The 45,358-nt window shown below is 35.7% G+C and carries 23 protein-coding genes and 1 pseudogene; 12 read left to right on the forward strand and 12 right to left on the reverse strand.

The genetic code is table 11. The features are described from left to right. The 4 genes and pseudogenes from QLS31_RS13220 to QLS31_RS13235 all read left to right on the forward strand — a co-directional run. Nucleotides 1-96: pseudogene (locus QLS31_RS13220) on the forward strand (IS1595 family transposase); the annotation flags it as partial. After that, nucleotides 93-9,155, forward strand: a complete 9,063-nt coding sequence (locus QLS31_RS13225; protein WP_282744248.1) for a LamG-like jellyroll fold domain-containing protein — start codon at nucleotides 93-95, stop codon at nucleotides 9,153-9,155. The pseudogene QLS31_RS13220 and the gene QLS31_RS13225, both read left to right, overlap by 4 nt. A gap of 573 nt (nucleotides 9,156-9,728) precedes the next feature. Continuing rightward, the gene (locus QLS31_RS13230) at nucleotides 9,729-9,992 is read left to right on the forward strand and encodes a hypothetical protein (RefSeq protein WP_282744249.1); all 264 of its coding nucleotides are present in this window, start codon (nucleotides 9,729-9,731) and stop codon (nucleotides 9,990-9,992) included. A 221-nt stretch (nucleotides 9,993-10,213) separates the two neighbouring features. Further along, nucleotides 10,214-10,945 (forward strand): recombinase family protein, encoded by a 732-nt coding sequence (locus tag QLS31_RS13235; RefSeq protein WP_282744250.1) that lies wholly within the window; start codon nucleotides 10,214-10,216, stop codon nucleotides 10,943-10,945. Nucleotides 10,946-11,289: 344 nt separating this feature from the next. Here the strand turns inward: QLS31_RS13235 and QLS31_RS13240 are convergent, their stop codons facing one another. The 11 genes from QLS31_RS13240 to QLS31_RS13290 all read right to left on the reverse strand — a co-directional run bounded on the left by QLS31_RS13240 (nucleotide 11,290) and on the right by QLS31_RS13290 (nucleotide 26,100). Continuing rightward, nucleotides 11,290-12,072 carry an alpha/beta hydrolase gene (locus QLS31_RS13240; RefSeq protein WP_282744251.1) on the reverse strand — a complete coding sequence of 261 codons (783 nt, stop codon included), beginning with the start codon at nucleotides 12,070-12,072 and terminating at the stop codon, nucleotides 11,290-11,292. 325 nt (nucleotides 12,073-12,397) lie between these two features. Beyond that, the gene (locus QLS31_RS13245) at nucleotides 12,398-15,040 is read right to left on the reverse strand and encodes a TonB-dependent receptor (protein ID WP_282744252.1); all 2,643 of its coding nucleotides are present in this window, start codon (nucleotides 15,038-15,040) and stop codon (nucleotides 12,398-12,400) included. Between the two features lie 251 nt (nucleotides 15,041-15,291). Next, the gene (locus tag QLS31_RS13250) at nucleotides 15,292-16,152 is read right to left on the reverse strand and encodes an alpha/beta hydrolase (protein WP_282733213.1); all 861 of its coding nucleotides are present in this window, start codon (nucleotides 16,150-16,152) and stop codon (nucleotides 15,292-15,294) included. Nucleotides 16,153-16,237: 85 nt separating this feature from the next. Beyond that, entirely contained in the window at nucleotides 16,238-17,770 is a 1,533-nt protein-coding gene (locus QLS31_RS13255) for a carboxylesterase family protein (RefSeq protein WP_282744253.1), read from the reverse strand. A gap of 58 nt (nucleotides 17,771-17,828) precedes the next feature. Continuing rightward, nucleotides 17,829-18,794 carry an aldolase/citrate lyase family protein gene (locus QLS31_RS13260; RefSeq protein WP_282744254.1) on the reverse strand — a complete coding sequence of 322 codons (966 nt, stop codon included), beginning with the start codon at nucleotides 18,792-18,794 and terminating at the stop codon, nucleotides 17,829-17,831. A gap of 42 nt (nucleotides 18,795-18,836) precedes the next feature. Next, nucleotides 18,837-19,697, reverse strand: a complete 861-nt coding sequence (locus QLS31_RS13265; RefSeq protein WP_282744255.1) for a 3-hydroxyacyl-CoA dehydrogenase family protein — start codon at nucleotides 19,695-19,697, stop codon at nucleotides 18,837-18,839. Nucleotides 19,698-19,726: 29 nt separating this feature from the next. Then, entirely contained in the window at nucleotides 19,727-22,102 is a 2,376-nt protein-coding gene (locus QLS31_RS13270; protein ID WP_282744256.1) for a glycoside hydrolase family 3 C-terminal domain-containing protein, read from the reverse strand. 60 nt (nucleotides 22,103-22,162) lie between these two features. After that, nucleotides 22,163-23,245 (reverse strand): bile acid:sodium symporter family protein, encoded by a 1,083-nt coding sequence (locus tag QLS31_RS13275; protein WP_282744258.1) that lies wholly within the window; start codon nucleotides 23,243-23,245, stop codon nucleotides 22,163-22,165. Nucleotides 23,246-23,706: 461 nt separating this feature from the next. Further along, nucleotides 23,707-24,804 (reverse strand): hypothetical protein, encoded by a 1,098-nt coding sequence (locus QLS31_RS13280; protein ID WP_282744259.1) that lies wholly within the window; start codon nucleotides 24,802-24,804, stop codon nucleotides 23,707-23,709. 32 nt (nucleotides 24,805-24,836) lie between these two features. Beyond that, nucleotides 24,837-25,613: a helix-turn-helix domain-containing protein gene (locus QLS31_RS13285; RefSeq protein ID WP_282744260.1), complete on the reverse strand. Its 777-nt coding sequence runs from the start codon at nucleotides 25,611-25,613 to the stop codon at nucleotides 24,837-24,839. A gap of 70 nt (nucleotides 25,614-25,683) precedes the next feature. Next, a complete protein-coding gene (locus tag QLS31_RS13290) occupies nucleotides 25,684-26,100 on the reverse strand; it encodes a VOC family protein (RefSeq protein WP_282744261.1) in 417 nt (138 codons plus the stop codon). 127 nt (nucleotides 26,101-26,227) lie between these two features. Between QLS31_RS13290 and QLS31_RS13295 the strand changes: the two genes are divergently transcribed. The 5 genes from QLS31_RS13295 (at nucleotide 26,228) to QLS31_RS13315 (ending at nucleotide 30,838) form a co-directional block, all read left to right on the forward strand. Next, complete coding sequence (locus tag QLS31_RS13295; protein WP_282744262.1) at nucleotides 26,228-27,061, forward strand: hypothetical protein; 834 nt, start codon at nucleotides 26,228-26,230, stop codon at nucleotides 27,059-27,061. Nucleotides 27,062-27,067: 6 nt separating this feature from the next. Then, nucleotides 27,068-28,285 (forward strand): CoA transferase, encoded by a 1,218-nt coding sequence (locus QLS31_RS13300; protein WP_282744263.1) that lies wholly within the window; start codon nucleotides 27,068-27,070, stop codon nucleotides 28,283-28,285. Nucleotides 28,286-28,325: 40 nt separating this feature from the next. Next, nucleotides 28,326-29,540, forward strand: a complete 1,215-nt coding sequence (gene pcaF / locus QLS31_RS13305; RefSeq protein ID WP_282744264.1) for a 3-oxoadipyl-CoA thiolase — start codon at nucleotides 28,326-28,328, stop codon at nucleotides 29,538-29,540. A gap of 5 nt (nucleotides 29,541-29,545) precedes the next feature. Next, nucleotides 29,546-30,358: an SDR family oxidoreductase gene (locus tag QLS31_RS13310; RefSeq protein WP_282744265.1), complete on the forward strand. Its 813-nt coding sequence runs from the start codon at nucleotides 29,546-29,548 to the stop codon at nucleotides 30,356-30,358. Between the two features lie 141 nt (nucleotides 30,359-30,499). After that, nucleotides 30,500-30,838, forward strand: coding sequence for a cupin domain-containing protein (locus QLS31_RS13315; protein ID WP_282744266.1), 339 nt, complete (start codon nucleotides 30,500-30,502; stop codon nucleotides 30,836-30,838). A gap of 81 nt (nucleotides 30,839-30,919) precedes the next feature. Here the strand turns inward: QLS31_RS13315 and QLS31_RS13320 are convergent, their stop codons facing one another. After that, nucleotides 30,920-31,594, reverse strand: coding sequence for a TonB-dependent receptor plug domain-containing protein (locus tag QLS31_RS13320; RefSeq protein ID WP_282744267.1), 675 nt, complete (start codon nucleotides 31,592-31,594; stop codon nucleotides 30,920-30,922). A 319-nt stretch (nucleotides 31,595-31,913) separates the two neighbouring features. Between QLS31_RS13320 and QLS31_RS13325 the strand changes: the two genes are divergently transcribed. From QLS31_RS13325 to QLS31_RS13335, 3 genes are all read left to right on the forward strand, one after another. Next, entirely contained in the window at nucleotides 31,914-36,509 is a 4,596-nt protein-coding gene (locus tag QLS31_RS13325; protein WP_282744268.1) for a M14 family zinc carboxypeptidase, read from the forward strand. A gap of 53 nt (nucleotides 36,510-36,562) precedes the next feature. Further along, the gene (locus QLS31_RS13330) at nucleotides 36,563-36,778 is read left to right on the forward strand and encodes a hypothetical protein (RefSeq protein WP_282744269.1); all 216 of its coding nucleotides are present in this window, start codon (nucleotides 36,563-36,565) and stop codon (nucleotides 36,776-36,778) included. Between the two features lie 1,777 nt (nucleotides 36,779-38,555). Further along, nucleotides 38,556-45,029: a LamG-like jellyroll fold domain-containing protein gene (locus QLS31_RS13335; RefSeq protein WP_282744270.1), complete on the forward strand. Its 6,474-nt coding sequence runs from the start codon at nucleotides 38,556-38,558 to the stop codon at nucleotides 45,027-45,029. The last annotated feature ends 329 nt before the right edge of the window (nucleotides 45,030-45,358 follow it).

The following is a 45,358-nucleotide window of genomic DNA, read 5'->3' on the forward strand; positions in this document are numbered from 1 at the left end:
TTATACCTAAACGAGTTCGTTTACAAGCTTAACAGACGGTATTTTGAGGAAAAATTATTCGATAGGCTAGTAATAGCAAGTATTACAGGATTATGATTAAAAACGGACAATCAAAAAAATTATTACTAAAATATAATTCAATATTATTTGCAATTATACTGTGCTTAATAGGAACAATTACTTCAAGTGCCCAAACTTGGAGTCCAGCCGCTTCGATGGCGGGTAGTCGTTACGCTTATACTGCGACACTTTTGTCCAATGGCAAAGTGCTGGTGACAGGCGGATCTAACGGAAGCAGCGAGTTAACCAGTAGTGAGTTATACGATCCGGTGACAAATACTTGGAGTATAGTTGCTTCAATGACGGGAAGTCGTCAAAATCATACTGCGACACTTTTGTCCAACGGCAAAGTGCTGGTGACAGGTGGATATAGAGGATTTAGTTATTTAAGCAGTTGTGAGATATACGATCCGCTAACCAATAGCTGGAGTATAGCCTTGTCAATGGCTGACAGTCGTCGATATCATACTGCCACACTTTTGTCCAATGGCAAAGTGCTAGTGACAGGAGGTCACAATTTAAGTGGTTATTTAAGCAGTTGTGAGTTATACGATCCGGTGACAAATACTTGGAGTATAGCCGCTTCAATGGCGAACAGTTGTCAATATCATACTACCACACTTTTGCCTAATGGCAGGGTGCTTGTGACTGGCGGGTATAACGGGAATAGTTTAAGCAGTTGTGAGTTATACGATCCGGTAGCCAATAACTGGAGTGAAGCCGTTTCAATGGCGGACAGTCGTCACTCTCAAACCGCAACACTTTTGTCCAATGGCATGGTGCTAGTGACAGGCGGAAACAGCGGAAGTAGTCTTTTAGCCAGTTGTGAATTATATGATCCGCAAACCAATAGCTGGAGTATGACCGCTTCAATGGCACGGAGTCGTTACGGACATACTTCCACATTTTTTCCTAATGGCAGAGTACTGGTGACAGGCGGTTTTACTAGTAGTTGTGAATTATATGATACAGTTACTGGTATATGGAGCACAACCGCTTCTATGGCAGAGATTCGGAGCTTTCATACCGCATCACTCTTGACCAATGGCAAAGTGCTGGTGGCAAATGGGTCGGGAGCAGGCGGTATTATTAGCAGTTGTGAGTTATACACCCCTTGTCCAGCACCTACATTTTCAGTATGTCCGTCAAATATAAAGGCCAATACAGAAACCGGAACCTGTGGAGCAGCAGTATCTTATACCGCTACTGCAATCGGTACGCCAGACCCTACAAATACTTATTCTTTCAGTGGAGCAACAACAGGCAACGGCAACGGTACAGGCAGCGGCTCCACATTTAATAGAGGACCAACGAATGTCTCTCTTACTGCAAGCAATGGGTGCGGAAGTGATACTACTTGCAACTTTACGGTAACGATTATGGATACTGAAAAACCAACTATTTTTTGCACAGCCGATGTCACCATCAATACGAAACTAGGATTATGCACAGGAACAGCTTCACTCATAAACCCGACAGTTCGCGATAATTGTAGTACTATTGGGAATGCATTAAATTTTGATGGTGGGTATGTTGATGTGCCAAATAACGTTTTACTTAACCCTGTCGATCAATTGACCATTGAAACCTGGGTAAAAAGAACATCCAGTGGCATCCAAGAAAGTTTGATAGAAAAATATGCTAATCAAACAAATACTTTTGGTTATTTGTTACGAATTACAAGTGCCAACAAAGCTTTTACTATGGTTTTAAATAATAGTTTTCAGGGTTCTGAACTCGCTGGCTCCACAACCATTTTACCGAATGTCTGGTACCACCTTGCGGCCACGTTTAACAGAAATACAGGCGTTTTAAAACTGTATGTAAATGGCATTCTTGATGGACAAATCACTGGTATAACCGGATTTTCCTCAACACCGGGTTCTCAATCGCTTAAAATTGGTGCAAGGGGTGATGATGCTGCAACGAGATTAACAAATGGTGGTGTAATTGATGAGGCAAGAATATGGGATATAGAGCGTACACAAGCTCAAATACAGGCTAATATGAATCGTGAGCTTAGTGCACAAGCCGGCTTGGTCGCTTTGTATCATTTTAATCAAGGTACAGCCGGAGGAAATAATTCTGCTTCACCCGGGCCAGCAGTTGACGCGGCAATTGATGCTTCGGGTAATGTATTTAATGGGATACTGAATGGTTTTACTCTGAATGGTTCAACTTCTAATTGGGTTATAGGAAAAGTTGATGGAGAGAATCTTAGTGTTACCAATGACGCTCCTGCAGAATATCCAATAGGAAACACGATAGTGACTTGGACTGCAACAGATGAAAGTAATAATTCATCAACCTGCACCCAAACTGTAACAGTCGTTGACGACCAGCAGCCAGTAATAACATGTCCCGCAGTATTGAACATAGACCGTGATACAGATGAAGGAGGAAATGCATACACGGCAGTAGGCACCGAGTTCGATGCGACAGCAACAGATAATTGTGAAGGAACATCACTCACTTATACATTAACTGGCGTTACAACAGGTACTGGAACAACACTCGCGGGTGCAGTATTTGAAAGTGGAATAACTACAATAACTTGGACAGCTACAGATGGCGCGACGACATCGGTCTCCTGTAGTTTTACTTTGACCGTTTTAGAAAATGTTAATCCGCAACTTCATTGGACTAACATTGCAGCTGGCGGAGATTCTTCATATGGTATAAAATCTGACGGTACTCTTTGGGCTTGGGGATATAATCAAGATGGACAAGTAGGAACTGACACTAATTGGAAAACTATTGCGGCAGGTGGTACACATGCGGTTGCTTTAAAAACAGATGGTACACTTTGGGCTTGGGGACAAAATGGTGGAGGTCAATTAGGAGATGGAACTACTATTGATAAAAGCAGTCCCATATTAATAACCACGGATACTAATTGGCAAAGCATATCAACGGGTGTTTACCATACTATTGCCATAAAAAACGATGGAACTCTTTGGGCTTGGGGATATAACGCTTATGGTCAGTTAGGAAATGGAGCTAACGCAGATATCACTATCCCGACCCAAATTGGTACAGATACAAATTGGAAAAGTATTGCTGGAGGGGCTTTTTACACCGTTGCCATAAAAACTGATGGCACTCTTTGGGCTTGGGGAGATAATACATATGGCCAAATTGGTGATGGCACCAATTTTCGTAGAAATATTCCTGTTCAAATTGGTACTGAAATCAATTGGAAGAGTATATCAGCTGGAGCCTATCATACAATTGCAATTAAATCTAATGCAACGCTTTGGACCTGGGGACAAAATGTTAATGGAAGGTTAGGTGATGGAACTTTTACAGATAGAAATAGTCCAGGACAAATAGGCACAGAGGTTAGGTGGCAAATAGCTGGAGCAGGTGGCAATCACTCAATTGCCAAAAAAACCAATGGTACGCTTTGGGCATGGGGATTTAATGGTGAGGGCCAATTAGGTGACGGAACAAATACAGAAAAAAATACTCCAATTCTTATAGGCACTGAGACCAACTGGCACAGCATAGTGGCAGGAGGAAAGCATACAATTGGATTAAAATCTGGAGGTATGGAGTTTTGTGCAACAGGATCTAACAATTCTGGTCAATTGGGAGATGGAACCAACATTTATAGAAATACCTTTTTGTGTATTCCCATTACTGACCCTTATGCTATTACTTGCCCGGTAGATAAAACAGTAAATATAGATTTTGGAAATAATACTGCGATAATAGACAATATTGATCCGATTCTAATACCCAATAATGCAGCTTATACTTATACATTGAGCGGAGATACAGTAGCAACAGGCAGTGGCACGGCAAGTGGATTAACTTTTAATAAAGGAGTAACCACGGTTACATATACGTTGACATCAGATGTCCCTAAAACCTGTAGTTTTATTGTAACGGTTTTAGAAAACGAAAATCCACAACTTCATTGGAAAAGTATTGCAACAGTCGGGTTTCATAATATTGGTATAAAAACCGATGGTACGATTTGGGCATGGGGATATAATATTAACGGTCAATTAGGAGATGGAAGTAATATTGATAAAAATTCTCCTTTAAAAATAGGTACTGATACCAACTGGAAAAGTATTTTAACTGGGAGATTTCATAGTGGTGCAATAAAAACTGATGGCACTTTCTGGGCTTGGGGGCAAAATGGAGGTGGTCAATTAGGGGATGGAACCAATATAGATAAAAATTCTCCTATTCAAATTGGAGATGCTACCAATTGGCAAAGCGCGTCGGCAGGAGAAGTTCATACTGTTGGGATAAAAACCGATGGAACGCTCTGGGCTTGGGGAGGAAATTTTGATGGACAATTGGGAGATGGAACCAATATAGGTAAAAACATCCCAGTACAAATAAGTACTGCCACCGACTGGATGAGTGTTGTGGCAGGACAATTTCATACTGTGGCAATAAAAACTGATGGTACGATTTGGGCATGGGGAAAAAATAGTCAAGGTCAATTAGGAGATGGAACCAATATCAATAAAAATACCCCCATACAAATAGGTACAGCTAACAACTGGAAGGTTATTTCAACAGGATATTTGCACACTGTCGGTATAAAAACTGATGGCACGCTATGGACTTGGGGATATAATATTTACGGTCAATTAGGTGATGGAACCAATATTAATAAAAATACTCCAATACAAATAGGGACAGCTTCCAACTGGAAGGCTATTTCAGCTGGGTATTTGCATACTGTCAGCATAAAAACCGATGGCACGCTTTGGTCTTGGGGAGGAAATTTTGATGGACAGTTGGGAGATGGAACCAATATAAATAAAAACATCCCTTTACAAATAGGTATTGATACCAACTGGCAGAGCTTATCAGCAGGAGACAACTGTACCACAGGTGTTAAAACCGGTGGTCTGCAGTTTTGCGCTACTGGATATAATGGAGAAGGTGAATTAGGAGACGGAACTTTTATCGACAAAAACAGTTTCATCTGTATTCCTATTAATGAACCATACACAATTAGTTGTCCAACAGATAAAATTACAAATACCGATACTGGGTTTTGCACTGCAATAGTATCTGATATTGATCCGATTGCAACTCCTACTGATTCGGCATACAGTTATTCCTTAAGCGGCGTTACTTCAGGTTCAGGTTCAGGTTCAGGCAGTGCCAGTGGATTAACCTTTAACAAAGGCGAAACCACGGTTACGTATACCTTGACAGCCGATGTTACCAAAACTTGTAGTTTTAAAGTAACGGTAAATGGGGAAGTCGCGGGAGCTTTGAGTTTTGATGGCATAAATGATTATGTGAGCATTTCACATAATCATTTATTAAAACCCTCTTCTCAAATAACCATAGAAGCTTGGGTAAACCCAAATACGATTCGATCCATCCGTCATTATGAAATTTATAGGAAAGATGACGAAGATGCAAGACATCTTTTAAGCTTTCAAGAATATGGTACTATCTTATCCTTTGGTTTGCAAATTGCGGGGGTTTATACCGAATTAGATGTGCCGATAAGTTATTCTGATTACGAAAATCAATGGGTGCACATCGCAGCAACTTTTGATGGAATAACCAAAAAAATCTATCGCAATAATATGCTAATTGGTTCTGAAAATAAAATAGGAGCAATTAGTATTGCAGGAACTTCTCCTGTTATTATTGGTGCATTTGGAGGTGGTGCAGAATTTTTTAACGGAAAAATAGATGAGGTTCGTTTATGGAACAGAGCCTTGTGCCTCGCAGAAATAGTAAATAATATGACGGGCGAATTGATTTTGCCGCAATCAGGATTAATAGCCTATTATAAATTTAATCAGGGATTTAGTGCTTGCAGCAATGCAGGACTGAGTAGTTTATTGGATTCGAGCGGTAATAATTTGAACGGGACCTTAAATAATTTTGCGTTAACGGGCTCAACTTCTAACTGGACTAATGGTACTGTGGATGGCATCAGTCCTAGCTTTGAACACACACCGCCTGTTATGACTTGTCCGGCAGCTCTTTCTGTAACTATTGATGCTCCGGCAACTACAGCCATAGTAAATTTTGCAGCTACGGCTACAGATGACTCGGGTATTTCATCCATTACCTACAGTAAAAACCCTGGAACAGCATTTCCTATAGGCATAACAACCGTAATTGCAACGGCAACAGATAATAACTGTAATACGATCAGCTGTAGTTTTGCTGTAACCGTTTTAGAAAATATAAATCCACAAATTCATTGGGTAAATATTTCGAGTGGAAGTGAGCACACGGTTGGTATAAAATCAGAAGGAACGATTTGGGCATGGGGAAATAACGCTATGGGACAGTTAGGGGATGGAACCTATGCTAACAGAAATAAGCCGTTACAAATAGGAACAGCTAAAAATTGGAAAAGCATAGCAACCGGTGCTTATCATACAATGGCAATAAAATCTGACAATACACTTTGGACTTGGGGATATAATTCTCCCGGTACATTAGGAGATGGAACAAATACTAATAGAAATACACCTATGCAAATCGGTATTTCCAGCAACTGGCAAAGTGTTGTTGCGGGGTTTGACCATACAGTTGCGATAAAAACTGATGGCACACTTTGGACTTGGGGGGGAAATGGAAATGGTCAATTAGGTAATGGGACCAATATTAGAGTTAATATACCTTTGCAAATAGGTACGGATACCAATTGGAAAAGCATAGCAGCAGGAGCTTATCATACACTAGCAATTAAATCCGACGGAACACTCTGGGCTTGGGGATTTAATGTTTATGGTCAATTAGGCGATGGTACAAATATTGATAAATTAATACCCATACAAATAGGTACAAATACCAACTGGAAAAGTATAGAATCAGGCTATTATAGTACTCAAGGTATAAGATCAGATGGAACTTTATGGGCTTGGGGATGGGGAGGTAATGGAAATTTAGGAGATGGGACTAATATTGATAGAAATATACCAATACAAATAGGAGTAGCAACTAATTGGCAGAGCATTGACGCTGGTTATGCTCATACGATTGGAATTCAGTCCGATGGCACGCTTTGGGCTTGGGGATTTAATGTTTATGGTCAATTAGGTGATGGAACTACTATCGATAAAAATATTCCAATACAAATCGGCAATTCAACCAGCTGGAAATCCATATCGACTGGGGCAATATACTCTGTTGGGATACAATCTGCTGGATTAGATTTTTGTGCAACGGGTAATAATGATTATGGTCAATTAGGCGATGGTACAAATATTGCCAAAAACAGTTTTGTCTGTATTCCTATGCCAGAACCCTGTATTTTACCAATGGCCAATGCCGGTTCTTCAGCAGCAATTTGTGCTGGAAGTAATGTTTCTTTAGGAACTGCAGCAGTAGCGGGAAATACGTATAACTGGGTTTCTAATCCTGTTGGCTTTATATCTACTGTGGCAAATCCGACCGTTAGCCCAACAGTTACCACCACATATACTTTAACCGAGACGGTAACTACTACGGCTTGCACAAAATCTAACTCCATAACCATTACCGTTAATCCTTTACCAGTTGTTACTTACGGATTATATTTATCGGTGTGCTTGAATTCAAATCCTTTTGTTCTGTTTGGAGGCTCGCCGTTAGGAGGGTTCTATTCTGGTCCAGGAGTAAGTTTCGGGATGTTTTATCCTCTAGTAGCCGGAGTGGGTACTCACTTGATTTTTTATTCTTATACTGACATAAATGGTTGTAATAGAATTGCCACTGGCACGATAACGGTTAACCAAATACCTATAGCCAGTGCCGGGGCTCCCTCAACAATTTGTTCAGGAGCCAATGTGATGATTGGTGCAGCAGCAGTGATAGGTAATACTTATAGCTGGGTTTCTAATCCAGCAGGCTTTACTTCTACTATGGCTAATCCAAACGTTAGCCCAACGGTTACTACGATCTATACATTGACAGAAACAGCTGCGGGTTGTTCAAAATCGAATGCTGTAACTATTACGGTAAATCCTTTGCCTTTAGCCAATGTGGGTACATCCTCTTCAATATGTTCAGGTGCTAGTATAGCTTTAGGCGCAACAGCTCTGATAGGAAACACGTATAGCTGGGTTTCCAGTCCAGCTGGATTTACTTCTACTTCTGCAAACCCGCTGGTTAGTCCAACTGCAACGACCACTTATACATTGACAGAAACAGTGACGGCTACAGGTTGTTTAAAATCTAATTCAGTAACAATAACAGTCAATCCTTTACTGATTGTTACTTTAGGGACATTCAGTCCAGTATGTATTAATACTACTTCTTTTGGTCTTACGGGAGGATTACCATCTGGCGGCATCTATTCTGGGAACGGAGTCAGTTTAGGTAGTTTTAATTCTTCGGTTGCAGGAGTGGGTACTCATCTTATCACCTATACCTATACCGATGGAAATGGTTGTAGTGACTCTGCTATAAGCAGTATTCAGGTCAATGGTCCGATTGCAAATGCAGGATTGGACACAACTGTCTATATTGGTTATACACAAAATAAATGTGCTACTCTAAGTGGTTCGGCATCTGGAGGTTTACCCCCTTATAAATACTTATGGAGTACGGGTGCTAAAACTGCCAGCATTAATGTCTGTCCGACAGTAACAGCCACCTACACTTTAAAGGTTACAGATGCCAGAGGTTGTTCTACTACTGATAATGTTGATGTAAAAGCGGTTGATATTACTTGTGCCAAAAACAGTGTGTATGTATGTCATTATAATGCTGTTACCAATTCTTATTCAGCCTTTTGCGTAAAAACAAATGATGTAAAAATGCATCTTGCTCATGGGGATTATCTGGGTACTTGTAGTAATACTATTAGTGTAGCAAAAAACATGAATACTTCTGATATAGAAAATAATGACACTTTTTTATTGTATCCAAATCCAACAACTGGTTCGTTTACAGTAGAAGTTTGTAAAAACGATGTTGTTGAGGAAGCAAAATTACAGGTTGCAAATGTTCTTGGACAAATTATTTATTCTAAGAAAATTTTTAAAATTGACGGATGCATTAAAGAAACCATTGAACTTAATCATGCTTTACCTGAGGGCACCTATTTTTTAAACTTAATAATTGGTAAAATTGTCGAAACAAAGAAATTAGTTTTGAAAAAGTAATCTAGTAAATAAAAAAGGTGTCGAGAAAACAGCTTCCTTTAGAAATTTTTTTCTCGATACCTTTTTTTCATATTATTAAAAACGACATTTTTTATCTCATCTTTTATCCTTTTACTACATCAAAAATAATCAAGTTGAAGATAATATCTGTGCAAAATACATGACCCGTAATTTGATCAAATAACAATATCCAAGACTGTTTATTTTTAATTAGGATAATTGCCCGTAATCAATTATCCCAATTTTATTTGTTTTAAATTAAAAATGTTCATTAATATACTAAAGGAACATTGTCAATATTTATTAGAGTTCAGGTTTCAGTAGAATAAAATAATGTTCATTATTATTTTAATCGTGGTGAAAGATACTATTTTGAACGAATATCAAAAATTTAGAATTGACGTATATCATTCAGCTTCGTTTTAACTTCAAAAAACAACCTTTGACATTTCGGTCAAAGTTTGTTGCTTTTTAGCGGGGAGTACAAGTTGATATTTCCTGCTCTAAAAATCCTAAATTATCAGATTTAAAAAACTAATTATGAAAAAACTAAACAAATAGACTTTATTTGATATGAGTGTTATGCGCTTGGCAATTATAGCTGAGTGTCCTAAAATATTAAATAACACTTATGAAAAAAAAGAACAGAAAATTGATAATGGTATGTTTCCCATAAATTATAAAGGGAAATTATGGAAGGACAAAGATTGTGATGATGTATTTTTAGCTTTTTACGAAGATAGATATAGTTTAAACTGTGATTGTGCCGTTTATATAATGGGCGGTGATTGGATATTTCCGGATGGAAACATACATAATGATGATGATGACTTTTAAGAGATCAACAACAAAAAGTTTCACTTCCAATAATATTGTAACTGCTTATACTTTTCATTATTATGAGAACCAATAATTAATAAACGTAGTCAATGTCTGAAATTTAAAAAGTTTCACTTCAATAACATTTTTAATCAATTTTGACTATTATAACAAATTGCAAACTAATGTTTGCGATTTGTTATATTTTTATATATCTTTAAAATCGCTAGCAACTAACGATGAAAAAATTCATATCTTACTTTAGGGTTTCAACAGCAAAACAAGGTTTGTCGGGTCTTGGTCTACAAGCTCAGAAATATTCTGTTACTAATTATATTGGTGACAAAGGTAAAATGATTGCTGAATTTACTGAAATCGAAACTGGTACCAGAAAAAAGAAACGAATTGAAATTTATAAGGCAATCGAATTGGCCCAAAAAGAGAAGGCTATTCTTATTGTCGGAAAGCTCGACAGACTCTCACGTGACGTCCAATTCACTTCAGCGTTATTCAATGCTGGAATAGAATTCATATGCTGTGATAATCCTAATGCGAATAAATTAACTATTCAATTGTTGGCTGTAATCGCTGAAAATGAAGCTGAAATGATTAGCAAGCGTATAAAAGAAGCTCTACAAGTTAAAAAGGAAAAAATTAATAAAGGAATTATTACCAATAAAGATGGTTCTGAAATGCAACCGATTAACGGAATAATTAGACTAGGTAATCCTCAAGGCTTTGGTGATTTTCAAAAACTTGGTGTTGAGAAAATCAAAGTTAACGCTTTAAACAATAAAGAAAATCTTCAGGCTATGGATATTATTTGTGATGCCCGAATCAAGGGTATGACATTCCAGCAAATAGCTGATAAATTGAATCGACTACATTATACTACCAGAAATGGAAAGATCTTCAATCCAATCCAAGTTCAACGTTTAAATAAAAGATGCAGCGAATTCATCAATAACTAAAATCTCTTATTGATCCCTTGATTTTGGCGCAAAATTTGGCCCTGAAAACCTTAGAAAAGTATCGTACTAAAAAAACAGTGGGTTTTGGTGTCAAATTTAACTCGATATATCCAATCCGAATTAAAAAATGTTAGTAAGCCAATAATAATAATAATAATTCATTTTGTATGGATTTGTGGTTCATTTGTTTTTTTACTATAAAGAAAATCCCAAGCACCATTTGAACTTCCCCCAAAATTTAGACTCTATTTGGGGTCACTTCACATGTTAGATTTTTTTATTGGAATTGTATTTCAAAAATACCGACTTTAACTTCTCAATTGATAAAAAACAAGCTATAGCAACTATTTCACTTTCGTTATAAAATCCTTTGTAGCATTAAAAGTCTGTTCTGAAGCTTCTTTGTGAGGGGAATGTCCTATGTCTGGAATGACAAGTTTTTCAGTTTTTCCGCGTACACGATTAATGGTTCTGTTAACTTGATCCAATGTCCCGTACTCATCTGCTTCGCCTTGGATAAAAAGCAAAGGACATGTGATTTCTTTCAATAAGTATTCTATGTTCCAGACTTTATAATCAGCGCTTGTCCAAGTCTCGGTCCAAGCCTTAAAGATACATTCTACTTTATCTCCATGATATTTTGCCAGACGTTCAGCTAAATTTGTTTTTTTGTAGCTATCCATTGCCTCGTAAATTCCTCTAAGCGTCACTTCTTCCACAAAAATATGTGCCGCTTCGCAGATTATAGCCTTAATTCTGTCTGGATACTTCGCAGCTGTAATCAATGCAATGGAACCACCGTCACTATGCCCAAAAAGGATAGCGTCTTTCACGTCGAGTTGAATCAATAATTTGTCTAAGAAATTAGCTTCTAGTTCAAGGTAATTTACAGGTCGTTTATGAGTTGGCATCGGATCGGATTTCCCATACCCTAACCGGTCATATACCAACATATTGCACTTTGTAGCTTCTGACAGTTTTTTCGGAAAATCTCTCCATAAGGTAACACAGCCCAAAGAATCATGCAAAAAAATAATGGTTGGACACCCATCAAAAGTATGGTAATATTCTACATAAATATTTTTGTAGTCTACTTGGATGATTTTAGCTATTGTATGTTCTTTCATAAAAAATTACAATTAGGGGTTAATATTTTATGTTGTTAAAAGTACGATTGCCTTTTATTTTATCTCCGTTTTTTGTCCTTTTTCAGAATAATAAATTGAATAAAACAAGTAGGAACTCTAAATAAAATCTATTAATAATTTGATAATCAACATCATAATCATACAGATAAAAAAAAAATGATAAATAAAGGAATTAAAAAAGAGGTCACCTAATTAAAGGCAACCTCTTTTAAACTCTGTAACAAACCTTTTCTAACAATTATTATACACTTCTCAAATTATAGTTAACTCACCACTAGATTAATAATATTAATTTAAAGTGTTTTTATTTAAAACTGTAAGATATTGAAGCCCAAAAACTGCGAGGTAAAATAGTTCTACCAATCATAAGACTTCCTGGTGCTACCGTTGAAAAATCTCTAAACTGATCCCCTCTAGTATCTCCTTCGGTAAGAGCTCTAGTATTTGTTAAATTATCTACCCAAAATTTAGCCTCAAGTGCCTTTGTTATTTTGTACCCAGCGCTTGCTCTCATAGTTATATATCCTGGTAATTCATAGCTATTAGATGGAGAAGTATAACGACTTCCTGTATAGATAATACCCCAATTGGTATTGAATTTTTTGTAATCATAATTTGCAGATAGTTCAGTACTTAAAACAGGAACTCTTTCTGCTCTATTTCCAGTAAAACTATAGGTTTTATCTCCCATTTCTGCTAATACTACAGGATTCGTATTAGTCGATGCTTCATAATCAGTATATTTTGCGTCTTGTAACGTTCCTGTAAGTCTTAGACCTAAGTTATTGGACACTTTATAAGCTACTTCATATTCTGCACTTATCGTTCTGGTAGAACCAAAAGCTAACAACGCTTGTAATCCAACACTAGTAGGTACGTTGATACTTAAAGACACATTATTGATAGCAGAATAACTAACTGAACTAAACAAAGACCATCCATTGTTAGCATATTTATACCCTAACTCTGCTAAATATACAGGACGTTTCTTGATAGATGATTCATCATAAGTTGTCGCACCGTAATCATTAAATGTAGGCGTATTGTATGCTCGTGTAAGTCTTGCAAACATAGCCGCATTTTCACTTATTTTATTATTAAGTCCCGCAGAAAATGCCCAATTGGTTTCAGAAACGGAATAATCCAATGCACCAGCGATGTCCATAGAAGCCGGAGCCTGAAAATTTGGCGTTCCATCTGCATTTACACCATAATAAGGTCTTTTTCCATCAATACTTTGATTATCTAGACGAAAACCTAAATCAAGTCTGTATTTTTCACTTAATGCAATTTCATCATTTATATAACTGGATAAAATGCGTGTTTTAGCTATTGCTAGAGAACTAGAAGCGGGTAGCATACCATTACCTCCAATTCCGAACGCTGGAATAAGTAAACGACGGGGATTTTCTTTCAATTCTTGGAAGTATACGAAAGCATCATTAGGTTGGTTATCTACATTAAATTGGTGTAGCGATAGCCCCATACCAAGACTATGTTTGTTTACTTTCTTTTTAAAATCAAGAAAATTCATAATTTGTGTGTCTTTGTTCTTCTGCAATAGTGCTACTGCAAACACATTATAATCGGTTGCAGAATATACAGCAGGACTTCCGTCTAAATACGTATAATCTACTCCTGGTGCATATTGCTGTGTTCCTAATGGTAGGGTTGAGTTAAAACTAGTATTGTTGGTTTGATAACGAAAATTATTTGTTATCTGCCAGTCATTGTCAGTTTTGTAATTAAATTGAAATCCTACTGCACCCAGTTTGGTGTGTAAAATATCTGAAAGATCATAACTAGTAGTTTTTCCAGAGCTATTGGTATAATCCCATTTTGAATCAACCATTTCCATAGATTGTGTGAAAATATCATAGTTTGGTAACGCTTTTGGTTTACCTGAACCATCATAGGAATAATAACTAGGTAAACGCCAGTACACTTTGTCATCAATATATTTTCCTAAAAGACGAAAGTATCCTTTATTGTTTTTGAAATGATAGGTTATATTCGCTTTTAATTGTCCACCTTGTCCTGCTGAATAAGGAGGAGATACAATTCCTTTATCGGTGCGATAAAATCCCCCAATATTATATTTTATATTATCGCCAAAAGATCCCCCTGTATTTCCGTCTACTCTGTATAATCCTTGAGAAAGACCCGATGTTACTTTAAATTCCCCGTAGCTTTTAGCTGCCCCAACGTAGCTAATATTATTTATGACAGCACCAGGAGTGTTTGCTAAAACTATCGATGCATTACCACCACGGATGGCTTCAACATTTTTAGTGGTAAGATCTGATTTATAGTATTGATCAGCCGAAGGAATTGTACTATAACCAGTAGGTAAAACAGGAAGTCCATCTTCTAAAATCCCTAAATAGATATAACCTCCTCCTTGTGGAAATCCACGAACCCATACATTTCCGGGACCATCTCCACCGCTACTTTCTACAGTAAGACCTGGAATTGCTTTCAATAAATCGATATTATTGAGTGGAGATCTTTGTTGAATGTCTTTTGCTGTCATTGTAGTAATAGCAACACTTGATTCAATTTTTTTCTTTGGGCTACCTCCTGTAACTACTACAGCATCTAATTGCATAGGATCTTCGACCAATTGTCCATTAAATACGACATCATTATTCTCTACAGTAACTTGGGAAGTTGAAGATAAATGTCCCATTAACGTAAAAAGAAGTTTGTATTTACCGTTTGGTAAATTTTTAAAATTATAGTAAGACAAAGAATCGACTTTAGTACTTCGATCAGTTCCATTAGCCGAGGATAGTTTAACAGTAACTTCTAAAAGTGGTGTGCCGTTTTTATCTTTTACGAAGCCCGAAATACTTCCCGTATTTTGTGCAAAAGCTGCACTTGAAAGTATAAATAAACATAGCAACCAGAAAGTGCCTAGCTTATCATTAAATGATAATTTTTTCATTTTGTTTTTTAATTTAGTTAATATTTGGTTTTTAATTATGGTTCACAAATTTTCTTTAGTCAATTTTCTAGCTGATACTGCAAAAAAAAGGCATAAGTTTAGCACCTATTCGAATAAATCCGAAAGGTTATATGTCCCCAGAGAATCTAGGGGTAGGTTTTAAAATGATTGATTGGTACTTTTACTTCACCTTTTGAAATAAATTAAGGGTACTCCATAAAATTAGTTTCCCCTTAATATTTAACGGATTACTATTTTAAAAATGGAACAATACATGCCCATGTTGCATCAAAATTTTCCAAGAAACAACCGTGCCCAGCATTAGGAATAATTGCAATTTGAGATTTTGGGATAAATCTTGCAGCACTTACTACACGTTCAACAGGATTACCTCCATCTCTATCGCCCGCCATTACTAAAACAGGACATTTTATTGCACTCAATACCTCTTTGCTCACCGTAACATTATTATAACAATTTGCCACTTGTGTAAATAAATCCTCTATTCTATTAGGTTCTGGCATTAATTTCAATTGCTGTTCCCAAAAAGGTTTATCCATTTCTTGTGCTTGGTGTGCTGTAAATTTAAATTCTCTTAATCCTGGACTAATTTCCCCTGCTCCCATCACAATCATCTTTTTTACTCGTTGTGGATACATTGAACCTAATTTATAAGCCGAATAACCACCATCACTAAAGCCAACTACAATAACACTGTCTTTAGTTACTGCATTGATAACCGTCATAGCATCGGTAGCGCGTTGTTCAAGGGTAAGTGGCTCAGTACCTAATTCAGATTTACCGTGACCACGGGTAGAAATTGCGATTACTTGATAACTTTTCTTAAAGCGATTTATAAAATCTGAAAACTCAACAGTTGAGCCAAACAATCCTCCATGTAACAATACTATCGGTTGACCTTTACCATAGACTTCATAATAAATTTTAGCATCATTTGCCTGTACATAATGCCCTGCTTTAGGATTGTTCCCATAAGGTACTTTATTCACCACATTAGCGGGTTGAAAAGCTCTTATTAAATTTTTTTGCTGCGCCTGTACATTTGACATAAAAAACAGAAAAATGAAAGCGGTTACTAATTTTGAATACATAATTAATATTGTTTTAAAAGTAAATGAAGTTATTTTGGATTAATTTATTTTAATTGGAAAAGTGGCTCAAGAGCAATTTGTCTGTCTAATTTGATTCATTCTTTTCTAAAAAATCAAATTCTTTTTTCAAAAATCCTGACTTAGATTCCATTTTATCAGCCACTACCATTATAATACCTGATTGTTTGTCATAGCTTTTCCATTCCGGTAAATTGCCTCCATTTGGATTTCCAGTTTTTGCAAAATTGACCCAATAAGAAGAAAAAATATTTTCTAATTCTTTGTCTAATGGCTGCCAAGGACGATTCCAAGTATGCAAATTATGAAGTACATACGGAACCTCAGAAGTGTGAAAAGCTCCATAATTAGGAAAACTTGGCTTATCTGGTGCAACATGACCAAATTCATAGAGATAACTTGCTTTAGCATTAAAACTTGCCAATAAATGCGCAGGCTCACCAGCAAAACCTAATAATGTCAATTTTTGTTTAACTGTTTTAACCTCCTCTGCTGTCGCTGCAGGAAAAATACTTAAAAAGGCATCGGCTTTATCTCCATATTTAGCTTGGGCTTCTTTTTTATAATCTTCAACAGACATATCAGAATCACCCATAAAACTTCCATCACCGGTTACCCATCCTGTCAAAATAGGGGTTTGATTGTGCAAACCTTTCTTGAAATGTTCTAACAAATTAATAGGTAAAACATAGCCGTCCATCGTTGTTCCAAATCTGCCTACTTCTAGTTCATTGCTTAGTATTTGCAATTCCTCAGCTGATTTTTTACGCAATTCAGCTAATGATTTTGTGTTTGCCTTTTTCATAAAAACAACACCTTGCTCTTCGGATTTCCTTAAATTTTGATTAAGCATATTGGAAAACAAACCACCACTTTGAGCAATAGCTTTATGAAATAAACCTTTTGCAAATGGCGAAGCAATCAAAGCGGTTACACTAAACGCTCCTGCAGATTGACCCGCAATCGTAACATTATTAGGATCACCTCCAAAGGCAGCAATGCTTTTTTGAACCCACTTTAATGCAGCAATTTGATCCAGAAAACCATAGTTACCCGAAGCCTGATGACCTGACTCTTTGCTTAACTCTGGGTGTGCCATAAAGCCAAAAACACCTACTCGATAGTTCAGACTAACAAAAATCACACCTTTTTTTGCCATTTCTTCGCCGTCATAAATAGCACAATTAGCCGAGCCACTTTTTAACCCACCACCATAAATCCATACAAAAACGGGTTGTTTTTTTGATTTAGCTTTTGCGGTAGTCCACACATTTAGATATAAACAATCTTCCTTGATCGGTTCAGCTTGAGCAATAAATTCCTCACTCCAACAATAAAAAGGTTGCGGTTTATTTTGCATTGGACTTGCAGAAAAAGTTTTGCATTGTTTTATGCCTTTCCAATTTTGAACAGGTTGCGGCCCTTTCCATCGCAAATCATCAATTGGTGCTGCAGCAAAAGGAATACCTTTAAATATACGAACTGTTTTGTCTGTACTTGTTATACCTTGAATTTTACCATTACTAGTTCCTACAATTGGGTTTTGAGCGTTTACAAAAACAGTAAAGTATAAAAAGAAAGATAGGAGGTAGTTTTTCATAATCTTATTATTTTTAAAAGAATGTTTATATCGGATTTAAATTATAAAATGGTTAAGTCTAATTTTTAGTTGCCTGATTAATTTTGTTACTAATATCTTTGAAAAGCCCAGAATACATTGCTTTTATGAGTTGTACATCATGTGTGAGCAAAATCATGTTAGCTCCCGAATTGACATTTTTAACGGCTTCTTCAGGTGTAAGCGCAAGGCGAAGTAAAGATTGATTTGGAAACGATTTAACTATTCCGGCCATCTCATCTAATACCTGTACTACCTTCGGATCCTTCCAATTACTCACTCCAAGCTCCATCGAAATATCACCTGGACCAATAGCAACACCGGTAACACCATCAACTGCCAATATTTTTGATAAATTTTCTTTTCCTTTCAGGCTTTCGACAATCATAATGCAAACTACATCTTTGTTTGCTTGTTGACGGCGATCATATTCATTACCATTATAACTAATTGAAGCTCTTGCAAAACCTGAACCTCGAACACCTGACGGTTTATATCGACACCACGAAACCAATTCGGCAGCTTCTTCTGCTGTTTCTACATGAGGGAATAAAAAGCCACTGGCACCAGCGTCTAGTATTCGTTCTGTTATATTTAAGGAACGCTCTCCAAGTCGGACAAGAGTAGGAACTTTATGAAGTTCAGCTGCAATAATAGCCTGTCCAATATCGTTATAGTCACGTAAACCATGTTCGAAATCCAAGAAAAGAAAATCAGCCCCAGCTTCACAAACTACTTCTACCATTGTAGGATGAGCGATGTTGATTACTGCACCCTTTAAAACCTCCCCATTACTAAGTCGGTCTTTTAATTTTTCTTTCCTACTATTATTCTTAATTGTATCCGATACTTTTTTGTTAACAAAATTGTCATTCGTATATTTAGTAGAACCAAATATCTTTACAGAAGTATCTTTTTTGACTTTGATATCCTTGTAACCAATTGATTGTGATTCAAATCCAAATAAAAAAAACACAGATAACAGAAGTAAAAAAATATGTCTCATGATAAATTTGATTTTTAAAACTTCTTAAATCTATTATTTTTATTATTGCTCATAATCATAAAACCCTTTGCCTACTTTTTTTCCCCATTCTCCTTTTGTAAATTTCTCAACAACAGTGGGAGAAGGTCTGTCAGCGGGATCCCCACTTTCTTCGTATTTTTCCATTCCTACATGATAGGCTAGATCTATACCAGTAAGGTCTAATAACTGGAATGGTCCCATCGGGTAACCTAATCCGTTCATGGCGGCTGTGTCAATATCTTCAAAACTTGCAACGCCCATATCCAGTAGTTTTAAGGCTTCCTGTCTTGTGGCTTGCAAGAGACGGTTGACGAGAAAACCGTATATCTCTTTGTGAAGCAAAACAGGTGTTTTATTCATTTTTTTTGCAGCATTCATTACTGAACCAACTGTTTCCTCTGAAACGTGCGGTCCTTGAACTACTTCAACCAATTTCATCACTAAGGCTGGATTAAAAAAATGCATATTGCAAACTTTCTCCGGACGATTGGTTGCATCAGCAATTTTAGAACTTACGATGTATGAGCTGTTGGTCGCTAAAATGGTACGAGCTGGACAAATTTTATCTAAATGAGCAAAAAGTTCTCTTTTTACTTCCAATTTCTCAATAATAGCTTCAATTACAAGATCAACCTCTACGACTGCTTCTTCAATTGTTGTTACAAACTCAAGGTTTGCTTTAGCTTGACTGGCTGATTCTTCGCTTAATTTTCCTTTAGCTACCCTTTCTTTCAGGTAATTATCTGCAAACACAATTGCTTTTGCAAGAATATTAGGATTGGTATCTGTACATTTTACTTGAAATCCAGACAAAGCCGCACATAATGCGATCTGATGGCCCATATTGCCAGCTCCAATGACGGTAATTTTACTTATTTCCATGTTATTGAATTATGATTGATTCAGCATTACTACTTACTAAGTTCTTTGATAGCTTTTTGAGGCAATAAAATTTTAGCTGTTTTCGACAACTGTTGTGATTTTTGCAAAGTAAAAAAGGCTTTATTTTTAATATCTAATGACGAGCTTCCAATTTTGATAGTATATCTTCCTGCATCAGCTATCCACGCAGATTTTGCAGGACTGAAAGATGCTAAGTCAGCAGTCGAGATATTAAAAATTAAAGTTTGAGATTCATTAGGCCGCAAGAGTTTAGTTTTTCCGAAAGCTTTTAATTCACTTTCAGGCTTATTTAGTTGATTAGTTGGGGCTGATAAATATAGTTGTACGATTTCTTTTCCTTCCACTTTACCACTATTAGTGACCGTAATCGTAACTTTGAGCTTATCCTTAAATGTAGTACTACTCAATGTTAAATTATCATATCTAAATGTGGTATAAGATAAGCCGTATCCAAAAGCGTAGGAAGGCTTCACTTTGAAAGTATTGAAATAACGATAGCCAACATAAATACCTTCTTCATAGGTAACTTCAGCAGCGTCAGTATCTGCTAATAACATTTTATTAGATATCACTTCAGTAACTTTACCCGGATAATTATTACTTGAAGACTCGTCTTTATATGCGATAGGAAAGGTCGTTGCCAACTTTCCTGAAGGATTCACATTCCCTTTCAATATATCAGCAATAGCATTACCACTTTCTAAACCTCCCTGCCAAGCCAACAAAATGGCATCCGCTTTATCATTCCAACTGGCGGTTTCAATCACGCCTCCAATATTCAATATAACAACTACTTTTTTACCTTGCCCTTGAAAAGCTTTTGAAACGGTTTCAAACGCTACTTTCTCTGAACTTGTAAGATTAAAATCATTATCTAGAGTTCTATCTACAAACTCTCCTGAATGTTTCCCAATTGTAAATACTGCAATATCATTTTCGACTGCCATTTTTTGAGCCAATGCAGCATTAATATTCATTTCTGGAACAACAGTCTTTGGGTGAAAAGGGGATGCAGGCGGTGGCAATTTTGCTTTACCCTCTTCATAATAGTGTTTGTAAATTGCTGCCAAGTTTGCATGAATGATATAATTAGCATTTTCTAATCCCTTATCCAACGAAATCATATAGCTTTTATTTACATCGCCACTACCAGTTCCTCCTGCAATCAATTCATAACTGTTATTCCCAAATAGAGCTATTTTTTTTACGGTTGTCATCGGTAAAACTCCTTCATTTTTTAACAGAATCATGCCTTCACTGGCTACTTGACGAGAAATTTGGGCGTGTTGCTTTAAATCCGGAGTTTCAGAATATTTATAACCTTTGAAAGTAGGTGATTTTAAAACAAGTTCTAATACCCGTTTTACATTTTCATCTAACTGCTTCATGGATAGTTTGCCTGTATTTACGGCATCAATAATTGCAATTTTTTGAGCCTTTGTTCCTGGCATTAAAAGATCATTGCCTGCTTCCACTTGTTCAACGGCATTTTTTCCTGCAAACCAATCGGACATCACCAATCCTTTGAACTTGGATTCTTGTCTTAAATAGGTATGTAATAGAGGTCTATTTTGTGATGTATAAGCCCCATTAATCATATTGTATGACGACATAATAGTCCAAGGTTCAGATTTTTGAAGGGCAACTTGAAAGTTTTTTAGATAAATTTCTCGCAAAGCTCTTTCGCTAACATGTACGTTCATTCTGAATCTATTAAACTCGTGGTTGTTTGCTGCAAAATGTTTCATTGAAGTACCAATTCCATTGCTTTGTACACCATTAACTATAGCCGCGGCAATACTTCCAGACACCAATGGGTCTTCCGAAAAATATTCAAAATTACGTCCCGCCAAAGAATTACGATGAATATTCATGGCTGGTCCCAGCAAAACATCAACGCCGTATTCTTTAGCTTCATTACCAATGGCTTTACCCATATCCTGAACCAAATCAGTATCCCAAGTAGAGGCTACTAAAGTCCCGATCGGAAATGCCGTTGCGTAATATGTTCGGGTGGAATCATTCCCTCGAATAGGAGAAATTCGTACACCAGCGGGACCATCAGACAAAGTAATAGAAGGAATTCCTAAACGAGGGATTGCATGAGTACGTCCCGCCGATCCTAAAATTTTATCAGGAATACCAGCATCACTAGGATCCATTTCAGGAATCATACCCTCAGGAAGTCCCGAAATAAACATTCCCATTCCTGTAATCAGATTTACTTTTTCTTCAATTGTTAGGGCTTGAAGTATTTCATCAATAGAATTTTTACCCAATTGAGGTAAACTTCCATCTAATCCGTTGTTTTCATTATTATTTTTCTTAAAACTAAAAATAATAAAAAGTATTATTGGTACGATATAAAGAAATTTTGATTTCATAATTTGATGTCAAATTTTGGTAAAAAAAGATTTACAATTCTAAAATTAGAAGATGATACTTTAGACTTTTTCAGATGCTCTACTTCTCCACCAATTTGATAACATTGACCCTGAAATAGTCATCCAAGGAACTGCTATCACTGATGCTAAACCAACTGTAGCAATTTTTCCCATTTGTAAAGCAATTCCAGATGCCAGTCCCCCATTTTGCATTCCTACTTCCAAAGAAATTGTTCGACAAGACGCTTCATCCAGACCCATAAACCTTCCACTCCAATAGCCTAATAAATACCCAATTGTATGATGAATCATTGCTGATAAAAATAACAATGGTCCAATTTCTAACAAAGAATCTCTCCCAGATGAGACAATAACTATCATCATCATCAATACTCCTAACATTGAAATTTTAGGCAAAATAAATTGTATCTTCTTAACAGAATTTTTAAGGAATCTATTGACAAGCAAACCTAATATTATTGGTAAAATAATGATTTCAGCTACATGCAGCATCATGGCTTGTAAATCAATAGCGACGTATTGACCTGCTAGTAATTTCATTAATAAAGGGGTTAAAAACGGTGCCAAAAGTGTAGAAATTGCAGCAATAGTTACTGACAAAGGCATATTTGCTTTAGCAATAAATGCTAAAACATTTGAGGTAACTCCACTTGGTACCGAACCCATCAGTATAACACCAGCAGCAATTTCAGGTGGAAAACCAAAACTTTTAGCTAAAGTAAAACCAACTAAAGGCATAATAGTGAAGTGACTAATTAGACCAATCAAAACTGCTTTGGGTGTTTTAATAACGCCCTCAAAATCTTTCAGACTCATTTCTGTACCCATAGTAAACATAATCAACTGAATAAGCGGAACTATAAAACCCGTGAATTTAAAATCTCCAATTTTTTGAAAATATTGCGGATAAAAAAAACCGACTGAAACTGCAGCTATCACCCAAATAGTAAACGACATTTGATTTAGAATTGAAACGTTGCGACCTCCTATTGCTAAACATATAAGTGAGCTCACTATAAAAGGACCTGTTGCCAATAATTCACCTCCAAAAATTAACATTAGTAATGCCAAAATAGCAGAAACAGCAGAAATTACAAGTAAAATGTTGTACGTTTTTTTCATGGATAATTAATTAAAATAAGTTTTTTTTCAAAAAGTAAAGTCTATTATTTTTTTGTCATTTTAAGATTCCTAAAGTACTTTGCGGGTTCAATTTCTACACAGAGAACAATGATCCCAATTGATATTTTCACGATTTTAATATTTATAAATCATTGAAATAAATTTTCTATCATTTTAAAAATTCAAATCTTTTATTTTGACAAAAAAATAGATTAAACAATAACTAACACCAAAGTTTTTTTAGTCATTTTCAGTACTTCTTTAGCATCTAAATTTTCAAAAGAGATGGACACAATTATGGGAATTTGTGATTGAATTTATTTTTTTGATTTAACAAATTTTTATAAATAATCAAAAAAAACAGCAAAATGTATTTTAAATTTTTCACTTTCCTATTTTCAAATTTGCAACCAATACTGAAATTAATTACTGTACAAAAACCCTATTCTATTATAATCAAGCTATTTTATAAATAATCCTGCACCTAAATTTGAACCTAGTGTACCTGGTTTAATATGCAAATAAAATTTATTGGTTTGATCTTCTATTATTTCTAATTTGCCTTCTTTTTTGATAATAACATCTTTAGCTATCTTTAGTTTATCTGGATTTCCAGTTTCACCAAATCCATGTGCACCGCCACCTTTGTTTACATAAGAATTATAACCTACTATAATCGAATTTTCAATCAAATAAGATTCTTTTTCATCTTTATCTAAAATCCATAGCACATTAGCATTACTGATTACATTGTTGTAAAATTTAAAATCGTTAGTGGCAGACCACGTCCACACAATACCACCGTAACTATTAATTATAAGATTATGGTGCATTGAAGAGTTTAAGGCTGGATTATTCCACATAACTACAGCGTCTTTTACACCATAAAAAACGCAATGATCCACTTCAAGAGCTTTACCATTTGCTAAAACTCCAAGATGATTGGGAGCAGCAAATTTATCTCCCAAAAACAAACATTGGGTTATTCTAAGATCTTCTAGATCTTTTCCTTCCCAAACAATTGGATAATTTCTAATTAGTATTCCTTTAGATGGATTTTCATGTACTGGCTCTCCTAAAACCCTTAATCCTTGAATAGTAGCATGGCTATTTTGAATGAGAATACCAAAATTTTGGCTTCCAGTTATTTTTCCTTTATCATCTTTTTCTACCAAAAAAGACATAGTAGAAATAATTATGGGCATATCTGAAGGATTCCAGCTAATATCGTCAGGCAATATTTCTGCACGAATGACAAGACGATTGGTTTTAGTGAACGTATGATTTACCGGATTGAAATCAGCCGTTTCATTCAAACCATAAATACCAGATGACAAGTAAACCGTTATAGTTCCTTCTCCACTTGTTTGATTTACACGTTTTGCTGCTTCACACAAAGTTTTCAAAGGATTTTCTTTTGTTCCAGCATTAGTATCGTTGCCTGTATTAGGGTTTAAATAAATATCATGCACAACAATAATTGAAGAGTTTTTAGCATTGGCTACAAAAATGAAATTTAAAAACAAACCAAAAAATAGTGCTAATTTTATAAATTTCATATTTAACTTGGGACATAACATAATTGAATTATTTAGTTTACATTAGATATTGCTATTTTTTGACTTAGACTCGATACACATTCTCTTAATATTTCTTCTACCTTTTCATGCGGAAATTGCTCGGTTCCATCAATTCGAGCTAACATAGGTACTGTCATTGCTGCTATTGCATTTCCATTCATATCTAATATAGGGAATGAAATAGCATGAAGCCCGGCATACTGCTTACTCTTTATAGACGCAAATCCTTTAGAAACTACCTCATCCAGACCATTGCTAAAAGTTTCTATTTCGGCTACAGATGAATTTGGAAGACTTTCTCGAACTCTTATATCTTTAATAATTTTGTCTTGAAAAGCAAGCAATACCATTCCAGATGCCGAAGGAGCGACTTCAATTTCAGAGCCTACACGAGTCATAAAACCAAGTCCATTTGGCGGCTGAATTGATGCTATAACGGTTTGAAAACCATTATTATAAACCCTTAAATCACAGGGGAAAGACACTGCTCTTGATAAACTCTCCATAATAGGAAGTGCTTCGGTCAATAAACGATAAGTAGGCGGGTGAAAATGTGACAGTTGAAACATCTTAGAAGTAATGGTATATACATTACCATAATTAGCAACATAATTCCTTTGCACCAGACAATTCAACATCCGATAAATCTCTCCCAATTTTCTCCCAAGTTGAACAGCAATTTCTTGCTGTGTCAGTCCGTTTTCAGACTTACTAAGAACTTCTAAAATATCCAAACCTTTATCTAATGCAGGTGCTGAATAAGCTCCATTTTCTTCTTTGTCTTTCATACTTTGATTTTTTTACGATTATTTTTAAATAAAGATCTGCTATTTTAAGTAAAATAAATCGTAAATCAAATTACATACCTATTTGATGTACTTCGATGATGTTTCCATCTGGGTCGTGAAAGAAAATTTGATACCAACCTGCTAATGCCCATTTGCCATAATCTGCATACGGTATATTCTGTTCTTCTAATTTCTTTTTGAATCCTTCTATGTCATCCGTTCTAAAACAGAAATGACCATTTTTAATTGGATTAATCCACTGATTCATTCTGTGGCCTGCATCATTATCCTTTTGGGTAATATGAAATTCTATGGTACCATCGGTTACAAATTCAACTTGACCATCGTACCTATTTTCTGTGTCCTCGGTAGTCAAACCATGTTCTTCGTCTTGAATGCGAGTCATGCCGAAAATATTTTGATAAAATTTGGATAATCTTGACACATCTTCGGTGCATAGATTCATGTGATGATACTTAAATTTCATATTGTAAGAATTTAATAAATGTTATTTATTTTGCAAATATGAAATAATATTTTCAAATATAAAAAAATAATTTGTATTTTTGTTCAAATTCACATTTATAGACATATTTGTGAGAATAAATAACAATATGCAAGAAAACATTCTAGAGTCTAAAACTCAATCTAATGAACAATGCAGTCCTACGATGGTGCGTCGAGTAGCTGCTATGTTAGACTTAAATACTCGTTCTTTTTCAGAAGGAGATATATTACCAAAGGGATGGCATTTTTTTATGCTAGCCGGAGAAACACTAAAATCCGAATTACGCCAAGATGGATTCCCTGGATTGGGTGTTCCTATTCCTGATCTTGGATTACCAAGACTGCTTTTAGGAGGAAGAACCGTGTCTTACTTTGGTGATATTATAATAGGGTCAGTGGTAGAAAAAACAAGTTTTATAAAAAATATCGTTGAAAAAACGACGAATTCCGGCCCAATGGCTATAGTAACAATACAACACGAGTTACGTCCTATTACTGCATCAAGTCCAGCCATTGTTGAAACCCAAACCTATATTTTGCTTAGTGCGAGTAGCGCTTCAAAGAATACTGAAAACATACATTCACCAGCTATTGAAACGGAACATCAAAAACAGATAACTCCTGATGAAACTATTTTATTCCAATACTCTGCATTGGGATTTAATTCTCATAAAATTCACTTAGATAGAGGTTATGCACAAGATATTGAAGGCCTTCCTGATTTAGTAGTAAACGGGGGGTTATCGACACTTTTTTTAACTGAATTTATAAGAACTCATTTGAAACTGGAAAAGACAGATATAAAAGTAAAACACATAGCTCCACTTTATTGTAATAGAGCCATGACTTTGACTGCTAAAAAAAATGAAACTAACTGGATATTATACATTTACGACGATTATAATAGTATTGCAGTTGAAGCAGAAATTAACGTAAAATGATTGAATATGAAGTTTGAACCATTAAAAAGCATCAAAATATTAGATTTAACATCTGTAGTTGTTGGTCCAGTGGCTACGTGGCGATTGGGGCAATATGGAGCAGATATTATTAAAGTTGAAAACCCATCGGGCGATCTTATGCGTGGTCTTGGGGGAATGTCACCTACGGGACAACATTCTGGGGCTTATTTGCATCTTAATAGAGGAAAAAAGAATATTTGTCTCGACCTAAAAAAAGAAGGTGGGAAAGAAATCATTCAAAGATTAGTAAAATGGTGTGATGTAGTCGTTGCCAATATGCGACCTGAAGCACTGGAACGTTTAAGTTTAGATGCAAAAACAATTCGATCGAAATATCCAGAAAAAATATATTGCTTAATAACTGGCTATGGTACAGATGGGCCTTATTCAGGATTACCAACGTACGACAGTGTTTTACAAGGTGCTTCAGGTATTGCTGGATTAACAATGGCTCGCGATGGGAAACCGGCATATGTTCCTATGCTAATATGCGACCACGTTGTGGGCGAAATTACAGCAGGTACAGTTATGGCTGCACTAATACAGCGTGAAAATACAGGAATAGGTTCAAGCATTGAAGTTCCTATGTTTGAAACCATGTCTTCCTTTGTCTTGCAAGAACATTTAGCGCAACAAAGCTTTGAGCCTCCTGTTGGACCTCCTGGCGACCTGCGACTTTTAAGTCCTCACAACCAACCAGTGAAAACAAAAGATGGATATATTTCCTTTACCATCAATACAAATGCTCAGGTACAAGCATTTTTAAAAATAACAAATAGAGCTGAGTTAATTGAAGATGAAAGATTTACAACTGTAGCTAGCAGAGCTAAATACGTTTCTGAATGGTTTGAAATTCGTGGTGCGGCGCTTGATACTAAGTCCACTGACGAATGGCTTACAATATTTAGAGCAGCAGATCTCCCAGCAATGCCTTGTCATACTCTTGACACATTACCAAATGACGCGCATTTAAAAGCAGTTAAGCTAATTGATTTTGAAAATCATCCAACAGAAGGAAAAACAGCGGTAATTCGTTCTACCATACAAATTGACGGTAATTATCCTTCTGCTGGCTCTACTGCCGCTCCTTGTGGATGGGACACTAGCGAAATTCTTAGTGAATTGGGCTATTTAGAAAAGGAAATGGAGATGCTTTTAACTGAAAAAGCAGCCTACGACTATAAAGATTCAAAACAATCATAAAAGCAGATAATAATTTATTTATTTTACAAAAAATAATCCTATGAAACAATCTTACATCATAGATGCTATCCGAACACCAATAGGTAGCTTAGGGGGGAGTTTATCCAACCTTCGTGCCGATGATCTCGCAGCATTACCAATTAAAGAACTTATAAAAAGAAATCCAAATTTACCAACAGATCTGGTAGACGATGTCATTTTAGGATGTCATAACCAGGCCGGTGAGGACAATCGAAATGTAGCTAGAATGGCTTTACTATTAGCTGGAATACCACACACCGTTCCTGGTGAAACAGTCAATCGTTTATGTTCATCAGGAATGTCAGCAATTATTCATGCCAACAGAGCTATTAAAGCTGGTGACGGTGATATTTTTATTGCTGGCGGAATGGAGCACATGACCCGTGGACCGTGGGTGATTTCTAAAACCTCTAAACCTTTTGGCAATGATGCACAACTATTTGATAGTAGTTTTGGATGGCGATTTGTTAATCCAAAAATGCAAAAATTATATGGTACTGATGCAATGGGCTTAACCGCTGAGAATTTAGCGACAATGTATGCAATAAGCAGAGAAGACCAAGATTTATTTGCTTTTCGCTCACAACAAAAAGCGTTTATTGCACAACAAAACGGCATTTTAGCGAATCAAATTATGAAAGTTGAAATGGCAGACAGAAAAGGAAATATCACCATTTTTGATACTGATGAGTTTATTAAAGGCAGTACAACGCTAGAAATTCTCTCCAAATTAAACCCCATTTTTAAGAAAGAAGGTGGAACAGTAACCGCTGGAAATGCTTCTGGATTAAATGATGGAGCTGCTGCTATGTTAATTTCTTCAGAAGAAGCACTAAAAAAATATAATTTTACTCCAAAAGCAAGAATAGTATCCTCAGCAGTAGTTGGTGTAGAACCTAGAATTATGGGAATTGGCCCTGTTGGAGCTACTCAAAAAGCATTGCAAAAAGCGGGTTTAACACTTGACCAAATAGATGTATTTGAATTCAATGAAGCCTTTGCAGCTCAATGTTTAGCCGTTACGCGAAATTTAGGAATCGCAGATGATGACGTAAGAGTAAATCCAAACGGTGGAGCAATTGCACTTGGACATCCACTGGGAATGTCGGGTACTCGAATAATTCAAGCTGCTATAAATGAACTTCATCGTACGAATAAAAAATATGCTCTTGCCGCTATGTGCGTTGGTGTAGGTATGGGATATGCTGTAATAATCGAAAATGTTACTATTTAAATTATATGAATAATACAAACTTAAACGAAAAGAAAAAATACAACCACCAACTATTAGAAGACAAAGTCTGTGTAATTGTCGGGGCTGCTTCTTTACGAAGTATAGGATATGCCACGGCAGAACTTTTTGCTGCACATGGTGCTAAATTAGTCCTTCTTGACTTGGTAATGAATGCCGAAATAGCAAACGAGGTTGGTGCAGCTATTGCATCACATATCGGACATAAACCGGATATTATTTATCTTCAATGTGACATACGAAAGGTGTCAGATTGTGATAAAGTGATAGAAAAAGCAGTGGCACATTTCGGCACTATTGATTGTTTAGTGAATTGTGCCGGTATTGTAAAATCCGAAGGAATGTTATCTATCACAGACGAAGCCTATGATTTGATAATGGATGTAAACCTTAAAGGTACTTTCAATATTTGTAAAAGTGCGTTGAAAATATTTACGGAAAAGCAAGCTGGAGTTATCGTCAATTTATCATCATTGTCTGCTCAACGTGGGGGCGGATTGGTAGGAGGAACTCATTATGCCGCTTCAAAAGGTGGGGTTATGAGCCTTACTAAAGCTATAGCCCGAGAATTTGCACCAATGAATATTCGAGCGAATGTGATTTGCCCGGCTATGATAGAAACAAGCATGCTGGATGGACTTTCAGAAAAACAATTGAATGATGTGATTTCGGGAATTCCATTAAAACGTGTTGGCAAAACAGTCGAGTTAGCAGGCACTTGTCTTTTTTTGGCTTCTGACCTTTCGGGATTTATTACTGGTGCTACTATAGATGTTAATGGTGGAATCCATATTCATTAAAAATAATTTCAGCATGGACTTATTTGGGAATTCTTAGTGTCACAATTTTATACTTAGAATTAGAAATTTCTTCCCTAAACATGAATGTTCCAGTTTACTAAAATGGAAAGTAACTAAGATAAAAACAATTGAACTAAAAAAATGATAGAAATAGACACACTACCACAAAATGAAATAAAAGAAGGGTTTAAGGCAAGATTTGTTCATACAGAAAATTTAACCTTGGGTTACTGGGATGTTGAAGAAGGGGCCATTTTACCCATGCACGCACATTTTCATGAACAAATTACCCAAGTTTTGGAGGGGAAATTTGAATTGACCATTGGCGAAGAAACAAAAGTCTATGAAAAAGGACAACTTGCTGTCATACCTCCTAATGTCATGCACGGAGGAAAAGCACTTACAAAATGTAAGATATTTGATATATTTTGTCCCGTAAGAGAAGATTACTGGAAAAACCATTTCAAACAAAAACACTAACAATTTATTGTTAAATACTAACAACGAATTTTATTCTGAAGTAATTTTGTAAAATGAAATAAAGGGTAGTATCATCCAGTCCTACTTCATCTTTATTACTATGACTCCACTAGCACCTTGAGCTCCATAAATAGAAGCCGCAGCATCTTTTAATACACTTACACTTTTTACATTATTAGGAGAGATATAGTCTACACTTGATACAATAACACCATCAACTACAAATAACGGTTCCGAGATATTATTAATTGAACTCACCCCTCTAATAGTTATTCTGTTGTCACTTGTGACAGTAACTCCAGCTAAACGTCCTCTTATAAGGTCATATATAGTATTATAAATACTTGAATTTTTATCGTTTTGAGCATCTAAACTTTTTATTGTGTTGACCTTATATTGTTGATCCACATCAGAATATCCAATAGTAATCTTATCCCCATTTTTGGCTCGATCTTTTATCGATTTTTGCGATTCCAAAAACATGAAATTCATTACATTTTCATTATTGAATTTAGAGGACAATAAACCAAACTTATAGGAGTACACGTTAATAACAGTAACTCTTTCAGGAAGTGAAACTTCAAAATCCCCTTTATTATTCGTAGTAACATTTGAATAAATAGAATCTAAATATATCCTGGCATTTGCCACTGGTTTATTCTTGTAATCCATAACCTTTCCGGTCAGCTTATTTTGTGCATAACCAAAACCAACAAATACGAAGAATACAACTACTAAAGTTCTAGAAATTTTCATAATGCAATACTTTATAAATTTTATTAAATGTACTAAAAAAGTAATATCAAAATATTTTTTTTTATTAAAATAGATATTTGTCGGACTCAATAAGCCATTAATACCAAATTAGAAAGAAATTATATTAAAATAAAACTCCGTTTAATTAATAAAAGCCTTGCCAAATAAATAATTTATCTAAAATTCAAACTATTTAACGTTTTTAACATAATAAAAACAACTTTGAGTGCATTTAATCGGTTAAATAACACGTTTAAACGAAACTTATATTGTTTTTACTAAATATTTGATTTACTTTTGGGATTCAAAACAACCTTTCATGAAAAAAAATTACTTTATAGTTTTATATTTAATTGCTTTTATTTCTTTCAGTTCTTATTCGCAATCAAAAGAAAAAATAGGAAAAATACCCAAAGAAATTTATAAAAAAATTAAAATAGCCAATCCTACACCAGAATTAATGAACAAACTGGGAAGAATTGGGCTTGATTTAGATTGTGGTTCACAAATTGACACCGATGGTAATTTGCTTATAGAAGTATCTACTCGTGAAGAATCAAAAATAAAAAACATAACACCTTATCAAATTGTTGTTGAGGATATGGAAAGTTTTTATGCCAAACGAGCTGTAAAAAATTTATCCCAAGCCAAAACTAATTTGAAATTACTTAAAACATCAAACAAAAGTAAAAGTAAAAATTCAGCCAAAACTACAAGTATAAAATCAACTACTTATGGCAACATAACGCATCGATTTGAAAATACAGAAATTGATTGGACTGTTCCTTCCAATTTTCAATTAGGAGCTTCTTTTGGAGGATGTTTAACAGTTGACGAAACTTTAGCGCAACTTGATTTAATGAGAAGTTTATATCCAAATTTAATTACTGCAAAGGTAAATGCTTCTCCAACTGACCAACGTACAATAGAAGGAAGACCCGTTTATGTAGTTAAAATTTCAAACTCAAGTATTACAGGTACAAAACCGGAAACATTATACACAGGAATGACACATTCTAGAGAAGTTGCTAGTTTAATGAATCTTACCTATTATATGTGGTATCTTTTAGAAAACTATGCTACTGATCCAGATGTTAAGAATTTAGTTGACCATCATGATCTTTATTTTATTCCAATAGTAAATCCTGACGGATTGGCTTACAATCAAGTTCAATCACCAACTGGTGGAGGAATGCAAAGAAAAAACAGAAGAGAAACAGGTGCATGTACTACTTATTTAGACGGTATTGACCTGAACAGAAACTGGGAAACGTATTGGGGTTATGACGATGATGGGTCATCTCCTATTGGATGTGATGATACATACAGAGGAACTGCAGGATTCTCTGAGGCAGAAACTACAATTATAAAAGATTTTTTCTTATTACGCAATTTCAAAACATCTGTAAACCACCACGCCTATAAAAATGCGGCGCTTCATGGTAGAGCAGCTTTTTATAGAACAGGCAACCTAGAATCAAATCCAGGTGTACCAACAGGAAGAGAAAATGAGTATTATCAATATTCTCATGATATGACGCAATTCAGCCGATATGCTTACGGATCAAGTCCTAATATCAGCTACTGGAACAATGGAAATTGCAACGACTGGATGAGTGAAGGCTCAGGAAAAAACACACTATGTTGGACACCTGAAAATGGAGCCACAACAGGTGAAGGTGGTTTTTGGCCAACACCAACTCAAATAACACCAATAGCCAAAAGAGCAGTAAGAATGAATTTCATTGCTGCTTATTATAGCGGTGTATATGCAAAATTACACGACTTAACAAAATCAGATATTACAAGTACTAGCGGGACTTTAAACTTTGGGCTAGAAAGAGTAGGTCAAACTTCTGGAGATTTCACTCTAACAGTTACTCCTATTTCTTCAAATATTCTATCAGTTACTAATGTCGCAGTTCAGTCTGGAATGACTGTTTTGCAACAAAGAAATCTAGATGTAAATTTCACTTTAAGTCCAAGTATTGCTGCTAAAGAAAAAATTGAATTTGAAGTTACTTTATCTAATGGAACTTACATTATTTACAAAACAAGAATAGAAAAATATTACAATCCAACAAGCCTTTTTACTTCATTAGCTAATCCAACCACACTTGCTTTGGCTGGTTGGACTGCAGCTGGAACTACATCTTGGGCTGTGACCACTACTGATGGTTTTGGAGGGACTGCAGGTATTACAACAAATACTGCCGCAGCATACGCTAGTGCAATAACTACTGCAAATTTGACACAAACAGCAGCCATTTCATTAGCTGGAAAACAACAAGTAGCTATTCAGTTTAATGCTAAATGGGATTTAGAAAGAAGTTTTGATTATGTACAATTACAAGGTTCTCCAGATGGTGGAACTACTTGGTTAACAATGAATGGGAAATACACAAAACCTGGTACTACAACAGCTGTTACTGATTACTCTACTACTCTTACAACAACATCAAAAACCACAGCAGATAAAGCATTCCAACCGGACGGTCTACCATTGTATGATGGAGATAAATTTGATAAATGGGTATTAGAAGAATATTACATTAGCGCGACTGAAAATGCTGGATTATTCAACAAGGCAAGTGTAAAATTCCGATTCATTTTTAGAACAGATTCTAACAATAGAAATCACGGTTATAATACCACTTTTAAAGGGTTTCGATTTGACAACTTCAAAGTATTAGAAATCATATCTTCGCCCCCAGTGGCTAATTGCAAAAATACTACTCTATCATTAAACAGCAGTGGTGCATTAACCGTGTTGACAACAGACGTTAACAATGGTTCTACCGACGATATCGGAATTACAAGTATTTCAGTTTCTCCAAACACATTCAATTGTACACATGCCAACACTGTTCAAACGGTAACATTAACCGTAACTGATGCTGACGGACAAACTAGTACTTGCGTTGCCAACGTAACCATCAATGATGGAACACCACCTGCAACACCAACACTCACAAATATTACTGCGCAATGTTCAGTAACTCCTACTGCTCCTACAACTACTGACGTATGCGCAGGAACAATTACAGGTACGACTACAACTCCATTCCCAATTACATCTCAAGGAACAACTTTAGTTACTTGGTCATTTAATGATGGAAACGGAAATATTGTAACAGCTGATCAAAACATAATTATTGATGATACAGTTGCTCCAGTAACTCCAACATTGGCTAATATAACAGGACAATGTTCTGTAACTCCAACAGATCCTACAACTACTGATATTTGTTCAGGACCAATAACTGGAACTACAACAACAATTTTTCCTGTAACTGAATCTACTGTAGTTACCTGGACTTTTAACGATGGAAACGGACAATCTGTAACCGCAAACCAAAACATAATAATTGGCTCAACAACTTGGGACGGTTCCTCTTGGTCAAATAGTGAACCCGTTTTAGGTATGAAAGCTATCATATCTGCAAATCTGACTTTAAACACAAACCTTACGGCTTGTAGTCTTACTGTAAATAACAATGCTGTAGTTAAAGCAAATTCAGGGGTTAATTTTAATATTGCGGGTGATGTAAATGTTGCTCCAGGTTCTTCGTTAACATTTGAAAGTAATGCCAACTTGATACAAACCAAAAGCACTAATGGTAATACCGGAAACATTATTGTAAAAAGAAAGACATCTGCTTTAATGCTTTTAGATTATGTATTATGGAGTGCGCCTGTATCTGGTCAACAATTGCAATTGTTCTCTCCATCTACATTATCTAATCGTTTTTATACCTATAATCCTTCAACCAATTTTTATAATGGTATCGCAGCAACAACTAATTTTGTAACAGGAACTGGTTACTTAATTCGCATGCCAAACAATCATCCTACAACTCCAACTATCTGGGAAGGAGAATTTAAAGGCATTCCTAACAATGGAAATTATAATGTAGCCGTTACAAACAATACTTATAACGCGATTGGAAATCCATATCCTTCTACCATAAATGCCAATACTTTTATTACAACAAATAATATTACTGAGGCATTGTACTTTTGGAGAAAAACAAACAATACCTTAAGCTCATCCTATGCAACTTATACTCTTGCTGGTGGTACTGCTAACGCAGGCGGATTGAGCAGCATTCAACCTAATGGTATTATTCAGGTAGGTCAGGGTTTTATTGCCAAAGCTACTGCTAACACTATTTCATTCACAAATGCTATGCGTCTAGGCAATAACGGAGACCAGTTTTTAAGAACTAAAAATATAGAGCGCAATAGAATTTGGCTGAACCTCTCTACTTCTACAGCTCCAGTAAACCAGATGTTAATTGCTTACATGACTGATGCCACTGCAGGAATTGATGCAACAATAGACGGAAAGTACATTAATGACAATCCTATTGCCTTAAACTCTTTAATCGAAAATGAGGAATTTATTATACAAGGAAGAAGCCTTCCATTTGTAGATACTGACATCGTACCTCTAACATTCAAAACTAATGTTAGTGGAAACTACAGTATTGCTATTGATCATGTTGATGGATTATTTGCGAACCAACAAGACATATTCTTGATGGATAAATTAAATGGTTCTATTCATGATTTGAAAAAAAGTGAATATCCTTTTTCATCAGCAATTGGAACATTCAATAACCGTTTTGAATTAATATATAAAAATACTAGAACGCTAGGTATTGAAACACCAATATTTGATGAAAACACTATAGTAATTTTCAATCAAAAAGGGGTATTAAATATCAATTCTGGTACAACAGTTATAAAAAACGTTACAATATTTGATATTAGAGGAAGGGTAATTTTTGAGCAAAAAGAAGTAAATACCACTAAAACTTCAATCAAGGATTTTGGTGCTGCTGAGCAGACTTTAATTATTAAAATAACATCTGACAAAAACGAAGTAGTTACTAAAAAAGTAGTTTATTAATTAATACTGTTTGATTAATAAGCAACCAAAAATCAAATTAAAGAAATCGAAAAATGAAAAACATACTATTAAAATTATACTGTACTCTCTTTTGCCTCTTATCAAGTGCTATGGTATTTGCTCAAGTTGGTGACGACACCCCTGATGGTGATTTAGAAGGAGGCGAACCGCCTATGCCTATAAATGGCAAATTAATATTTTTGGCTATTGCAGGAATTATTTTTGCCTATTATACTTTTAGAAAAAATAGAAAGGAACAAACAATTTAAGATACAAATCCGACTTTTATAAAAAAAAAATTACAGTCCGATTAAATCAAAATTAAAAGATTCTTCTTAGATTAAACAAATCTTTTAGGGATAATTTATAGAATACAAAATAAAATCTATTGTAACATTTAGTCTTTTATTTCAACAAAGCCAAAGTTTTAAGCTCATCAATATCGATGAATTAAAACTTTGGCTTTTACTTTTGTTACTAGCGTATTTTGAAATCATATGAAATAAAGGATTTATCAGTAACAAACAAATCCATTTCAAAATCTATCGCTGATTTTTTTTATATTATTTGAATTTTTAACTCATTAAAAACTCTAAACATTTAACAGACTCACTGCCTTTAAAATATTTTTTATTGACAAATCAATATACTGTATCGATTTTAAAATTGTTTTTGTCATAATTTTATATTTATTGACCTATTTTTCTTTTACCCTGAAAAAGCAACTTTTATTTTTCTTTTAATTTCTTTTTTTTTTATCAAATCTTACTCTTAGACAAAATCTATCGCTAGTAATTTAAACATGCTAACTAAGCAATCATAGAAAGTTAATAAATAAACTTAATTTTAATGTATGAAACAAGACCAAAAATTTTATGACAAAGCTTTCAAATAAAAAGCAGTTCAATTGAGTTTATTATAGAACAAACATATCAGAAATGACCAGACACTTGAGAGTAACAACACCAAAGTTGCATAAATAAAGTAAAGAGTTCGAGGAGTTTGGAAAAGGAAGTTTTCCTGTAAAAGGAAATTTAAAATAAAGTCCCGAACAAGAAAAAAATTCACGAACTGGAGAAAATACCCAAAGATGCAGATTTAGAGCGAGATACATAAAAAAAAGCAATAGGCATTTTTTCCAAGAGCGGTCGGTTATTTATAGTTTCATTAAAAACAATGAATAACAATTCCCAATTGAAAAATGTACAAAGTTCTATAAATGAGTAGCGTAAGTTGTTACTGATGAAAAAATAAACAATCACTGCAAGACAGCAACAAAAAACTACCGTAAAAGAACAGATAACATTGATTTATTTTGCATCTAAGCAACGATACGGAAGCCTTTGAATAACATTTAGAACTTTAGAGTTTTGGATAAAAATCTAAAGACCGGAGCGATAGCAAACTGGCGAAGGAATTGATTTATAGAACCAAACTGATTTCTAAACAACAAATGAAACTGGAAATCTTTAACTCGAGCAAAGCGAATTGGCGAAGCAATACATTGAAATTTGGTACAACAGAAAAAAGGAGGCATTCTGCTTTGAATTATGCAACTATTGAAAAATTTAACCATCAAATTAATTACAAAAATGTAGCTTAACTTAATGGACGGTCTTTATATGCAGATACTCAAAACCTACAATAAAAAAGTTACAAAAAACAAAAAACGCTTATAAAGGATGTTTGAAATCCTGTTATGAACGTTTTTTATTCTCTAGAAAACCACGCTAATTAAAATAAAAGAGGTTTTTCAGTAGCCTCCCAAATACACAAGCTTTTTTTATACACGATACCGTTCACACAACTTTTTCCTAAAATACGATAACACAATTGCTATAAAAACGTAAAACATTGAACTTAAACGCTATTTTTTACCTTTTGTCGAAATAAATCGCTTGCAATTCCAAATAAAAAAACTAATTTTGAACCATAATTTGCTGTTTTTTTAAATAAGGAGCTAGTATAAAACCAAAAATAAAAAACGCACGTAAATTCCTGTATAGCTGCATTTGAACTAGTCCTGACGATATAAAATGAAACCATATGAGTAAAACTCTACTTTTTAAGAGAAAAATATTTTTAGTAGTATCCTTCTTATTTATCACATTATTAGGGTTAGCCCAGACACAGACTTATAATAATCCTGCTAATAATGGTACAGCAGCCCACACATTTATTGTTCCTACAGGAGTAACATCAGTGACCCTAGCAGCATGGGGCGGCGGCGGCGGCGGCGGCGGTTCTACATCTAATGGCTCCGGCGGCGGCGGCGGCGGCGGCGGCGGCGCTGCTACAAGTACAATCAATGTAGCTGCAACCAACACCTTTACAGTTGTTGTAGGTAGCGGTGGTGCTGGTGGAGCTACAACTCCTTTGGCAACTGGAAGTACAGGAGACCAATCAAGAATAACTGCTACAACGCCTAGCGTAAACATACTGGCCAATGGAGGAACTGGTGCAATTGTTAATTCTGGATTGGGGAGCAATGGTGGTGCAGGTGACACTGCATCAGGAGGCAGTATTGTTAGCAACGGAGAAAATGGAACTAATGGGAATACATCAGGGCAAGCAGGAGGAAATTCTGGTACAGTATTGGGTATCTTTGGTAGTGGTGGTGGTGCAATTGTAAATAACAACGGAAATGTAGGATCTGCTCCTGGCGGGGGCGGTGGTGGCGGTGAGGCAAGTACTGGAGGTGGAGGAGCGAGAACAGGTGGTGCCGGAGGTAACGGACAAGTTATTATCAGATACATAACTGTAACAGCTGCCACAAGCCCTTTATGTGTGGGAGGAACAATCACCATTGACGGATCAGGCTTTTCTACTACTGGAACTACAACTGTCCTTATAAATGGTACCGCATGTACGAGTGTAAATGTGGTAAGCTCTACAAGAATAACTGCCGTTGTAGCTACAGGAACCACCTCTGGAACTATAGTGGTAACAAATCCTAACGGAACAAATGATGGTCGCTCAACAACAATAAACCCAAGCCCTACTGCAAATGAAGGCGCAGCACTTGCTGCCATCTGTAATACGAGTTCCACTGTAGCTTTAGGAGGTTCGTTTGGAGGAGCCGCAACCTCGGCCGTTTGGTCTGACGGCGGTGTGGGTGGTACTTTAACCAACAATTCTGGATCAACTCCTAATACAACTACTTGGACACCTCCGGCAGGATACGTAGGAACAGCCACATTGACACTTACTACAGCAGGGGGATCCTGCGCAAACGCAACGGCCTCAAAAATGCAAGTTGTAAACGGACCAATAGCCAATGCAGGTCCAGCACTAACAACTATTTGTCAAGGTGTCACAACGTCGGCCTTGGGTGGATCATTTGGTGGTACTGCAACTTCAGCTGTATGGTCAGATGGTGGTGTTGGTGGAAGTTTTATTAACAATACAGGTTCAACCCCTAATACAGCAACTTGGACACCGCCAGCCGCATACACCGGAACTGCTACTTTAAACCTGACAACTTCAGGTGGTGCTTGTGGCACAACTACTGCTTCAAAAACACAGGTCGTAAGTACCGGTTCGTTTGCAACAGTAGGAAGCGCCATGACTATCACTGGTTCGCTTACTTCAACCTCATTAGGAGGAAACACCCCAAGTCCTGGATCAGGAGCATGGACTAAAATTTCAGGTCCTTCAGGAACTGTAACTTTTAGCAACAGTACAAGTGGTACTTCAACCGCTACAGTACCTTCATTAGGAACTTATGTTTTTAGATGGACTGTGACTAGCACTTGCGGAACCAGTTCAGCTGATATTACAGTGACGTATTTAGATGCTAATACCCATAGAGATTACACCTTGTTTTATGAAGATTTTGATGCTTCAAACGGAGATTGGTCAAATAGTACTACTACAAATGGCTCTTGGCTTTGGACCTCTTCATTTCCAGCAACAATAGCAGAGATTGGCGAAAACTCTTTTTGGAGACTTAATAATTATAATACTTATAATAACAGTTCTGTTATAGAAATAGATAGTCCAATTTATAATTTTACTGGTTATGAAAATTTATTATTCAATATTGATGTGCGCTATGACACAGAAGCTAATAGAGATGGTATGCGCATTTTATATTCTATTAACGGAGCTGCCTTTGTACAATTAGGAACAAGCGGCACAGGAATTAACTGGTATAACTCTGCATCAGTAAGCGCATTAGGAAGTAATGGATGGAGTGATAATCATGCAACAGCAACATTACAATTTACCCCAATAGGAGTTGGTGCTGATCGATTTACAAGAGCCACCACAACATTAGCAGATGCTACGTTCAGAAATCAATCTAATGTACGTTTCAGAGTACAGTTTAAATCAGACGGCACTACTAATGATGTTGGAGTAGCTTTTGACAATGTATCCGTAGAAGGAAATCCTATGGTAGCATTAGCACTATCCCCTATTGCCCCTGCTAAAGTAAACCAAAACCTAAGCCTCTGGTTCAAAAGTAATGCAGGAATAGCAGTAACAGACGGCACAGCATTAACAGCATGGGAAGACCAAGCCTATGATACTACAAGAGCCGATTTAGTTAATAAAGAAAGTGTAAAAGCATTAGCAAATGATGCTCCTACTTTTCGTGATAATAGTACCCGAAATATAAATTTTAATCCTGTTGTTGATTTTAACGCTGTAAACAAGGATTACATGAATGGTAAAGGAGGCTTGTACTCACAAGATTATTTTATAGTGGTATATAGCAATGATGTTATACAAAATACAACGGGAAGTAATGGAAGACAAATTCCTTTAGGTGGAAAAAGTGACGATAGTAATTTTCATGAAGACCCAACTGGATTGGGCTTAGGAAATACAACAGCCCGTTATAGCACAAGCGAAGTTATAGCACACAACATCGGAGCATATGCACCAGGTACAGGCTCACCCACACCCGGTGTTGATTCATACGGAAGAGCATTTTCCTCAACTACCATTACATATAACGAACCCTTAATAATCAATGTAAAAACAAATGCAACGGGTACACAAACCGAAATATATAAAAATGGGATACAAATAGACAACACAGCTGGTAAAACTGGAAATAATGGCGACCAACAGACTTTAAACTTTTATGAATATAGAAATCTACCTTTCTATTTGGGAACAGGACGAAGTGGAATCAGCGGTAGAACTTTTTCAGCCTTAAATGGAAGACTTTCGGAAGTAGTTGCTTATACTGCTCCAAACAGTGCCTTAAACCAACAAAAGATACAAAGTTATTTAGGCCTAAAGTACGGAATAACTCTACATGCAACCGGAAGTAGTAATGTATCTGGAGTAAGCACGACTTCCAGATTAAACGATGTAGATTATATCGACTCTGATGGAAACATCATTTGGAATACTTCTGCAAATTCAGGTTTTAATTATGATATTGCAGGAATTGGTAGAGACGATAACTCACAACTAAATCAAAAGCAGTCAAAAAGTGTTCATCCACATACCAGCACTGCTTATGATGATGATATCACAATAGGATTAACAACAATAGCGGCAACCAATAACTTAAATACAAATACCTTTGGTATCAATAAAAACTTTTTAATTTGGGGTAATAATAATGGAAGCCTAGTTGCACAAGCACCAGTTGTCGTAAATATTAGTTCCGGTATAACACCCGCATTAACAACAAATGTTGATTTTGTTTCCATAGGAAGAACTTGGAAAGTAGTAGAAACTGGTGGAAATATGCCTGCAGCAAAAGTATCTATACCTACAAATATGCTTACTAACACCATTACGCCTCCCGGAGATTATCTAATGTTTATATCAAATACTCCCGTTTTTAATCCTACGGCCGAATACAGAGTTATGACTGTAAACGGAAGTAATTTAGAAACAACCTATGACTTTAACGGCGCTAAGTATATTACTTTTGGATATGCTCCTGAGAGAACAGAAGTACGTTGCATAAAATTTGATGGCGTAGACGACTATCTGGATGCAGGAAAAGTATTGAACTTAAATACTTCGTTTACTGTTTCGGCATGGGTAAATAGAAACAGCACTAATAAAACCATACTTTCAAAAAGAAACAGTACGTTCACTGAAGGGTATGATTTAAGTATTAATACAGATGGAAAAGCAGAAATGAGCTGGATGGTTGGAGGTACAAAACATACAATTACTTCTAATGTAGTTATTCCGTCTGGAAAATGGCATCACATAGGTATAATCTACAATAGTACAACAACAACTGCAAAAATGTATATTGATGGTGTAACAAGTGTGAGCAATAACACTATGCCTAATGTCCCCGCTACTACTCAATCATTCTTGATTGCAGCAGCAGATGGTGCACCTCCCACTTCTCTTTTTAATGGCTCAATTGATGAAGTTCGTGTCTGGAATATAGCCCTTACCGAAGCACAGTTTCGTTATGTGATGAATCAGGAAATACTAAGTAATACTACTTTTACTAATGGTACTATAGTACCTAATGCTATCCCATTGAATGATATTAGCAGTGTTCAATGGGCAAATTTGAATGCATACTATCCTATGTCAACATACACTTATACAAATGCAAAAGATATTTCAAGCAATAATTATACAGCCGCACTCCGAAATCTAACAACAGTAGATTTACAAACTGCTCCTTTGCCTTATGAGTCAGCCACAAATGGAAACTGGGAAACTGTGGGAACTTGGACAAACAGTACCGTACAAGATTTACCATACAGTACTTCAATTGAAGATCCTTCAAAAACTATAGACTGGAATATTGTAAAAACAAGTCACAATATTACTTCGGTAGGAAATAAAACTGTTTTAGGATTATTTGTCAATAGCAATACATTGACCGCTACAACCACCGGAGGATTACAAACCGACGGAACTAAAATTGAAGTTTCCCATTACTTGAAACTAGATGGTAAAATTGATTTGGCGGGAAGATCTCAATTGATACAAAAATTAGGCAGTGACTTAGATGCAACCAGTTCCGGTTCATTAGAAAGAGACCAACAAGGACAGGCTAACAAGTTCAATTACAACTATTGGAGTTCTCCAGTGGGAGCAATTAACGCAACTACAAATAACAATAGTTTTACTGTAGCCGGAGTTTTGAAAGATGGTACAAATCCTGCCGCACCAGAAACCATAAACTGGATTAATGGGTATGATGGAGCTACATCTCCGTTTAGTTTAGCACGTTTTTGGATTTATAAATTTGATAATTTAGGAAATGATTACGCCAATTGGACTCAAATAGGCGAAACAGGAACTTTATCAGCCAGTAAAGGATTTACTTTAAAAGGACCAGGAACTTCGGGAACGCAGAATCTTACCTTTTTGGGAAAACCTAATAATGGTACCATAAATAATACTGTAGGAGCTGATCAATTGTTATTGATAGGAAATCCATATCCATCCGCACTGGATGCTGATAAATTTATTAATGACAACATTGGTTCAATAGAAACAAGTACTTCTAATCCAGCAATTGATGGTGCCTTATATTTCTGGGAACATTATGCTTCCAATAACTCACACAATTTAGCTGCCTATCAAGGAGGATACGCCATCAGAAATCTATCTGGCGGACTCGCTCCAAGTGCTACTGGAGTTGACTTTATTAGTGGAGCTGGTACAGCAAGTAAGTTAACCCCTAACCGATTCATTCCTATAGGACAGGGTTTCTTTGTTATAGGTCGACTAGGTTCTGGAGGAACAGTAACATTTAATAATAGTCAAAGAGAGTTTATTATAGAATCCAATGCACTTTCTCAAGAATTATATCGAATTCCAGTAAGTCCAAAAACTTCCAGTCATTGGACAGACAACAGCAATGCTCCAATTGAGAAAGACTCCCATAAAAAAATACGATTAGGATTTAATGTTATCGACAAAACGTTTCACAGACAAGTGCTATTAGCCTTTATGGATGAAAAAGCAAATAGTGAGATTAATGATGGTTACGACGCTTTCAATATCGATGATTCTCCAAGTGATATGTATTTATTGAATGGCGAAAATGAATTAGCTATACAAGGAGAAGGTTATTTTGATGAAGATGCCTCCTTCCCTATTGCGGTTCGAACAGAAGCTACTGGAAAAGTATCATTTGGAATTGATGCCTTAGAAAACTTTGATCAAAGCCAAAATGTTTTTATTTACGATAAAGAAACGGATACCTACAATAGCATAAAAAACAAGCTTTATGAAGTAGAACTTCCTCAAGGATACTTTACGGATCGTTTCTCCCTTCGCTTTACGGATAAAACACTTGGTGTAAAAGATGTAATTTATGAGAATAGTATTCAAGTAGCTTTTACACGTTCTAATAATGTTTTGAATATTACAAATGGAGCAAATGACAATACAGTAGTTGCTGTGTCTCTTTTCAATATTCAAGGAAAATTAATGTCTACTTGGGATGTTTCCGAAAAGGAGCAAACTAGCATTAAAATCCCGATTCAAAACAAAACATCAGGAGTTTATATCGTAAAATTGAAAACTTCAAAAGGAAATATCAACAAAAAAATTATTATCAAATAATTTAAAATAATCCAACTTAAAAAAAGACTTCCCATTACCGGGAAGTCTTTTTTTTTACAATAAAATCAGTTCAAAAAATTCTAACTCAAATCATAAACATGGAATTAAGAAATCTTGTTATTCAGGATTGCATTTTTTGGAAAAGTAAATACTATTCAAAAAATCAAAAACCAAACCTATTATTCCTTCATAATATTCTAATAAAAAATTAATTGATTGTCCGCAATTACCCATAATTAAATAAAAGGCTTATATTTGATAAAAAAAGAGCGATGAATCTATTCAATTTTACAGCAAATTTTGGGAGTGAAGAGTCTTGTAGACTTCAT

Origin of the sequence: Flavobacterium sp. XS2P24 (assembly GCF_030010285.1) — a bacterium.
GTDB lineage: Bacteria > Bacteroidota > Bacteroidia > Flavobacteriales > Flavobacteriaceae > Flavobacterium > Flavobacterium algoritolerans.

Coding starts and splice junctions, on each gene's coding strand:
- QLS31_RS13225 (WP_282744248.1), top strand. CDS start 93: ATGATTAAAAACGGACAATCAAAAAAATTATTACTAAAATATAATTCA.
- QLS31_RS13230 (WP_282744249.1), top strand. CDS start 9,729: ATGAGTGTTATGCGCTTGGCAATTATAGCTGAGTGTCCTAAAATATTA.
- QLS31_RS13235 (WP_282744250.1), top strand. CDS start 10,214: ATGAAAAAATTCATATCTTACTTTAGGGTTTCAACAGCAAAACAAGGT.
- QLS31_RS13240 (WP_282744251.1), bottom strand. CDS start 12,072: ATGAAAGAACATACAATAGCTAAAATCATCCAAGTAGACTACAAAAAT.
- QLS31_RS13245 (WP_282744252.1), bottom strand. CDS start 15,040: ATGAAAAAATTATCATTTAATGATAAGCTAGGCACTTTCTGGTTGCTA.
- QLS31_RS13250 (WP_282733213.1), bottom strand. CDS start 16,152: ATGTATTCAAAATTAGTAACCGCTTTCATTTTTCTGTTTTTTATGTCA.
- QLS31_RS13255 (WP_282744253.1), bottom strand. CDS start 17,770: ATGAAAAACTACCTCCTATCTTTCTTTTTATACTTTACTGTTTTTGTA.
- QLS31_RS13260 (WP_282744254.1), bottom strand. CDS start 18,794: ATGAGACATATTTTTTTACTTCTGTTATCTGTGTTTTTTTTATTTGGA.
- QLS31_RS13265 (WP_282744255.1), bottom strand. CDS start 19,697: ATGGAAATAAGTAAAATTACCGTCATTGGAGCTGGCAATATGGGCCAT.
- QLS31_RS13270 (WP_282744256.1), bottom strand. CDS start 22,102: ATGAAATCAAAATTTCTTTATATCGTACCAATAATACTTTTTATTATT.
- QLS31_RS13275 (WP_282744258.1), bottom strand. CDS start 23,245: ATGAAAAAAACGTACAACATTTTACTTGTAATTTCTGCTGTTTCTGCT.
- QLS31_RS13280 (WP_282744259.1), bottom strand. CDS start 24,804: ATGAAATTTATAAAATTAGCACTATTTTTTGGTTTGTTTTTAAATTTC.
- QLS31_RS13285 (WP_282744260.1), bottom strand. CDS start 25,613: ATGAAAGACAAAGAAGAAAATGGAGCTTATTCAGCACCTGCATTAGAT.
- QLS31_RS13290 (WP_282744261.1), bottom strand. CDS start 26,100: ATGAAATTTAAGTATCATCACATGAATCTATGCACCGAAGATGTGTCA.
- QLS31_RS13295 (WP_282744262.1), top strand. CDS start 26,228: ATGCAAGAAAACATTCTAGAGTCTAAAACTCAATCTAATGAACAATGC.
- QLS31_RS13300 (WP_282744263.1), top strand. CDS start 27,068: ATGAAGTTTGAACCATTAAAAAGCATCAAAATATTAGATTTAACATCT.
- pcaF (WP_282744264.1), top strand. CDS start 28,326: ATGAAACAATCTTACATCATAGATGCTATCCGAACACCAATAGGTAGC.
- QLS31_RS13310 (WP_282744265.1), top strand. CDS start 29,546: ATGAATAATACAAACTTAAACGAAAAGAAAAAATACAACCACCAACTA.
- QLS31_RS13315 (WP_282744266.1), top strand. CDS start 30,500: ATGATAGAAATAGACACACTACCACAAAATGAAATAAAAGAAGGGTTT.
- QLS31_RS13320 (WP_282744267.1), bottom strand. CDS start 31,594: ATGAAAATTTCTAGAACTTTAGTAGTTGTATTCTTCGTATTTGTTGGT.
- QLS31_RS13325 (WP_282744268.1), top strand. CDS start 31,914: ATGAAAAAAAATTACTTTATAGTTTTATATTTAATTGCTTTTATTTCT.
- QLS31_RS13330 (WP_282744269.1), top strand. CDS start 36,563: ATGAAAAACATACTATTAAAATTATACTGTACTCTCTTTTGCCTCTTA.
- QLS31_RS13335 (WP_282744270.1), top strand. CDS start 38,556: ATGAGTAAAACTCTACTTTTTAAGAGAAAAATATTTTTAGTAGTATCC.